A 49225-nucleotide genomic window follows, 5' to 3' on the forward strand; every position below is an offset into this window, starting at 1 on the left:
CCCTGCAGCTCGGCCGTGCCCGCCGCAAGGTCACCGTTCTCGATACCGGCCTGCCGCGCAACCGCTTCGCCGGCCACTCGCATGGCCTGCTCGGCCACGATCACAAGCCTCCGCTGGAAATCCTGGCCGAAGCGCGGCAGCAGCTGGCGCGCTATCCCACTATCAGGCTGGTCAATGCCCGGGCCGAAAGCGTCTCCGGCGCCATCGACGATTTCTCTGTCCTCACCGGCGATGGCGAAAGCCTTGGGGCGCGCCGCCTGATCCTGAGCTATGGCGTCGTCGACCAGATGCCTGATATTTCGGGCTTTGCCGAAGGCTGGGGCACATCCATCGTGCCCTGTCCCTACTGCGACGGCTTTGAAGTCGCCGGCCAGCACTGGGGCCTCGTCTGGTCCGGCCCGCAGTCGCACAATTCTGTCAGGCTGTTCCACGATTGGACCGACACGCTGACGCTCTTCGCCGATGGTCACGACCTTCCGCCCGATATCCGGGCCGATCTGGCGCGCCGCAACATACCTGTCGTCGATGGCCGGATCACCGAGATCGCCCATCACGGGGGCCATAACGCCACCGTCAAGCTCGATACCGGCCCCAATGTCGCGATCGACATCCTGTTCGCGCATCCGCGCAACAAGCCGTCCGCAAGCCTGCATGAATCACTGGGTCTCGCCACGGTCGACACGCCCCTCGGCATCGCCCTCAAGGTCGACGAGCGCCGCGAAACCAGCATGCCCGGCATCTACGCCGCCGGCGATCTCGCCAACCCCCTCATGGCCTCGGTCACCCTGGCATCATCGCACGGCGCGACGGCGGGTATCTCCGCCCAGCAGTCGATGCTGGTTTGAGAGCACAGATTCCCTTCTCCGGTTGCCGCGGGCCATCACGGAAAACCTCCTTTTGGGGGAGCGCCTACGCCAGCAGATCAGCGGTGGTGCGATAGAGGCCCGTGGCACGAAGATCGTCGGCGCAACCGCATCTGTTAGACTCGTGGCGCGTGAGGACGGCCGTGACGTAGGCGACGTTATTGAGCGGGCGACGGGGCGCTCTGCTCGCGGAGAGCTGCTTCGAGCGACTTGAGCGGATACATCTGTATGGCGAAAAGTACAGTGGCGAATTAGGGGGCGCTGAGCTTAGATGTTAGCGGCCGTCACGACCGCTTTCTGAACGTGCCTTTGATTGGATGATCGTCTGCGTTGGGGTCGCAAGCTGCCGGGTGCCCCCATTCAGGCCGTTTGGCCTGCCCACGCCGCCCAAGTCCGACCCCTGGCGAACCGTTTCAACCGCGAGCGAGCCCTCCGGCAAGGGGCGCAGCAGTTCTGCTTCTGTCTTCGTCAGGTAGATCCAGTGCGCCCAGTCAGTGGGACGCAGGACCACCACCTGTCGGTCATGATAAGGCGCGATATCGGCGCCAGGTTCGGTGGTCAGCATGGCGAAGGCCGGGCTGGAGCCATCTGCGCCTTCGCGCCATATGCCGGCGATCGCCATGAATGGCGCATCGTTCAGCGTGAACCGATGTTTTGCTTTCGGATATTTCTTGCCCGTGAATTCGAAGAAGGCCGATGCGGGGATGAGGCATCGGTTGCTTTTGTCGAAATGGCGGCCGTCAGAGCGGTAGTTGAAGACTGGGCCACCCTTGGGATTGGATGGCGGGAAGCTGAAATTCATAGGCACCAGTTCAATGCCATTGCCGGCAGCGCGCATCACCGGCGCCATGTCATTGATCCTGATATCGTCGCTTTCCGGCAGATCGAGTTCGGTCTGTTGCGTCGGGATGCCAAGCTCGAGCGCCTGCATCATCTGGACGTATTCGACCCATTTCACATGCTGTTCGTAGGCATTGCACATGCCGGGCACTCTATCGCGAAACGCAAATGAGTCGAGATGGGCGTCCCTTCGCGCCGGGCTCTCGGCTGGCGCTGAAGCCCCGCTCTGCGAATCTTCACTCTTCGGGCTTCCATCCATGACGCGGCACGGCGCCGACAGCGCGTAGCCCCCCTCCTCTTAGTGGCGGTCTTGCGCACCGGGAGAGTGAGAGGGCGGTTTGGAGGGCCATGACGGCGAAGGGCTGGGAGAGAGGCTTCCGGCGCCCGTCATGGAGAACTCTCATGAACAATTCAGTGACTATCGATGCCGGCGGCGACGCACCCGGTGGCTACAAGGTGGATGCGAGCCGTGGCGAACGCATCGGCCGCGTGTCCTCGGAATGGTTCAACCGTCCGGCCGATGAGCGCTACCTGTCCCTGTCCGAGTTGATGGCGTCGGTGCAGGGGCGGTCCGAGCGCAGCCGGACCCGCACCGTCGAGAGCGCCGCGATCCGAGTCGAAGCCAGCCGCGACGATGCCGAGCGGCTTGCCCTGGTGTTTCCGGGTGCGGATAGACCGGTCGCGCCGACGCATTGGAGCTTTGGCCAACTCGCCGGCATCAACCTGCAATATGGCCTGACCGCGCATCGCACCGAGCAGGTCAAGACGCTCGAGGTTGAGAACGGTCGCGTCGAACTCCGCGCCGTCACTGGCCCGGACTATGGTCGCATCTATGATCACGAACTGGTTGCGGCCGTCCAGAAGATCGCCGGCAATGGCACTGGCGACACGCGCTGGAAGATCCCCGGCGTGCTCGACTGGTCCACCGGCATCTACAATCCGCGTGTCGACATCACCTCGGACACCACCACGCTCTATGCTTCGGATCGCGACGTGTTCCTCTTCCTGGTCGACGACCTCAACCCAATCGAAGCAGGCAAGCTGCCGGATGGCTCGCCCGATCTCTATTTCCGGGGCTTCTACTGCTGGAACTCCGAGGTCGGGGCGAAAACGCTCGGCATCGCCAGCTTCTATCTCCGCGCCGTGTGTCAGAACCGCAACTTCTGGGGCGTCGAGGATTTCGAGGAGATCACGATCCGCCACTCCAAATATGCTGCCTCGCGGTTTGCGCACCAGGCCGCGCCGGTACGCCGGGTCGTTCCATGTTCGTCCGCCTTGCAGACTCCGCGAGAGGTTCGGCCGGGCGCTGGACCGACGCCGCAACTGGCGAGCATGGCGATCTGCTTAACGTGGTGCGCGAGGCGCTTGGGCTCAGAGCTTTCGCAGACGTCGCTAAGGAAGCCCGGGTCTTCCTAGGCCTCTCGCATGAAGCAGCGCGGCCGGCGTCTCCCGTCCCGCAGAGTGTCCAGGCTCCAGCCGGCTCCTCGGAGGCAACCCGTCGGCTGGTGGGCATGTCGCAGCCGATCATTGGAACCGTCGTGGAAACGTATTTGCGTGGCCGCGGCATTACGACTTTGCACGGAACCGGATCACTGCGGTTTCATCCGCGCTGCTACTATCGCCCTGACGATCATGGACCGACGGAAACCTGGCCGGCGATGATCGGCTCGGTCACCAACCTCGATGGGCGGCTGACAGGCGCGCACCGGACCTGGCTTGCACCGGACGGTCTTAGCAAGGCACCCGTCGACACGCCGCGACGGGCAATGGGTGACCTCCTTGGCAACGCCGTCCGCTTCGGTGTCCCCGGCAGCGTGATGGCGGCCGGCGAAGGTATCGAGACAACCCTCTCGCTGAGATGTGCCCTGCCCGACATGGCGATGGCGGCAGCCCTCTCCGCCGCGCATCTGGCTGCCATCCTGTTCCCGCCAACGCTGAACCGGCTCTACATCATCCGTGACAACGATCCCGCCGGTGATGGTGCCCGCGACAACCTGGTCAAGCGGGCGACCGATGCCGGGATCGAGGCGATCGCCCTCTCGCCGAGGATGGACGACTTCAACGAGGATCTCCGCTACTTGGGCCTCGACGGACTTCGCAGATCGGTCGCGGACCAACTGGTTCGCCGGGATCGCTATCGTTACCTCGAACGTGCGGCCTGAACCGGGATGGAGCGTGCGCCCTGCGGTTCACGAGGCCGGCGTCACGCGCCAGAGGCCACCGCCGAAGAGGGCCGCGACCCGGCCTTCGAGAGGGCGATCGGGCCCACAGGCGGGCCGGCCGGGCAATGGCACCGGCCGACTATTTTCCGCCGGCGGCTACGCCGCCTTTCCATCGCGAGGCAAAATAGTCTGCCTCTGCCATCCTCCGCTGCGCTCCGGCCCTCTGCTTCGCTCCGGGTGCGAGGCCATCCCGCCCGTGAGCCTTCGTCGCCATGAAGGCCGCGAGGGTCGCGGTCCAACCGACGGGAGCATTCCATGAGCGAGCACGACTATACCGAACCGCACCACGCCGCATCCCCGACCGACCACGTCCTGACCGAACTCCAACTCTATGGCTGGCGTCCCTTCGCGGACGAGCCCGATCCTCGACCGCTCCCCGATGGCGGCCATATGGCCGGAGCCGTGGCAGACATCTTCGACGCTTTTATCGCCACCATGGCGGATACACGCCTCGAACCCGACCTCGACGATCTGCTGTGGTCGATTTCCAACGTCTTCCACCGCGCTGTGCTGCGGATCGAGCGTCAACTGGACGACAACGAGCAGGCACAGCGCCGCCTGCAGCGCGAGCAAGATGGCACCGAGATCAAGGCAGTCGAACTCGAGAACCTCACCGTCCAGGGCCAGACGATGATCGAACGGCGCGATACTTTCGAGCTGATGCGCGACCAGGCCGGCGAACACTACGAGCAGCACACCGGATCGGCATGGCGACCACGCACCGGGTCGATAGTCAACCACCGCCATCTCACCACCGCGATGATCGACAGCCGCGATTTCCTGCAGGCGAAGAAACGGGCCGAAAACCCAGGTGCTTCTGCCTGCCGGGCCGAAGATCGCGTTCACCGGAGGATTCGACTTCAACGATCATCGCCTGATCTGGGCGAAGCTCGATCAGGTTCACGCCAAGCATCCCGGCATGGTGCTGTTACAGGGCGGATCCCCGAAGGGCGCCGAACGCATTGCCGCGAAATGGGCCGACAATCGCAAGGTGTCGCAGGTTGCATTCAAGCCCGATTGGACGAAACACGCTAAAGCCGCGCCGTTCAGGCGCAATGACCAGATGCTCGACGTCCTGCCGATTGGCGTCATGCACTTCCCCGGCACTGGCATTCAGGACAACCTTGCCGACAAGGCAAAGAAACTCGGCATCCCGGTCTGGAAGTTCGCATCGGGTGGCGCATAAGCGCCACCTCCCAACATTTCAGGCCGGAACAGCGACCTTCGGCTGATGACCTTGCCGGCCACCATAAACACCCGGTCGACCGTGTAGTGCAGCGTGTTGGATGCTTGCGAAGCTTGCGCTTTGACGTCTGACGAAAAAGCCGCCTCCTGCCGGGGCATCGCGGCTTGAGGCGGTTACCGGAAACCGCTTTGTTGTTGAATACCTCAAACGAAGCCGAAGCAGAGCCTGATAGAAAGGCGGTAATGGGGTCCTCGGCCGCTGCGAGTGCGCAGAAGCCGGTATAGCGCGCGACATCCGAAAGTTGAACGTTTCGTATTATTGTTCTCCAGCGCAACTCGCGCCATACGACCATTTTCAGTTTAATCGTCAGCTAAAAGTGCTTGTCGCGCAGCGCCTTCACTGATTTAGGAGTTTGATATTGGCGGAGGGTTGATATTGTCTCCAGCACATGTACAGTCTGGCGTGGGCGCCGTTCAATTCTTCTATAGTGAGCATCCGGTCGCCCTCAATTCATGGGAGATGACAATGCGTCGACTGCTGAAAGCGTCTGCGTATCGAAAGCTTATGGCCTCCGCTCTCGGCGGGTGCATCGCGACAGCCCCGGTGACTGCTCAGGAATGCAACCCCACGGTTGATCCAGACCGCTCCATTGTCTTGCATGATCCTACATTGCTGAAAGAGCCTTTTGCGCTGAAGAACGTCATTGCCAAACTGCTTGGAACTCTGCCCGTTCCTGCCGAGGGAGCAGAGGCCGAGGCCGCACTGGTTGCGAGTTTGGTTGCGACGTTCGCCAAGAGTGAAGAGGTCAACCCAATCGCCAATCTGGTGATGGCCGTTGACGCGCGACCTGGCGAAAACCAGCTCGTTGCATCCCGGCTGCTCGACCCGAATGACGACTTCGGTCTGATCCCTGTTGGCGTATTCAACAGGTTCGATCTGGCGCCGGCAAACTTCGCCAATTGCGGAGAGTATCGGATCGTATACGGTTTCAAGGCTCCCATAACAAATCCGCAAATCGGAACCTTTCCTGATCGTTTCTTTCTGATCTTCGAAACGAAGATTCCCAATCCGCAGCATGTAGGTGCCGCCGGCTGCCTTGGCTTGGCTGATTTCTGGCGCGATTTGAGTGACATATCGGATGATGCCCAGCGCATCGAGGCGGTTCGGAAGTTCTACTTTGATGGCATACCCGGATATCCGGCGGCCATTCAAGCGGATCATCTGAGTGCCCTTGGCCAACTGCGCGGAAACGTGTTCCTCGAGGACAAATGGCAGCTCCGAGAATGGAAACTTTTGCCTACGGCGGCTGGGCAATTTGTGATGGCCACCGTCAAGACCAACCCGCTGGCGGAACTGTACACGGACGCGGGCAAAGAGGTCGGAGATATCGACCAGCTCAGGGCGTTGTTTCATGCCGAGTTCGTCAAGAGCGACGGAATTATCGCGGAGCTATTGGAGCCTGAGCTGAAATTCCTCCCTAAGGAGATGAAGAAAGATCCTCGCTTGAACCCGATGGACTCGACATTCGACCAGCTCCTCTATGAGAAAGTGATTGTGAACAGGGTGGGGTCTCGCATTACGGATGATCGCTTCAATGAATTCCAGAGCGACTCGCAAGACACTCTGGATATCCCGGAAGAGAAGCTGAAACTTGCGCCTACGTTCAAGGGCGAGATCGATACCGCATTGCAAGGTTTGGCGGGAGGTTTTCCGGGTGGGGCCGCTGTCACGATCGACCAACTCATAGCGAGAGCCGGCGCGATCAGCTGCGGCGGCTGCCATCAACACTCAAATGAGGATCCGATTGGATCGGTCAACGGCAAGACATTCGCTTGGCCGACGACTCAGAACAATAATGGCTTCGTTCACGTCACGGAAGCCGGCGTGCTCTCGCAGACACTAACCGATCGCATGATCCCCTTCAGGCAAGACACGCTGGTGAGGTTCATTTGTGAACCTCCGGTTGATGAGATCGTGGCGTTCAGAGAGGAGCAGGATCGTCTTGAAGGAGCTTTAGCCGATTTCAACCAGGCGCTAACGGGTTACCAGCTCGCTCGGCTAAGTGAAATTGCGGCTCTGCAAGTCAACGCCGCCCTACCGGGTGGGCAACAGATCACCAGCGCCGAACTCGAACGCATTGAGGCAGAGGTTGCCGCTCGATTCGAGGACGACGTTCGCCGAAGCATGACGGCCGTGAGCGAGGCAGAACGAAGCCTGCCCGGCGCCTTTGTCGAGAACCGCAGGCCTCACTAGTAGGGTCACCACAAGGGCCGTCTTCACTCGCCGGCGGCCCTTGCTTGAGTCTTCTCGCAGATGGTCAGCCGCTGCGGGTACCTGCCTCCTACGCCGAGATGGCGCTCAGCCATTCTTTCTTGGAGTGCTGGTTTGCAGCGCTCCTGCAGCTCGTCGCCGCTCGATCGCGCCTGTGAAAGCCGATTGCATCAGATCCTCTCGCAGCATCAGTATCGGGATCCGAATCGGTCATGCCTCGAACGACAGTGTGGCAGCCCGCCAACGTAGTTTGCCCGCGTCGCGGCGTCGCGGACGCTCGCCACGTTTCTCCGTGATCCGTCTCTGTGATCGACCGCTCCAAAACGGCCTCATCAATGGCCTGATCTGACCGAAGGTCGGGTACGCCTCGACCGCCTATGCGGCAATGGCGCCGATCGACTTTCTTCCCCTGCCGGCTGCGCCGTCATTCCTCGCGAGACAACAAAGTCGCCTGGCTGCCATCCTTCGCTGATGCTGGGGTCGCAAGCGATGCCGCGTCGATCGCCTCCGGCCCGTGGATCGCCATCGAGGCCGCAATGGTGCGGGCTCGGAGCAGAGATCAAGGAGAACTACCATGGCGACCATCGGCACCTTCAAGAAGTCCGGCAACGAATTCACCGGCGAAATCGTCACCCTGAGCCTTCAGACCAAGAACGTCCGCATCGTCCCCGAGAGCCGCCAGGTCGGCGAGAACGCCCCAAGCCACCGCGTCTTCGTCGGCCGCGCCGAGATCGGCGCCGCCTGGTCCCAAACCTCCAACGAGGGCCGTGACTACCTTGGCCTCAAGCTCGATGACCCGAGCTTCAACGCCCCGATCTACGCCAACCTCTTCGAGGACGAGGAAGGCGAAGGCTTCAGCCTCATCTGGTCCCGCCCCAGCCGCCGTAACGGCGAGTAGGCGGCCTGACCAACGCCCCGCCCGGACACACCGGGCGGGGCCAAGCCCTTTTCGGGCGACCGAATCAGTTCGGGCTTAATTCCCCAAAGCCAGCCCCGCGTGGCACTTTTCTCTCGCTATATCACCAAAGAACGACTATTTTAGCCGTAGTTCTGGCGTGCGCATTTGGGTCTGTAGGAGGTGGTCATGCATGATCACCGCCCGACAGACGCGGGCCGCGCGCGCGTTGCTTGGTTGGACGCAGGAGACGCTCGCTGAGAAGGCCCTGGTATCGCTGACCGCGTTGAAGCGCCTTGAGTCCGAGAACGACTTCAAGGTGTACGAGACGACACGCGATCAGGTGCGCCGGACCCTTGAGAGCAGCGGTATCGTCTTTCTGTCCTCCGACCAAGGGGAAGGAGTGATGCTTGTTCGTGCGAAGATCGATTCCGCCGGTTCGCCCTAGCCTCTCACGCACCGGCGCGGCGATGCGCCGCGCGCATCACCTGATGCCTTCGTGCACTCGCGCATTCACCTGCCAGCCTATACTGCTGACGATGATGCAGACGCTGCGATGACTGGCTGCGGGAGATCGGCGTGACACAAGAAGCGTTTCTGGACCAGCCACCAGAGAGCCAAGAGCTCACCAGGTACGATCGTGAGCACATGACGCTGTATATCCGCCTGCTTGACGCGGCGGCGGACGGTGCCGACTGGCACGAGGCGGTCTCGATCCTCTTTGGTTTAGATGCTGACCTCGAACCCGAACGAGCCCGCCGCGTCTACGACACCCATCTTGCCCGCGCACGCTGGATGACAGAGCACGGCTACCGCAAGCTTGTTCGCGAGGGCCGTCACTAACTCGACCGCGATGCCGCGCCCGCATCGCGCGTTGTCCACGCGAGGGCTTCCCGAGGTCTTTCCATCCGGCAATCGTGTCGCTTCCAGAATGTACGAGACATGCACGCTTGGAGGACACTGATGCGGCCTGACACATCACAGTGGCGATCCTCGTCGACGTACCACTATCTCGACGACCTCGTCGCCGCCGACCTCGCATGGGAATGGCTGCGCCGCAATGCCGACTATCAGCGCGACTGCGCTGAAGTCGAACACCCCGACGCGGACCGTGAGCGCCTGACGAACATGGTGCGAATGCGCTGGGGGCTGCGATTTCCCTGTCGACCCAACTTTCAGTGCCATCGAGACGGCAGTGTTCTGGGCGCCGGGAGCCGATCCGGGCACAGTAATGCTCACAGCGATCCCGCCATTGCCATTGCCGGGCTTGGAAGGCTTTGCGCCACCTGAACTCGATCCCCGCAACGCGCAGTTAGGCCCGGAGGGGCTGAGCATTGTGCACGGCGAGGGTGCCGCCGCCATCCGCCTTCTGGTGCTCGGCGATGCGCGGCCCGATCAGCCGCTGGCGGCCCTTGTTCCGCTTGACGCCGACGGCCTCGATCGCATCGACGCCGTCACCCGGCTCTGGCGCGCACTGCATGGCCGTCGCATTCTCCCCGATACCCGCCTGACGGCACAGCAACGCCGAAGGCTGCGCCACATGCTGCAGGCCGTCGACGGCAGCATGAACGGCGCGAGCTACCGCGAGATCGCAAACGTCATCTACGGCGCGCCGCGCGTCGCAGCAGATTCCTGGAAGACCTCGGCGCTTCGAGACAGCACCATAGACCTCGTCAAGGACGGCCGCGCCATGATCGCCGGCGGCTATCGCAAGCTTCTGCGCCATCGCCGCAAGTCTGACACGCTTCGCGCCACGACTGGGGTGCGAATTTAGCTCACCCTTCTTCGCCATCCCCCCTCGCGGCTCCTCTCCGCCACCGTGGCCTTCGTCCGCCGCTGATCGCCAGCGGCCTCAATGAACCCACGGAGGCCCGATCATGTCCGCCAACCTCACCGGCTTGCCGCCGCGCTTTCTTCGTACTCCCGAAGCCGCCCGATTCCTGGGTCTGTCCGGCCGCACCCTGGAGAAACACCGGACCTACGGGACCGGCCCATCCTATCGAAAGCTCGGCGGGCGCGTCGTCTACGCGATCGACGATTTGCACGCCTGGGCGGACCGGGGCGCCGTCACCTCGACCTCTGATCCCCGCGGCACTGTTCTCCCCGCAAAGCGCCATGAGTCCGTGACGCCCGTCGTTGCCGGCCGTCACGCCCGCTGACCGTCGCGCCGGTTTCATCAATGCCGGTGCGCCGTCGCCCCCTGTCGGAACGCGGACAACTCGAACTGTTCCGTGCGCGCGGCAGCGATCTCGCACCCCGAGACACGCAGGATCTCATGGCCTATCCATTCTTCAGCCTCTCCAAATCCGATCGGATACAGCCTATCGACTTCTCCGCCGCGGGCGTCGTCATTCGCGTCGAGGCCGTGGCCGAGCACGGCATTGCGACCATCTGGGATGCGGATATCCTGATCTGGGCCGCAAGCCAGATCGTCGAGGCGCGTGACGCCGGGTTGCGGACGTCGCGCCTCATGGCGGCGACGCCCTACGAAATTCTCACCTTCATCGGACGCGGCGTCGGCGCTCGTGACTACCAGCGCCTCAAGGCGGCGCTCGATCGACTGCAATCGACAACGGTAGCGACGACGATCCGCCAGCCCGCACAGGGCCGCCGGCACCGCTTCTCATGGATCAACGAATGGGTCGAGCGCACGGATCGGCGCGGGCGTCCCGCCGGCATCGAGTTGATCGTCCCCGACTGGTTCTATCAGGCGGTCCTCGACGAGGCCCTCGTACTCACCATCGACCGGGATTACTTTTCGCTGACGGGCGGGCTCGACCGCTGGCTCTATCGGCTCGTGCGCAAGCATGGTGGCCGCCAGCGCGCCGGCTGGCGCTTCGACTTCCGCCATCTCTACCTGAAGTCCGGTAGCCTCTCACCCTTCAAGCGGTTTGCCTTCGAGCTGCGCGACATCGTCAGACGCCAGCCGCTGCCCGGGTACACCCTGTTCATCGAGGTCGAAATCAGCGGCCGGGTGCTGCTCGCCTTTGAGCCGTCTCCTCAAGGGAGACCTGTGGACGGCCTCGTGCTATCGGGAACCCGCGCTATCGTGCCATCGGGAACCCGAGGCTCGTGCTATCGGGAACCCAAACCGGGGTTAACCGACTGCACGGCAAGCGAAAATCGCGCCCCTAACTTAGAATCTAACACAGAATCTAACTCTTATGGCGCGCGCGGCATCGTCAAAAGCTCTGCCGACGACGGTAATCGCGACGAAACACAGACGCTTCAGCCCCCGATCTTCCCGCATACGTCTTTCAGTAAATCCGGTGTTCCGACACCTGAACTTCCCCTCGAACCTAAGCCGCGAGGGGCAAAATGATCGTAGCGCTCCTCAATCAGAAAGGCGGCGTCGGCAAGACGACGCTGGCGCTGCATCTCGCCGGGCAATGGGCCAGGACGGGAAAGCGCATCACGCTGATCGATGCCGACCCGCAGGGCTCGGCTCTCGATTGGTCGCAGCAGCGCGCCCGGGAAGGTCTGCCACGGCTGTTCGGGGTTGTCGGCTTGGCGCGCGATACACTGCATCGCGAGGTGCCCGAACTGGCCCGAGGTGCCGATCATATCGTCATCGATGGGCCGCCCCGTGTCGCCGCGCTGATGCGCTCGGCGCTGCTCGCGGCCGATCTCGCGCTTGTCCCGGTTCAGCCGTCGCCGCTCGACGGCTGGGCGTCAGCCGAGATGCTAGCGTTGATCCTTGAGGCACGGATCTGCCGCCCCGAACTTGCTGCGCGCTTCGTGCTGAATCGCTGCGGCACGCGCACCGTCATCGCTCGCGAAACAGCCAAGACGTTGGCCGATTACCATCCGCCCGTGCTCGCCGCGACCATTGGCCAGCGCGTCGCCTTTGCCAATTCCGCGCAATCGGGTCGCCTCGTCTTTGAGACAGACGAAGATAGCCCGGCTTCTCGCGAGATTGCGGCCCTCGCCGCCGAGGTCGGGAGGATCGCGCCATGATTCGGCGATCCCCGAAGCGCGGTTTCGCCGCACGTCCCGGCACCGCCGAGGGCTGGATCAAGGAATCCGAGATATCGCCGGGTCGAAGTGGTGACGGCCCCGCTTTCACCGCCCGGCTGACGATCGACGTCACACCCGAGCTGCGCGGTCGCATCAAGATCGTCGCCTTCCAGCGCGGCCAGACCGTCGCCGACATGCTGCGCGACCTGCTCGCCCGCGAATTCCCCAAGAGCCAAGGAGACACCCCGTGACCCGAAACCAGACGCCTCGTATGCGCGGCGGCCGACAGTCCGACGTTGCCACACCATCCACAACCCTCGTTGAGCTGACCTGGATCGAGAAGAGGATCGAGCACTGGATCAGGTTCGGTCGCAAGGTTCACGAGCAGGTTCTCGACCAGCGCCACGGCGTCGTCGGGTTTGCGCCCAACACCACCTTCGCCTTCGTCCGCTGGGCGGCGAACGACTTCGGCACGATCATCTCGCGCATTGACATCTTGCGCGCGGTTCGTGACGGCGAACCGTTCCAGACGCTGCCCTTCGTCAGACCAGGCGGCGACATCCTGCTGAAAGTCGACCGCTGGCCGAAAGTCGAGCGCGTGCTGCAGGCCATCGACGCCATTGAGGCGCTCGGCATCGACCCCGTCGAGGTCGCGCCCGATCATTGGCGACACGTCCACAACCGTCTCAACGCCGGCCACGAGCCCCGCCCCTACACCCGCCAGCGTCATCACGCCTGGCTTCAGCGCCGCAGGGCCGAACCATGAGGCGGTTCGGCTACGTCATGACCACGTACTTCGCTGTGCTGGCGATCGGCGGATTGTCCTTCATTCATCTCGCGCCGAAGCTGATCTGGAACGGGTCAGCCAGCGCGCCGATCGGTCTCTACAGCATACAGCCAGCCGGACGGATCGAGGTGACCGATCTGGTCGCCATCGACGCACCGGAGCCGCTGGCGAGCTTCCTCGCCGACGGCGGTTATCTGCCACGCGGTGTGCCACTGATGAAGCGGGTCGTGGGCCTTCCCGGACAGGAAGTCTGTCGCGACGGCGTGAGTATCATCGTCGATGGCATCGCAATGGGAACGGCGCTCGAACGCGACCGGCTCGGCCGACCGCTGCCGGTCTGGCAGGGCTGCCGCCGCATCGCCAGCAACGAACTCTTCCTCATGAACTGGGACGTTCGCGACAGCCTCGATGGCCGCTACTTCGGGCCGATTGAGGCCAGTTCGATCATCGGCCGCGCGGCGCCGCTCTGGACCGATGAGGACGGGACAGGGCGGTACGAGTGGCGCGCTCCAACCCACTGAACACGCCTGAACCTTCAACGCCCACCGCAGAAAGGAGTACAAAATGCCGCAGATCGGGGAGTTCACCCGCACGAAGTCCGGATACTCAGGCCGCCTCCGCACGCTCAGCCTTGACGTGCAGGTCGCCGTGGTTCCGGCCGAGCCGTCGGACGCCGAGAACGCGCCGGATTATCGCGTTCATCTCGGGGACGGCGACGGTCCGGAGGTTGGTGCGGGCTGGAGCGTACCGGAGAGAAGGCCGGCGAATACGTCTCGCTGCTGTTCGACGATCCCGTCTTCACGCAGCCGATCCGGGCCCACCTGTTCCGATCCGATGCCGACGATGCGTCGTGGTCGCTGCACTGGAACCGTCCACCCAAGCGCGGCGAGCGGGAGTGACGCCATGCCGCTCACTCGCCGTCGCTCCACCGCCGGCCTTCCCAAGGTCGCTCGCCGTAGCGCATTCCTTCTCCTTTCCGGGGTTCTTTCGGTCGCCGCCTTGCCGCCCGCTACAGTCGCGCAAAATGCGCCGATCGAACGGACGGCGGCAGCCGACCCCTACGCTGCTATCATCGCCGAGGCGTCGCGGCGTTTCGACATTCCAAAGAACTGGATACGCGCCGTCATGCGTGCCGAAAGCCATGGCGACGTCCGGGCGATCTCGCCCGCGGGCGCCATGGGGCTGATGCAGATCATGCCCGACACGTGGACGGACCTTCGCCTTCGCCATCACCTCGGCGACGATCCCTACAGCACGCGCGACAACATCCTGGCGGGCACGGCATATCTGCGCGAAATGCACGACCGCTATGGATCACCGGGCTTCCTCGCCGCCTACAATGCTGGCCGCGGCCGCTACGAGGAATACCTCGCTGGCCGCCGTGCGCTACCAGCCGAAACCCGCACCTACGTCGCTGCCCTTGCGCCTCTTGTCGGAGGCGGAAAAATAGATCGCCCTTTCGTCGAAGCCGCGGCCGTCGAGGGCAATAACTGGGCGCGCGCACCGCTGTTCGCCGCCCAGTCCGAGCACACGCCGGCTGTCGATCCTGCACCGCGCGATCGTCAGCCCGATGACGCCCCGGCGGCAACTCCCGTGCACGATCTCTCCGCCATCTCGCCCGATTCCGACGGCCTGTTCATCGCCCGTCCCAGCACTGGAGGCCCACGATGACGAGTTTCGCGGGATCGCGCGAACCGGCGTGGAATGGCGGAGGGAGGAGAGAATTGCAGGAGAGGCGAGGAAACTCGAGCTTAGGACGGCAAGATAAAAGGGGCTCGCCGGTCGTCATCCAAGCCATTGATATGGCTTGGCTTCTGGCGTGCCTGTCGGTCGGGGCGCGTGCCGCGCTTGAGGATTTTATCAATGATTTCAATTTGGTTTCCGGCACTGTACGGCTGACGCCCCTGTTGGCAGGGTTGCCATGAGCGAGAGCGACAGCAACCTTCGCGTCCGGCCAGGACGCATCCGCAGCACCCGCGCGCCGAAGCCCAAGAGCTTCATCAACCAGGTGCTGCGCGCCGCCAAGCGCGCCGGCCACACCGATGGCGCGTCCAGCTCAGCGCCGAGGAGCGGCCCCGCGCCCGTTCTGGGCCGCTCAAGTTTCGGGCGCGGCCGGATCAACTTCAGCCGGAACCGGCTCTTCTCTTCGGGCCGACGTGTCGTCGTCGCCGCGCGGATTGCCCGGCATTCCGGCAAGGCGTTTCGCTCCGCCCCTTTGTCTGCGCACCTGTCCTATCTGAAGCGCGACGGCGTCACCCGCGACGGCGAGAAGGCAGTGATGTTCGACGCCGCCGGCGACCGCGCCGACGACCTAGCATTCGCCGAACGTTCGAAGGACGACCGACACCACTTCCGCTTCATCGTCTCACCCGAGGACGCCGCCGAGATGACGGACCTGCGCGCCTTCACGCGCGACCTGGCGAAGCAGATGGAAGCCGACCTCGGCTCCCGGCTCGACTGGGTCGCCGTCGATCATTGGAACACCGACAACCCCCACGTCCATCTCTTGGTGCGAGGCGTCGACGACACCGGCGCGGATCTTGTGATCTCGCGCGATTATATCAGCCGTGGCCTGCGGTCGCGCGCCGAGGAGTTGGTGTCGATCGAACTCGGACCCCGACCCGAGCACGAAATCCGCAACGCGCTGGAGAAGGAGATCACCGCCGAGCGCTGGACGCGGCTCGATGTGGAGATCCGCATCGTCGCCGACGAGACCGGGTACATCGACCTGCGCCCGCAAGCGACCGGTGCCGCCGATCCCGAAATCCGCCGCCTGATGATCGGCCGGGTCCAGCATCTGGAAAAGATGGGCCTCGCCACCCCGACCGGTCCCGGCGAATGGATGGTCGGTCTTGAGGCCGAGCGCTCGCTCCGGGATCTCGGCATGCGCGGCGATATCATCAAAACGATGCACCGCGCCTTCACCGAGCGCGGCCAGGATCGCGGCGTCGCCGACTATGTGATCGACACAGGCGCGACACGCGCATCGATCATCGGCCGGCTTGTGGACAAGGGCCTTCAAAACGAGATGACCGGCGAAGCCTATGCCGTGATCGACGGCACCGACGGCCGCGCGCACCATGTCCGTTTCCGCAGCATCGAGGCCTTCGAGCACGCGCCGCCGATCGGCGGCATCGTCGAGGTCCGCCGCTTCGGCGCGCCGGAGAGCGAGCGGCCGACACTCGTGCTCGCCAATCGCTCGGACGTCGACCTGAACCGCCAGATCACGGCGCTGGGCGCGACCTGGCTCGATCATCGGCTAGTCGAGCGCGAGCCAATGCCGCTTTCGATGGGCGGGTTCGGCCGTGAAGTCCGCGACGCCATTTCGGCTCGTGCCGACCATCTCGCCGAGGAAGGGCTCGCCCGCCGACAAGGCCAGCGCATCATTCTGCAGCGCGACCTCCTCAATACGCTGAGCCGCCGAGAGTTGGATGCGGCCGCCGCGCGGCTCTCGGTCGAAACCGGCCTGCCCCACATGAAGGCCGCCGTCGGCGAGCATGTCGCCGGCATCTATCGCCAGCGCCTCACGCTCACCTCGGGCCGCTTCGCGATGATCGACAACGGCGTCGGCTTCCAACTCGTGCCGTGGTCACCTCCGCTCGAAAGGAAACTCGGCCAGAGCATCGCCGGCGTCGTCAAAGACGGCGGTGGCATCGAATGGAGCTTCGGCCGGAAACGGGGGCTTGGATTGTAGTGTGCAACTCCGTGAACGCATGGAAGCCCGCCATTCACTGTCGCCAGCGGAAGGGCCGCCTTCAAGGGTGCTGGATGGCAGGCGTGGCCGATCACGATCTGTCTATCGCCGACACGCAGCACATGTGCGCAAGCATCGACGCAACGGCTGAGCCAGTGCGCACGGCGACCGATTACGCTGCCGGCCCTTTTCCACGCTACGACGTCATATTACCGCACAAGCGATTGGGTGCCCTTTCCCCATCGTTCTGAATGAGTATCTTGCCGGAAATTCTCGCAAATTGCCACGCGCGTGACACAGCACATGCTCAAGCCGCGCATCCACCCAAAGACATTGATGGTTGAGATACGATGATCACAGCGCACCTTCTCGACATGGACGGGGTTCTGGTCCGCGGCGGCCAACCGATTGACGGCTCCATCGACTATGTCGCGACGCTGGTTGCCACTGGCAAGCCGTTTCAAATCTTCACTAACAACTCTCGCTTTACGCCGGATGATCATGCCGAGCGTCTGCGGGCGGTTGGCTTCCCCGTAGCCCGTGATCACATCTACACCTCGGCACTGGCTACCGCGCGGTTCATCGAGTTGCAAAAGCCCGGATCATCCGCCTATGTCATCGGCGACCACGGGCTGGTCGAGGCCCTGCGGAGCGCAGGCTGCCGGATCACGGAGTATGGACCGGATTTCGTGGTCCTCGGGGACACCACCTCCTACCACTACGAACAGATCGCCACTGGCGCCGAACTCGTGGCAAAAGGAGCTTGGTTTCTTGCCACCAATCCGGATGCCACCGGCCCGACCGAGCGCGGATTCCATCCGGCCTGCGGCGCGGTTGCAGCACTGATCGAGAAAGCTACCGGCCGCCAGCCCTACTTCGTTGGGAAGCCTAACCCATTCATGATGCGAAGCGCGCTCGACCGGCTAGGAGTTAGTGCGGCCGATACGATCCTGGTCGGTGATAGAATGGATACGGACGTGGTCGCCGGGTTGGAATCGGGCCTGCAGACGGCGCTTGTACTTACTGGTGTGAGTACGCGAGCTGACATGGGGCGGTTTCCATTCAGACCGCATCATGTGATCGAGCGCCTCGCCGATCTAGGCGAGGTCATCATGAGGAAATGACATTCCCAAGGGACGCCTCGGGAGGGCTGCCGCCACCAACGTCGCGACGACTATTACCCCGAAACATCCGACAATAGGAGACAGGCGCGCCGATTTTCGGGCCGAGACGAGACGTCTGATCGACTATCAAAAAGGGCGCTTCATAAGTGCGAGCGTTCCACTGTCTTTGCCGGCGATGCCGTCGCCCACCTGCTCTTTCTCCTGTATATGTTCTCTAGTGTCGCCGGGACTGCGATCCGCGAAGATGACGCCTTGCAATCCTCTCTACAGACCACCGACCTTGATGGCATTTGCTGTCGAGGAACCTGCTGTTGTCCGCCACGAAAATCCTTTGGGGCCAGATCACTGTAGTCTTCCTGATCGTGCTCGCCACGACCTGGGGGGCGACGCAGTGGACGGCATGGAGGCTCGGATTCCAGCCACAGCTCGGCTCGTCATGGTTCGATCTGGGGGGCGTCCCGTTCTATTATCCGCCGAGCTTCTTCTGGTGGTGGTATTCCTACGACGCCTATGCGCCGTCCATCTTCGTCGAGGGCGCCTATGTCGCAGCCTCCGGCGGCTTCATCTCCATCGCCGTGGCGATCGGCATGTCGGTCTGGCGAGCGCGCGAGGCAAAGAATGTCGAGACCTACGGCTCAGCACGCTGGGCCAGGCCCAATGAGGTAAAGTCCGCTGGACTGCTCGGTCCAGACGGCGTCGTTCTCGGCAAGCTCGATCACGATTATCTTCGGCACGACGGGCCGGAGCATGTGCTGTGCTTCGCGCCTACGCGGAGCGGCAAAGGCGTCGGCCTCGTCGTGCCATCGCTTCTCACCTGGCCAGGCTCGGCCATCGTCCACGATATCAAAGGGGAAAACTGGCAGCTCACAGCAGGTTTTCGCGCTAAGCACGGGCGAGTGCTCCTGTTCGACCCCACCAATGCCAAGTCCTCCGCCTATAACCCGCTTCTCGAAGTGCGCCGCGGCGAGTGGGAAGTGCGCGACGTCCAGAATGTCGCCGACGTGCTCGTCGATCCCGAGGGCTCGCTCGAGAAGCGGAACCATTGGGAGAAGACCAGCCACTCCCTGCTTGTCGGCGCGATCCTGCATGTTCTCTACGCCGAGGCCGACAAGACGCTGGCCGGCGTCGCCGGATTCCTGTCGGACCCGAAACGGCCGATCGAGACCACGCTCGCGGCGATGATGACGACGCGGCATCTCGGACTGGCCGGCCCACATCCTGTCGTCGCGTCGACGGCGCGCGAGCTCTTGAACAAATCCGACAATGAGCGGTCCGGCGTGCTCTCCACGGCTATGTCCTTTCTCGGTCTCTATCGCGATCCGGTCGTCGCCAAGGTGACGCGCCGCTGCGACTGGCGGATCGCCGACATCGTCGCCGATCCGATGCCGGCAACCCTCTACCTCGTCGTACCGCCGTCGGACATCTCACGCACGAAGCCGCTGATCCGCCTGGTGCTCAATCAGATTGGCCGACGCCTGACTGAAGATCTTCATGCGAAGGACCGACATCACCGCGTTCTGATGATGCTCGATGAGTTTCCGGCGCTCGGCCGGCTGGATTTCTTCGAGAGCGCGTTGGCCTTCATGGCTGGCTACGGCCTGAAAGCCTTTCTCATCGCGCAGTCGCTCAACCAGATCGAGAAGGCCTACGGCGCCAACAATTCGATCCTCGACAACTGCCATGTCCGCGTGAGCTTCGCGACGAACGACGAACGGACGGCGAAGCGCGTTTCGGACGCACTGGGCACCGCCACCGAAATGAAGGCAATGAAGAACTATGCCGGGCATCGTTTGTCGCCCTGGCTCGGGCATCTCATGGTCTCGCGCTCGGAAACAGCGAGACCCTTGCTCACACCGGGCGAAGTCATGCAACTCCCGCCGAGCGACGAGATCGTCATGGTGGCGGGCACACCGCCGATCCGGGCGAAGAAGGCGCGCTACTACGAGGACGGGCGGTTCAAGGCGCGCGTGCTTCCGCCGCCCGATCCGGCAAAATGCGGCCGATCGGTTCGCATGGACAACTGGTCGGCAAATGTTCCACAGAAGCCTCCGCCCGCACTCCCAGCGGACGCCGAGAAAGCCGAGCAGGATGCGGCTAATGGTGGCGTGCGCCGAGAACCCGAGCTGCCGGATCACGTCGCCATCGCGAAGGAGACCGACGGGCTGAGGCCACGGGAAGAGTTCGCCATCATCGAAGATGACGATCCGGAAGACACCGCGCGACAGGGCCGCATCCTGCGCCAGCAGATGCGTGGGATCGCACGCCAGGTTGCGCTCGATCCTAGTGACGGCATCGAGATGTGAGGCCGGATCGTGCGCGACCGGATGAACGTCTATTTTCCGCCCGCAATGCTGAAGCAGATAGCCGAGCTTGCCGATCGCAAGAAACTCTCCCGCTCGGCGATCGTAGAAGCAGCGGTCGCCTCATTCCTGTCGCCGGACGGCGCCGACCGGCGAGAGGCAGCTTTCACACGCCGCCTCGACCGGCTCTCGCGACAGGTTCAGCGCATGGAGCGAGATCTTGGTGTTACCGCGGAAACGCTGGCGCTTTTCGTCCGCTTCTGGCTCACCGTCACGCCACCCCTGCCGAACGACGCGCAGGCGGCAGCCCAGATCAAGGGCCGCGAGCGGTTCGAAGGGTTTATTGAAGCGTTGGGCCGGCGCCTGCAGAAGGGGCAGAGCTTTCTTCGGGAAATTCCCGACTACATCGGCAGCGTCACGTCGACCGAAGATCCCGACGAGTCGGCCAATAAGGGCTGAATAGTCGTCGCGAAGCGGATGCCAAGTATTCGGACGTCCCGCCGTTTCCCTGTCTCTATACGCTGCGCTACGACGCCGCATTGTTGTTGTTGCCAGACACTAATTCCTGCCCCTTCTGATCATCCCCGAGCCAGGGCCGCTTTTGCGGTTCGTTGGCAAAGGGGACGATATGGCGGCTTTTCACCAGCAATCCGAGGCAATACTTCGAGGCGCGCGCATGCTGCGCACAGCCCTTGGCCCGGCAATAGCCGGTTTTCTGGAAGACCCAGAAATAGTCGAGGTGATGCTCAACCCCGACGGCCGGCTCTGGATCGACCGTCTCTCTCACGGGCTCGCCGACACGGGCGAGCGGCTGTCGTTCGCCGATGCCGAGCGTATCGTGCGCCTCGTTGCCCACCACGTCGGCGCCGAGGTCCACTCCGGTTGTCCGCGCGTCTCGGCCGAGCTGCCTGAAACCGGGGAGCGCTTCGAGGGTCTTTTGCCGCCGGTCGTCGCGGCCCCAGCCTTCGCGATCCGCAAGCCCGCTGTCGCGGTCTTCACGCTGGGCGACTATGTCGCCGCGGGCATCATGACGGCCAACCAGGCCGAGGTGCTGCGCGCGGCCGTCGCGGCCCGCAAGAACATCCTCGTCGCTGGCGGCACCTCGACCGGCAAGACCACGCTCACCAACGCGCTGTTGGCCGAGGTCGCCAAGACCTCTGATCGCGTCGTGCTGATCGAGGATACGCGCGAGCTACAATGCGCCGCGCCCAACCTCGTCGCACTGCGCACCAAGGACGGCGTCGCCTCGCTTTCCGATCTGGTGCGCTCGTCGCTTCGCCTGCGGCCCGACCGCATTCCCATCGGTGAGGTCCGCGGCGCCGAGGCGCTGGATCTCTTGAAGGCGTGGGGCACCGGACATCCCGGCGGCATCGGCACGATTCACGCGGGAACGGCCCTCGGCGCGCTCCGCCGGATGGATCAACTCATCCAGGAAGCCGTCGTCACCGTACCGCGTGCGCTCATCGCCGAGACCATAGATCTGGTGGCCGTGCTTTCGGGTCGCGGGGCGCATCGCCGCATTGCCGAACTCGCCCGTGTCGAGGGTCTGGGCCCGACCGGCGACTACGCCACCACCCCTGCAACGATCGAGCCCCAAGGAGACCGTCCATGATCCGCCATGCCCTTAGCATCCGCCGTCACATCGCGACCGCGGCGTTTGCCACCTACGCCACTTTTGTACTGGCGCCTCGCGCCCACGCTGCCGGTTCCTCCATGCCTTGGGAGGCGCCGCTCCAATCGATCCTCGAATCCATCGAAGGCCCGGTCGCCAAGATCGTCGCGGTGATCATCATCATCGTCACCGGACTGACGCTGGCCTTCGGCGACACCTCAGGCGGCTTCCGCAGGCTGATCCAGATCGTTTTCGGGCTGAGCATCGCCTTCGCGGCCAGTTCCTTCTTCCTGTCGTTCTTCTCCTTCGGCGGCGGGGCGCTCGTCTGATGGCCAGCTTCCTCGGCACTGGCAGCGACGTTCCGGGCTTCACCGCTCCCGTTCACCGCTCGCTGACCGACCACATCCTGCTCGGCGGTGCGCCCCGCGCTATCGCCATCCTGAACGGGACGCTTGCCGCGGCGCTCGGCCTCGGTCTGCGGCTCTGGCTGGTCGGCCTGTTGCTCTGGGCCGTCGGCCATTTCGCGGCCGTCTGGGCGGCCAAGCGCGACCCGATGTTCGTCGACGTGGTGCGCCGGCATCTGCGTATCCCCGGCCACTTGAACGTCTGAGGCAAGGATCAGGAAACCGGCCATGATGAACCTTGCCGAATATCGCCGCGCGTCTTCCCACCTGGCCGACTTCCTGCCTTGGGCGGCGCTCGTCGGCGAAGGCGTTGTCCTCAACAAGGACGGCTCCTTCCAGAGGACCGCGCGCTTTCGCGGGCCGGATCTTGAATCGTCGGTGCCGGCCGAACTCGTCGCGGTCGCCGGACGCCTCAACAATGCCTTTCGCCGGCTCGGCTCCGGTTGGGCGATCTTTGTCGAAGCCGCGCGGTTGCCGGCACAGCGCTATCCCGAGAGCCGGTTTCCCGACGCGGCATCCGCCCTGATCGACGCCGAACGCAAAGCCGACTTCGAGGAAGAAGGCGCACATTACGAGTCCAGCTATTACCTGACCTTCCTCTATCTACCGCCGGGCGAGGATGCCGCGCGCGCTGAGAGTTGGCTCTACGAGGGCAAGGTGCAAGGCGGCGTCGACGCCCGCGCGATCCTGCGCGGCTTCGTCGATCGCACCGACCGGGTGCTTCAGCTCGTCGAAGGCTTCATGCCCCAAAGCGCTTGGCTCGATGACGCCGACACGCTGAACTACCTGCATTCGACGGTCTCGACGAAGCGCCACCGCGTGCGCGTGCCCGAGATCCCGATGTATCTCGACGCGCTGCTGGCGGACCAGCCGCTGACCGGCGGCCTCGAGCCGCGACTCGGCAAGGCGCACCTGCGCATCCTCACCGTCGTCGGTTTCCCGAGCTCAACGACACCCGGCATCCTCGACGAGTTGAACCGGCTCGCCTTTCCGTATCGCTGGTCGACGCGGGCAATCATGCTCGACAAGACGGATGCCACGAAGCTGCTCACTAGGATTCGCCGGCAGTGGTTCGCCAAGCGCAAGTCGATCGCCGCGATCCTCAAGGAGGTGATGACCAACGAGGCGTCGACGCTTGTCGATAGCGATGCGGCGAACAAGGCGGCGGATGCCGATCTCGCGCTTCAGGAGTTGGGTTCCGATCTGATCGGGCAAGCCTATGTCACGGCGACCGTCACCGTCTGGGACGCGGATCCACGCGTCGCCGATGAGAAGCTCCGTTTCGTCGAGAAAGTCATTCAGGGTCGCGACTTCACCGCGATGGCCGAGACGATCAACGCGGTCGACGCCTGGCTCGGCAGTTTGCCTGGCCAAGTCTACGCCAACGTCCGGCAACCGCCGATCTCCACCCTCAATCTCGCCCACATGATCCCGCTCTCGGCGGTGTGGGCGGGGCCGGAACGGGACGAGCATTTTGCAGCGCCCCCCCTGCTCTTCGGCAGGACCGAAGGCTCGACCCCGTTCCGGTTTTCCCTTCATGTCGGGGATGTCGGCCATACCCTCGTCGTCGGCCCAACCGGCGCCGGCAAGTCGGTGCTGCTGGCGCTGATGGCCTTGCAGTTCCGTCGCTACGAACGTGCTCAGGTCTTCGCCTTCGACTTCGGCGGCTCGATCCGCGCGGCCGCGCTCGCCATGGGCGGCGACTGGCATGACCTCGGCGGCGACCTGACCGACGGCGACGCGGCGTCCGTCTCGCTCCAGCCGCTCGCGCGTATCCATCACATACCCGAGCGCGCCTGGGCCGCCGATTGGATCGTTGCGATCCTGCTGCGCGAGAGCGTCGCCATCACGCCAGAGGTGAAGGAACATCTCTGGTCGGCGCTGACCTCGCTCGCGTCGGCCCCGGTCGCCGAACGCACGCTGACCGGCCTCTCTGTGCTGTTGCAATCATCGGCCCTGAAGCAGGCCCTTCGATCCTATTGCGTCGGCGGACCTTACGGCCGTCTCCTCGACGCCGAGACGGAGCGACTCGGCGCGGCTTCGGTACAGGCCTTCGAGACCGAAGGGCTGATCGGCACGGGCGCGGCGGCGGCAGTGCTCTCCTATCTGTTCCACCGCATCGAGGACCGCCTCGACGGTCGGCCGACGCTGCTGATCGTCGATGAAGGCTGGCTCGCCCTCGACGACGAGGGATTTGCTGGCCAGCTCCGCGAATGGCTGAAGACGCTGCGCAAGAAGAACGCCAGCGTCGTCTTCGCCACGCAGTCACTCTCCGACATCGACCGTAGCGCGATTGCGCCCGCCATCATCGAGAGCTGCCAGACGCGCCTGCTGTTGCCGAACGAGCGGGCGATCGAGCCGCAGATCACGGCGATCTATCGGCGATTCGGGTTGAACGACCGCCAGATCGAGATCCTCGCGAGGGCCACCCCGAAGCGCGACTACTACTGCCAGAGCCGCCTAGGCAACCGGCTTTTCGAGCTGGGGCTCGGCGAGGTTTCGCTCGCCTTCACCGCCACCTCGTCCAAAACCGACCAGGCCGCGATCGAACGCGTCCTCGCCGAGCACGGCCGTGAGAGCTTCGCGCCGGCCTGGCTCCGGGCCCGCGGCGTTGCGTGGGCCGCCGACCTCATCCCCAATCTGACGAACCTCAGTCCCGAACCCCAGCAGGAGGCCCAACCATGACTATCCGTTCCCGTTCGCTTGCCGCCCGCATCGTCGCGGCCCTCGCGACAGCACCTATCTCGCTGTCGCCGATGATCACGACATCGGCGCATGCCTTCATCGTTTTCGATCCGACGAACTATGGGCAGAACGTCCTTCAGGCCGCCCGCGCCCTGGAGCAGATCACCAACCAGATCACCTCGCTCCAGAACGAGGCGCAGATGCTGATCAACCAGGCCCGCAACCTTGCGAGCCTGCCTTACTCATCGCTCCAGCAGCTTCAACAGTCGGTCCAGCGTACTCAGCAACTTCTGACACAGGCGCAGAACATCGCTTTTGACGTCCAGCAGATCGATCAGGCGTTCCAGACGACCTACGGCAACGCCTCGCTCTCGGCATCCGACCAGCAGTTGATCGCTGGCGCCCGCGAGCGTTGGCAGAACACCGTCGGCGCCCTCCAGGACGCCATGCGCGTCCAAGCCGGCGTTGTCGGCAACATCGAAACCAATCGAACCCAGATGTATGCCCTTATCGGGCAGAGCCAGGGTGCCACCGGAGCGCTGCAGGCGGCGCAGGCTGGCAACCAGCTTCTCGGCCTTCAGGCGCAACAGCTCGCCGACCTGACCGCCGTGGTCGCTGCGAACGGCCGGGCGCAGGCGCTTCAATCGGCCGAGCAGGCCGCGTCCGCCGAACAGGGCCGCGAGCAGCGCCGCCGCTTCCTGACGCCTGGCGCCGGATATCAGCCGGGCAACGCCCGCATGTTCCAGAACGGCAACTGAGGGCAGTACCATGGACGGAAAGATGCTCGCGCGGCTCGGCGCGGTCGGATTCGTCGGGATCGTCATCGCGGCGACGGCGATCGAACTGAGCGGGCAAGAGGATGGCTCTGCAACCCCCTCGATCGGCGCATCGGAGGCCGTCGGTGCCGATCCGTTGCGCGGCGATCTGATCCGGTGTCAGGAGCTTGGCGAAGCGGGCATCCGCGATCCGAAATGCCTGCGCGCCTGGGCCGAGAACCGCCACCGCTTCCTCGCGCCCGCGCCGCCGGCGATCGATCGGCCGGAGGCTCGATAGCATCATGGGCGGCAGCGGCGTCATCGATCATTTTCTCGAAGTCTTCACCCGCTACATCGATTCCGGCTTCGGCCTGCTCGGTGGCGAGGTCGCCTTCATTGCCACCACGCTGATCGTGATCGATGTGACGCTGGCGGCGCTGTTCTGGTCCTGGGGCGCCGACGACGACATCATCGCGCGCCTGGTCAAGAAGACGCTCTTCATCGGCGTGTTCGCCTACATCATCGGCAACTGGAACAATCTTGCCCGTATCGTCTTCGAGAGCTTCGCCGGCCTCGGCCTCAAGGCCTCAGGAACTGGCTTTTCGACCGCGGATCTTCTGCGCCCCGGCAAGGTCGCCCAGACAGGTTTGGACGCCGGCCGCCCGATGCTCGACTCCATTTCCGGCTTGATGGGCTACTGGTCGTTTTTCGAGAACTTCATCCAGATCGCCTGCATGTTCCTCGCTTGGGCGCTAGTGCTCTTCGCCTTCTTCATTCTCGCGGTCCAGCTCGTCGTCACCTTGATTGAATTCAAGCTCACCACTCTGGCAGGCTTCGTGCTGATCCCCTTCGGCCTCTTCGGGAAATCCGCCTTCATGGCCGAGCGGGTGCTCGGCAACGTCGTCTCCTCCGGCATCAAGGTGCTGGTGCTCGCCGTCATCATCGGCATCGGCTCGACGCTCTTTTCCGAATTCACCGCCGGCTTCGGCGGCGCAACGCCCACCATCGACGACGCCATGGCGATCGTGCTTGCCGCGCTCGCACTGCTCGGCCTTGGCATCTTTGGTCCCGGCATCGCCAATGGCCTCGTCTCCGGCGGACCACAGCTCGGCGCCGGCGCCGCTGTCGGCACAGGTCTCGCCGCCAGCGGAATCGTGATGGCTGGCGGGGCCTTTGGCGCGGCCGCCGGCGGCGTCAACGCTGTGTCAGGTGGTGCCGCGGCCGCTGCGCGTGGCGGCGCGACGCTCGCCGGCGGAGCCACGACTTCCTACAGCCTTGCGTCTGCGGGCCAGACGGGGGCAGCCGGCGCTGCCTCGGGCCTCGGCGGCGTCGCCCGTGCCGGTGCCAGTGCCGCCACATCGCCGCTCCGGCGCGCGGGGTCCCGCACCGCCGACAGCGTGAGGCAGAGCTTTTCCAGCGGTGCAAAGGCCGCTTTTGAAGCCACTGGTGGCACATCGACAGAAGGCACGATCGGCAGCGTCGTCGAGGCCGCGAACGACCCTTCCTATTCGGCCGGTTCCTCGACGCCGCCCGCCTGGGCAAAGCGCATGAAGCGCTCCCAGACGGTCAGCCATGGAATCTCGGCCGTCAGCCACGCAGTCCGATCGGGCGACGCCCATGGCGGCGGCTCATCCATCAATCTCTCCGAAGGGGACCGCTGATGTTCAAACGACCATCCACCCACTACGGCAAGACACCCGAACCCGAGACGCCGTACCAAAAGGCCGCCCAGATCTGGGACGAGCGCATCGGCTCGGCGCGCGTCCAGGCGAAGAACTGGCGCTTGATGGCGTTTGCATCGCTGCTGCTTGCCGGTGGCTTCGCTGCGGCGCTGGTCTGGCAATCGGCGCGCGGGACGGTCGTGCCGTGGGTCGTGCAGGTCGACCGGCTCGGACAGGCACAAGCCGTCGAGCCGGCCATCGCCGACTATCGCCCGACCGATCCGCAGATCGCCTGGCACCTGGCCCGCTTTATCGAACAGGTCCGATCGATCCCCGCCGACGCGATCATCGTTCGGCAGAACTGGCTCAGGGCCTACGACTTCACGACCGATCGCGGCGCGCTGGCGCTCAACGACTACGCCCGCGCCAACGAACCCTTCTCCAAGGTCGGGAAGCAACAGATCGCCGTCGAGGTGTCCAGCGTCATACGCGCGTCACCGGATAGCTTCCGCGTCGCTTGGGTGGAGCGCCGCTACCAGGACGGCTCGCTCGCATCCACCGAGCGGTGGACTGCGATCCTCACGGTCGTGATCCAGCCGCCGCGCGACACCGAGCGGCTGCGCAAGAACCCTCTCGGCGTCTTCGTCAACGCCATCAACTGGTCGAAGGAGCTTGGCCAATGATCACTCATGTTCGGCCGGCTCCGGCGAAAGTCGGATTTCCTCATTTCCGTAAATCCGTCTTTCCGCTTGTGCTGCTCTCCGCAACGGCGCTTGGCGGTTGCGCCACCAAAAAGCCGCCGCAGATCTCCTACGACGATCCACAGCCCGCTGTGCTCGCGGCGGATCCGCCGGCGCCGGTCCAGGTGGTCGAACTTCCACGCCCCCTGCCCTTGCCGGGCCAGTTGAAGCCGGTCAAGGAAGCACGTCGAACACCGGAACCGGCCGAGCCCATCGCCCGGGTCAACCAGGCCAACGCCGCCGCGCGCATGCAGCCTGTGCGGGACGGGTTTATCAACGCGATGCAGGTCTATCCCTACACGCAGGGCGCGCTCTATCAGGTCTATACCGCCGTCGGACAGATCACCGACGTCACCCTGCAGCCCGGCGAGCAGCTCGTCGGCTCCGGTCCAGTCGCCGCCGGCGACACTGTGCGCTGGGTGATTGGCGATACCGAAAGCGGCTCAGGCGGAACGCGGCGGATCCACATCCTCGTGAAGCCGACCCGTGCGGACCTGACGACGAATCTCGTCATCAACACCGATCGCCGCACCTATCACATGGAGCTGCGCTCGACGACGGGGACCTACATGGCATCGGTTTCCTGGCAATATCCGCAGGACCAGCTCATCGCCTTGCGCCGACAGAACACGCGAGCCGAGGCCGCTCAGCCCGTCGCCACCGGAGTCGATCTCGCGTCGATCAACTTCCGCTATTCGATCGAAGGTGACCGCGCACCGTGGCGGCCACTGCGTGCCTTTGACGACGGCCGTCAGGTCTTTATCGAATTCCCGCGCGGCATCGGCCAAGGCGAAATGCCGCCACTTTTTATCGTCGGCCCAGAGGGCAAGACCTCCGAGCTCGTCAACTACCGCGTCCGCGGCAATCACATGATCGTCGACCGTCTGTTCGCCGCGGCCGAGCTCCGCTTCGGTAGCGGCCGTCAGCAGCAGCGCGTTCGCATCACACGCACCGACGGGGTGAGGAACGGGCCGTTTTCATGGACGCGAAACTTCAACGCCAGGAGCGACAGCGGAGGGCAAGCGCGGTGAGCGAGGACCGGGAGGAAGACAAACAGCCGCCGATCGAAACAGGAACGGCCAGCCTCTCCGCCATGCGGCTGCGTGGGGATGCGCCTCGAGTCACCCGCCTGTCCAGACGCGTGCTGGCCGGGCTAGGCTTGCTCGCCAGTCTCGGCGTTGGTGGCGCCTTCGTCTATGCGCTTCAGTCGGGCCATAGCGGCGCCGGTAACGAGGAACTGTATTCGACCGACAACCGCACCACTGTCGACGGTCTCGCCGGATTGCCAAGGGATTACTCCGGCATGCCGCGGCCCAGTGTTCCACAATTGGGTCCGCCGCTTCCAGGAGACCTTGGGCGTCCGATACTCAGCGCGCAGAACGGTGGTCAGCCCGTCGCAGGTGTCAGCGCCCAGGAACAACGCCGGCTCCAGGAAATCGATGCCGCGCGGACGAGCCAGCTTTTCGCCGGCACCGAGTCGCGGTCCGCACCGGCTACACCGGTGCCGGCCTCCGGAGAAACGCAAGCAACAGACCATCCGTCGCTCGCAGGCCTCGGCCTCGCGCCGGAGCCGGTGACGCCCTCGGCACAGGAACGGCGGGCCGCCTTCCTCAACGCCGCCGTCGATCGGCGCACGGTGAGCCCCGATCGTGTTGCAGCCCCGGCCTCGCCTTATGTCCTGCAGGCAGGTTCGATCATCTCGGCGGCCCTCATCACCGGTATCCGATCCGATCTACCCGGCCCGATCACCGCCCAGGTGACCGAGAATGTCTATGACAGTCCGACTGGACGGATCCTCGTTGTCCCGCAGGGCGCACGGCTGTTCGGTCAGTATGACAACGGCGTCGGCTTTGGGCAGCGTCGCGTGCTGCTGGTCTGGAACCGCATCATCATGCCGAACGGCAGGTCCATCGTGCTGGAGCGGCAGCCCGGCGCCGATGCCGAGGGCTATGCCGGCCTCGAGGACGGGGTAGATAATCACTGGGGCGAACTGTTCAAGGCGGCCGCGCTATCGACACTGCTCAGCATCGGCGCCGAGACCGGATCATCGAGTGGTGACAATGATATCGTTCGCGCGCTGCGTCAGGGGGCTTCCAACAGCGTCAGCCAGATCGGCCAGCAGGTCGTTGGTCGCCAACTCGATATCGCCCCGACCCTCACCATCCGGCCGGGCTTTCCCGTGCGCGTGATCGTCACCCACGATCTCGTCCTTGAGCCCTACGGAGGCTGACATGACGAACCTGAAACTTGGCGCCGTCCCTGACGACAAGCCGGTCAAGATCTCGATCGAACTGCCGGCCGCCGTGCATCGCGACCTCATCGTCTACGCCGAGGCTCTCGGCCGAGAGACGGGCCAGCCGGTTGGCGAGCCAGCCAGGCTGATCGTACCGATGATTGAGCGCTTCATGGCGACGGATAGGGCGTTCGCGAAGGCGCGGCGGGCCCGGCAACCCTAGAAGACGGCAAGGGATGGCGCTCTTCCAGAAACTTGAGGAAGTGCGGCAGCGCCGGGTTGTCGTTGTCGCTCTGCCAATAGGCTGCATAGCTGATCCGGCTCGAGCCGTTGCCGTCCTGCACAGCGCGATAAACGACGCCGGCGTAGCTGGCGCCGATGCCAGCCTCGCATATCAGGCTGACCCCGTGGCCCGCTCCCACCAGGCCCGTTATGCTTTCGCGGCTGACGTCCTGACTGACAATTTTGGGCTGGACGCCGGGCGAAGCGAGTTTCGCCAGCAAGGTGTCCCGGAGTTCCGGTCCGGGGTCGCGCTGGCTCAGCAAGAAAGTTTCGCCTCTAAGTTCGGTCCAATAGACGATCTCGTTCGCGGCCAGTGGATGGCTCTCCGGCAGTACGACCATGATGCGTTCACTCCACAAAGCCATTGCTCCCCCTTCGCGAGCGGCCGGCTCGCCGGTAACGACCGCGACGTCGAGCTGGCCATTCTTCAAGCTCGCGAAGAGATTCGCCCGCGCTGCCTCAACCATGCGGATTTCCACCTGCCGAAATCGTCGCGCGTGTTCCATCAGTATCGCGCGCAAGTTCCCCGCCGACAGCGAGGTGTAGAAGCCGACGGCCAGCCGGCCGGCCTCGCCCCGACCAGCTATCTTGGCTGACGCCACCATGTGCTCCAGCCCATCGACCAGATACCGGGAGGTGCGCAGGATATCGGTTCCGGCGGCTGTCAGCCGCACGCCGCTGCTCGAGCGCTCGAACACGGCGACACCCAGGCGATCCTCCATTTGGCGGATGCGACGACTTAGCGATGACTGCTTCACGCCAAGCGCCTCAGCCGCGCGACGGAAGCTACCGTATTGCGAGGCAGCAACTGCATAGCGAAGATGAAGCAGTTCGATGCCATTTTCTACTGGTGCCAGCGGTGTGATCATGCCGCCGCGAGTGGGATGGACCGTGTCGCCAAGACAGGCCCTTGGATCTGTCCGATCTTACGCACGCTCAGCAGCGCGGATTCAGAGATCGCCAACTGACCGGCTAACGCTTTTGTGTCGTCGATCTGCAGGGGCGGAGCGAAGCGCTCCAACGGCCATCCAGCGCGCCTCAAAATGCGCTCAAATCGAACGTCCGTTACGGTGACTACGGCCTCCTGATCCTTTGATAGTCCCCATTCAAGAATCCCCGCTAGCAGACTGAACGTCGCATCGCGAAGGCCAGTCGCAGCTACAGCGTCGGACGCTTCTGTGTCCACACAGAAGCGCGAACTTTCAAACATTCTTTCGCTTCTCGGAGCAGGATTTGATCCAAGCAGGCCTGGGAAGGTGTTCGCCAACATCGTTGGCCCCATGGTCGGCAGTAGCCTCGCGCAACCGACGACCGAGCCTTTGTCGCCAACGGCAAGGATATATGTCGGGTTGAGAGCGTCGTAAGCGTCGATCTCCATATCGCCTGAAACAGAAACATCCCAGTGCAAGCGATCGCGAAATACGCGATAGCGCAACCGGTGCATAGCGGGGATCAGATCAGGAAATTCAGTGTAGCCCGAATGAGTGACGGCAAATACGCGCATGGCAGCAAGTTCCTTTGTTTGCGAGAAACAAAGAGCACTTCGTGTTGAGCAGCGTAGCTGTAGGATTTTGCAGGGCGAATGACGCCAACGAAGCCGGTGGAGCCGATTGCACAACCGTTCCATTAGGGATGGCGTGCCATGGCGATTGACAATCACATCAGGACGCAGCCGCGCCGACGGTGACCTTGTGGAAAGGAAGAAGCGCGCTTCGTCAGTACGAGATTAGGCCGCGATAGGTAGCTTCGGCTACCGCTTGCGAAACCGTCAATGCGCCCAGCTTGGAACGGGCGTTCTCTATATGGAAGACCACCGTTCGTGTCGAAATGCCAAGAATTATGGCGGTTTCTGGCATTTTCTTGCCGCGTGCCGCCCAGTAAAGGCACTGACGCTCTCGTTGGGTGAGTGGCGCGTCGGCAAGGCGGGTCAGGCCCAGCTGGAGTTTCGCATAGACGTGAGCGTGATAGTAGAGCCCGGCAAGTTGCAGGGTATCCATAATTTCCGTCGGAGGGACCTCCAGACTTGTGTCTCTGTTGCCCGCGACCGTGAACGTGGCGAAGCGGCCGAAGCCTCCGCGTATCGGGACAGTTGCACCTCTGTGAATTCCGAATTTGGCGGCCTCAGCGAAAAAGCGCTGCTGAGATGCCGATGGCAATCGTAGAGTCCGACGATCCCACTGAAACAATCGTTGCGATGATCGAGCCAGCCGGATAACGGGGTCGATATCCTCGTACCGTCTCTGAATATACTGCTGTGCCCATGAACTTGGATAGGATGAGAGCACCTTCATCGACAGTTCCGAAAACCCAAGATAAGCAAACCATCGGTAACCCAGCCGCGCAGCAAAGCGATCAGCCGCAGCTTTGAATCCCACCTCGTCGTAAGCTGTTTCAAGCGCGTCTACGAAATCTCCGAAGCTAAGATCGAGAAGTGTCATCCAACTACCTGAGAATCTTGGGCCATCTCTGGCTATGGAGCCAGTCAGCCGCCGCGACTGACTGGCTCCAAGCGTGGCCTTGGGAGGACGCGCGAAGTCTTTGAATCGCTGCGAATCCCTTGGTAGGTGGATGCGCAGAGCTTGATATCTCCCGTGCCCCAAAAGCCGCTCAGCCGCGAAGAACTGATCGGCCAGCGCATCGGCCATGCCGAACGACTATTGGACAACCCATCCAAGCAATCGCCTTTTAGGCGTCTTCACGTGGGTGGACGGGGGAAGCTCGTGCCCGCAATCCTACCTTAGCGGGCAAGATTGCTTAGTCGTTCGATCCGTTAGAACGAGCGCTGGAAGCGGAGGATGCCGCCGATTGCGTCGGCATCGTCGGCATCGAGATTGTCGTAATAATCGACTTCGGCGGTGATCGTGTAGCCAGGAACGATGGTGTAGGCGACGTTGGCCGCAACGGCGAAGTCTTTGTCGTCGGTATAGGAGATTTGGGCGTTCAAAGAGGCCTTCTTGTTGACGGCATAGCTGCCGCCGCCCCAGACGGCAAAGTTGCCAGTCCACGGCTTGTAGAAGTTCTTTGCGACGTTGTCGTCGCTGCCGTAGCCCGCCATCACGAACAGGGTCAGGTCAGTAATCGGCTTGACGTCGAGGCGAGCTTTGCCGGCCCATTCTTCCGACGTGCTGTTATAGGCGCCGACGGCGGTGATCGCACCCCAGTCACCCTTGTATTTCACGCCGCCGACGACAAACGGAACGTAGCTGTCGATCGACTGGTCAGCGCCGGAGCCTGTTTCGACCGAGGCGACTGCCGTAAAACCGTTGCCCGCATCGAAGTAGTACTGGATGACATTGGTGTCATAACCACCAAAGGGGATGATCGCGTCCTGGACGAGACTGCCGGCATAGCCGATAAACGTATCGAAGGCCGTTTCGTCCTTGCCAACGCGCAGCCCACCGAGCTGGATCCATGCGAAGTTCAGGGTGACAGGCTTGTTGTAGACGCCCTCGGGATCGGTGGGGTCGGCAGTGACGATACCACTCTTGGCCGTATTGCCGAAGTTGAAACGGGTCTCGGTGTAGGTCTTCAACGTGCCGAGCTCGGTTTCCTGGCCGGTCCAGGTCTTCAGGCTCAAACGGGCGTTGTTTTTCCAGGTGCCGTTGATGCCACCGTCCTGGTGGTCGGTCGCCTGGGCCCCGTCGAAGCTGCCAATGTCGCCCACACCAGCGTCATAACGGATATATCCGCCGATGCGCAGGCATGTCTCGGTGCCAGGGATGAAGAAGTAGCCGGCACCATAGACGTCGCAGATCTTTACGTATTCGGCCGATTCGGGCTCCGCGCCGGCGACCGCGTCAGCGGCGCGCGCGCCGCTGATCGCGGCCAAAGCCGCGGCGGAGCCGAGAAGAAGGCTCAAGATGTTCATTTTGATCTCCACTCAAAAGAAAAAAGGGAGCCAGGGTTTCTTTGCTGAAAGACAGCATCCCCTCCCCATTCCCCACTATTGAGAAACATGCGCATCGCGCCGCTTCCCCGCAGTGTGACGCTACACGTCACATTGAATTACTCAAGGCATGTAGCGAGAAATACAGAAGTATCTGCAACCGCAGTTGCAGTTATGCCACGAGATACGGAATATATACTGTACAAATAGTACAAACTATACAATTAGAACAATATGGACATTTGCATACTGAAGCGAGATACAGCGCTCAATACTGAGTGACGCGCACGCCATATACCGCCTGCACAGGGTGGCACTTGGCCAACCGATGCGGGTGCATTGATTTGCAGTTGGTTTTGTCAGTTCGGCTTTATGTCGAGGAAAAAACTCGTGCGGCCAGAACGACCTCTTCAACCAGATCTTGTCTGAGCATTTCTATGGGAACGCGACCATCGAGAAGAGGCGAAGGGCGGATCAGCCAAAGCCAAGCCAGTCTGGAATTGGCGATCAAGGAGAGCACTTGTCGTATCCCCGGTGCAGGCCTGCCGTCGATAAACTGAACCAAGGGGAACACATGTTTGCGCGCGCCTTTCCGCAATGCGATCACGTCGTTGTGCCGTTGCCACCAATGCAATGTTGATCGCGGTATGCCGAAGTGCTCTTCCAGATATGTTGGCCCGGCAACCTGACCCGCCCAGTCTTCAATGCGCGTGGAATCGCGTTGCGGATCTCGCGCTTTCGCGACAGCGCAACCAGGTCCGCCCTCGGTTCTCGCCGTGATGGTAGCCGCCTCATGGACGCTGGCATCGAAACGTCGCGCCGCTTCGACTACGAGCCTGTAAACAAATTCGGAGGCCAGGCCGGCCAAATCATCCTGCATAGCTTGCTGGCGAGTTGGCGAAGGCAAGTCGGTAGCAGCGATGTTGCCCGTCCCGATGCGCGATGAGATTGAAGTGTGTCCATTTATAACCTCATCGTACTCAGCCAGAACGCGCTGAACTTCTTTTGTAACCAAGCTTGAAAGCTCGTCTTGATGAGGTCCATTTCCAAAATCAAAGGATTTAGTCACGTGTGGTTCCCCTGCGGCATAAGCCTCTAAATCGCAAAAAACTCACGCATCAAAACATCCGAGCTATCGGAGACGATCGCTGCAAGCAGAGCGCCCGTCCGCCCGGTCACTTGACAAGATGATCCGTCGAAACAGGCGACACGGGCGCCAGCTTGGGCGCCAATGCGCGTGCCGGCGAGGTGATCCGAGGGGGGTCAGCCTGCCAAACGTGGTGAAATGCGCATGGCCACCGGAAAACGCGCGATACATATGCGACACACCGATCGGGACCGGAGATGTAGTCGGCAGAGGAACGCACAGGCAAATCCATGAACTCGCGCTCTTTCAGTTATCGAATGCGTTGAGGATCATCTGGCCGGTTTCAGCAGCGAACTGGTGCAGCCGCTCGCGCGGCAGCAGCGCTCGGCCATCGGCGTCAAAGAAATGAATGCAGTCCGCGGTTGCGGAAAGATGAACCCAATCTCCTTTTTTGATCTGAGTGGTGCCATCCACTTTCGCTATGAGCGGCTCCTCGCCGACATAGACGAGCTGGAACTCTCCAAGCTGCTCGACAAGCGACACGACGCCCTGCAACAAGCCCTCGCCTTCCGGGACGATCTCAAGGTCCTCCGGTCGTATGCCCAGGCTGATATTGACCCCTCGAGGTAACCCCAGAGGCTCGGACTCAAGTATGTCCCTATGGCCATCAGGAAGACTGACTTTTCCTTTCCCATCGACTGTACAAGGCAGGATGTTCATCGAGGGCGATCCAATGAACCGGGCGACGAACAGATTTTCGGGACAGTGGTAAAGTTGCATCGGCGTGCCAATTTGCTCGATCCGTCCCTGGTTGAGGATGACGATGCGATCACCTAGCGTCATGGCTTCAACCTGATCGTGGGTTACATAGATCATGGTCGCATTCGGCATGCGATCATGCAGATTGGCAATTTCGAGGCGCGTTGCGACACGCAGCGCCGCGTCGAGGTTGGATAAGGGCTCGTCGAACAGAAATACCTTGGGATCACGCACGATGGCACGTCCAATCGCGACCCTTTGGCGTTGACCGCCCGAGAGATGCTTGGGCAGGCGGTCGAGATACTCGGCAATTTGCAGGATCTTTGCCACCTCCAGCACTCTGTGGTGGATGTCTTGTTTGTTTATGCGGGCGAGCTTCAGTCCGAACGCCATGTTGTCGTAGACAGTCATATGCGGATAGAGCGCATACGACTGGAACACCATGGCGATGCCGCGGTCCAACGGCGAGAGGCTGTTGACTACCTGGCCGTCGAACGCCAGGGTCCCTGAGGTAATGTCCTCGAGACCAGCGATCATTCGAAGAAGGGTCGATTTTCCGCATCCGGAAGGGCCAACGAAAACGACAAGTTCGCCAGCCTCTATTTTCAGGTCGATCCCATGCAACACTTGGAGTTCGCCATAGGACTTCTTTACATTGCTAAACTTGAGTGCTGTCATTTCGTTTCCCTAGACTCCAATCAGTTGTGCTAGGCCATCGACGCCTCAATCGACGATCGCTCCGGCGGCCTGCAGCGCTGATCTGACTGCTTCGACATCGAGTTGGTGCGCTGAAGTTTGGTTGAGTGCCACAAGGGCTGCGGCGGTGCCTGCCGCTTGGCCGGTTGCCATTGCCGGGCTGAGCACTCTCAGCGCTCCAAGGGCTTCGTGTGTGGCGCTGATGCAGCGCCCGCTGGCGAAGAGGTTATCCACGTCGCGCGCAACCAAGGACCGGTACGGAATGGTGTAGTAATCATCGTCCTTCAGATGTTCCCATCGAGCCATTCCGCTCTCTGGCATATGGATTTCTACCGAACTCGCATTGCAGGCGATCGAGTCATGGAATTTTTTCCCGGAGATCAGATCGGACGCCGTGATCTCGTAGAGACCGAGAATGCGCCGCGTCTCTCGCACGCCGACATGCCCGGCGATTTGAGCTACGAAGCTATTCTCGTAGCCAGGCACTCTCGGCCGGAGGAAGTCGTATACGAACTCCTCGATCTGCCTCCTGCCCTCGAGTTCCGCCTCGGTGAGGAGTCTGTTGTCTGTGCCCTTCATGACATTGACTCGTGTGGCGATGAATGAGCGCCATCCAAGGCGGCCGAAAATGTGGTTCACAGATGGATCGCGCCGCGTGTTCCGCACCGAACCTGAGGCCTGGAACTGGTTCCACGCCGCGCTCACCGCGCTGTTCGACTCCGCACGAGACTCGTCCACACCGGCGATGGAGAAGACGAGCGACATGGTCTGTGTCCGCCCATCGCGCTGTCGGCCCATTGGTGTAGCGAGGCCGGCAAGGCGCGCCACTTGAGCATCTCCGGTACTGTCGACGAAAGCCCTCGCCCGATACCTGAGGGCACGACCATCCTTGTTGTAAAAGGCGAGATCGCTAATGCGGGACTGATCCCGCGTTACTGCCACCAAGGGGGAGTACGTGAGCAAGCTCACGCCAGCAGTGTGTAAAAGCCGGCCCAGAACGAACTGAAGTTGTTCCGCGTCCACTGGAATCCAATTCTTGCGTCTGAAATCGACCGAAACGCCCCCGCGCTCTTGCAGCATCTCAAGGATTTCGGTGATGATCCCGCCGACGATCATCCTTTCTGAGTTGCGCGCGCACAGCCCGCTGATTGGCAAGCCAGTCGTACCATTCCCACCGACGAAAGGCAGGGACTCAGCCAGCAACGTCCGGCCTCCTATTCTGGTGGCGGCGACAGCGGCACACACACCGCTAAGCCCTCCGCCGACAACGATCACGTCGTAATCTCCAGCTTCTTCGGCCTGAATCGCAACCATCGGTTCGCGCTGGTTTTCCACGACCGTCGAAAAAGGCCGCTCGGTCATCTCAAATTTTTCACCCAACATAAGCATTGCTTCCCTATGGCGCTGGACCAACCACCGGCGGCCGCACTCACGCCGACGCCGGGAGCCTCGATCCCAAACGCTGCCAAATCACTTGTTGGATCCGGCGGTAAGCCCGGCGATGACCTGGCGCTGGAGCGCAAGGAACACCGCGATGGGAACCAGCATGACGATCGTGGCACCAGCTAATGCCCCGGTGACATTGAACTTGAACTGCGACTTAAGCCCGGCCAATGCCAGTTGAACGTTCTGGTTGTCCTGGGAGGCGGTTAGGAGGTTTGCGAAGAAGAAATCATTCCAGATCATCACGAAAGCGACCACGGCCGCGGTAGCCAAAGCGGGCCGACACAAGGGGACGACAATCTGAAATACAATCCGGAAATAGCCCGCGCCGTCGATCAAGGCAGCCTCCTCAAGATCTTGCGGAAGGCTGAGAAGGAATGACCGCAATATGACGAACGACAGAGGAAAGAGTTGAGCGCTGAAAAAAATCACCATGCCCAATTTGGAGTCAAAGAGACCAATGGCGCGCATGATGAAGAAATCTGGCACCGCTAGACCGACGACTGGCAGGGCGAGAGCCAAGCTGATTGCGGCAACAAGCAGGTTGCTGCCTGGGAACCGATAGCGCGCAAGCGGATAGGCCGCCAAAGTCGCGGTCGTGAGGGCGCCAATCGTGCCTCCGACTGCGTAGACGAGAGTGTTGATGAGATAGTCGTGGAGGCGCACTTGCGTGAAAGCGTCGACATAACCCTGGATGGTGAAGGGGGACGGAATGATTCCGGATCCGGAGAATATTTGCGGCGTGGTCTTGAGCGAGGAGAGCATCACCCAGGCCGTGGGACCGAGGGCGGCCAGTGAGGCGACCACTAGTATTGCGTAAATCACAACGGCGGAGGCGAGCGGGCGGAGGCCTGCGGTTTTCATTGGATTCTCTCCCCGATGCGGAACAGGCGGCTCACTCCAACGATTAGGACCAGCCCAATAAGCAGGATGGTCGAGCCCACGGCGTTAGCGAACCCCCACTGGCCGTTGAGGTAGGCGCGATAGCCGTAGAGCGCGAGCGTGACGGTGCAATTGCTCGGACCGCCCGAGGTGAGGATATAGACGACGTCGAATAGGCCGATGTCCGCAAGCAGCCGGATGAGGACGCAAGTACCGATCGCGTTGCGCAAAAGGGGAAGAGTGATGTAGCGGTGCTTCTCCCAGGCCTTGGCTCCATCACACGCCGCAGCCTCGTAGAGTTCCTTTGGGATACTGCCGATCTCGGCCATGACGACGATCATGGTAAAGCCGAGGACGAATGCGAAAGTGCCTCCGATTGCCCAAGGGGCCGTGGAGGTGTCAAACAACCAGTCGTGCCCGCCGGGGAGGCCGATCGCAACGAGAATATTGTTCAACGGACCGAACCGTGGGTTGTAGAAAATGGAAAATACGAGGGCAAATGCCGCGCCCGAGATGACCCACGGAAGGAAGATGATCGCGCGAAAGGCCTGCCAACCCCGGATTTTTTGGGCGAGGATTATTCCAACGAGGCAACCAAGCGGAACCTGTATGAAGACACCAACCGCCGAGTAAAAGAGCGTGTTGCCGACAGCCTTCCAAAATACATCGTCGGCCAGCATCCTCCTGAAGTTCTCAATACCGGTGAACCGGAATTCTGCGCCGCTCCAGTCCGAAAAGGCCGAGACAACCAATACGGCGAACGGCGCAAGGAAGAAGATCAGAAACCCGACGAAAGCCGGGGCCAGGGACACGACCATTGGCAGCAGCGTGCCTGGTCGAACCTTTGCAGAACCGTGCGTCGGGGTCGCCCGATTGTGCATCAGGCGCCAGCTGCGGCGAGCAGGGGCGATGGGCTCCATATTAACCCTGCTTCCCCGCAGCGTCCTTGGCAAGCCGCCGCAGGAATGTTTCGGTTTCCATCTCCCCATTGACGTAAGCGGGCCAGAGGTTCTTCCAGGCTTCTAGGAACCCGCCCGGCGCGTGTACTCGCCAATGCGGGTAGGTGAGCGGCAGGAAATCAGCCTCTTCGGCAAGCTTCGCGCCGAGAGGCTCTAAATTACTACCCCGCATAGCGGCCGCGTCGATTTTTACCGCTGGGCGCGCTCCGGTCTGACGGGCCTGCTCCAGCTGTTCATCGGGCGAGGAGAGGAATTTCAGGAATGCTACAAGCGCTTCTGCCTGCTTGTCATGCGCCGTGTGGCCACTCGACCAACCGGCTCCCGTGACGACAATGAGCCCCCGCATTTGGGGTTGCCAGCCTGGAGAGGACGCGTAGCCGGTTTTATCGTAAAGGCCTTCCACGGCAGCGCCGGTTTTTATCTGCGCATTCACCATCCACGGTCCGTTTGCTATCATCGCGGCCTCACCGTTCAGGTATGCTGCTGCCGCATTCTGGAACTCGCCGGAGAAGGCGTCGGCATTGACATAGCCGTTGGTGTGCCAACGCTTCAATGTCTCCGTGGCCGCTATGACCGCCTCGTTGGAAGCGTAGTCGTCCGGGCTTTTAATGCCTTCGGTAAGGAATTGCTTACCTTTTGGGAAGGTGCCAATGAGATTGGTCCACATCAAGAGTGTCGACCAACCTCCATCCATTGCAATGGCAATCCTGCCCGAGGATTTGAGCTTCTTGGCAGCATCCTCGAACTCCTTCCAAGTGCGCGGAAATTCCTCGTAGCCGACCGAGGAAAGAAGCTCCTTGTTGTAGTAGATGCCGATCGCATCACGCTGTTGGGGAATCGCCCAGACCTGTCCGTCGTTGCCCGACAGCGCCGAGAAGGCCTCGTCCTGAAAAGATGCTTGCCAGGTCGCATCCGACTGCAGATCTGAGGCGAGATCACGCAGCTTTCCGGTCTGCTGGAGTTCTTTCAACTCTGAGGCATTGATCAGGAACACGTCGGGAAGATCGCCCGCCAACGCCAGCCTCTGATAGTACTGGAGCCGCTCAGGACCGCCGGAGTTTGCGTACTGGTTCTGACGGATCTCAACCTGATAGCGGCCCTTGTACGCCTCGTTGAACCGGAGCAAGGCCTCGTAATTGTACTGCAAGAATGGGTCACTCGCGCTCTCCTGGCACGCGCCACAGGTAATGGTCACAGGGGCCCCGGTTTCGGCCCTGACGCTGCCTGCCGTCGCAAGAAGCACCATGAGGGTCGTTGACGCAGTGCCCCTCATTGTCTTGGCGAAATTGAGCATTCGGATCGTGCGACGGCTTGTTGATCCAGAAAACGAGTTCATCTACTTCCTCCCTGTTGCAAGGTCTGTCCGGCGTTAGACAACGGCCCGTGGCTTTGTTGGCGATGTGATTTGCCTGAGGCGAGTCTCCATGTCCTCGACAATCATGCGGCCGATAAGCTGACGTCCGCCTAGCACCGCGGCAGCGCGATGCGGCGACGATTGATATTTTGTACCTCGGCCGGACCGGATGATCATGCTCTCGTAAGCGACCACTCGGCGGCGCGCCATCGCCAGACCCAAGGACGTCTCCATCGTCTTGCTTTTCCAGCGGAGTTCTCTCATGCGCGCCTGCGACCCCGAAAATTGCGGTAGGCCTGCCGGCTCCAATTGGCGCCGCGATCTCCATCGGCTGCACGTGGCGGTCAACTGCCGTGGGAGAAGCCGCGACAACGGCGGTCGGTGCAAAGCCCCCCTGAAAGAAAGCGACCATCAATTCCGTTCTGCCTCCCTGCCGCACCGCCTCCTGATCAGATGTAAGTTTCTGAGAAAGACATTGCGCAAACGTTATCTTGTCTCTTGCATATCTTTTGAGGATGGTCAACGATATATTCCAATTCCGGTCTAAGGCCTTGAGAGGTGGCTATGGAGGGAAAACATTGGTGGTGAGATCGAACGCGAGTTCCAGCGGCCGAATCACCATGGCGGATTTGGCGCGATTGGCTGGGGTCTCGATTCCGACTGTGTCGCGTGCGCTCCGCAATATTGATAGCGTTCTGCCGGAAACACGCGCCCGGATTCAGGCTCTGGCGGCCGAGCACGGCTTTGTGGCCAATGCCGCCGCTCAGGCGCTCCGAGGCAGAGCCTCTCGAAAGATCGCGATTGTGTTTGACTTCCAGTCCGCCGGGCTGGGCCGGACGTCGCCTGACGCATTCATTTTCGAGCTCTTGGGAGATGTCGCCCATGCCCTCACGATTCGGGACTTTGAGATTGCCCTCTGCCCGCGTGAGCCCTCCACTGAACGCTACGAACAGAAGTTCTCGGAAATCGGTGCTAGTGGGGCGATCTTCCTCGGCCAAGGCGGGCAGCACGACCTCTTGCAGAACCTTGCGACACGCTACCCGATCGTCGTTTGGGGCGCGCTGTTGCCGGACAGCACCTACTGCATCGTCGGAAGCGATAATTTCACCGGGGGCCGGCTGGTCGGCGAAGAGTTCAAGGCAGGGGCGCGAAAGTCAGTTCTCCTTGTCGGCAACCCAGAGACCGAGCAAGTGCGAATGCGCTTTGGGGGTTTCGCAGTTGGCTTCGCCGGTAGCGGGCAAAATACAGTGGACACTTTGCCTGTTGGATTTTCCTACGAGGAGGCGCACAGGGCCGTTTTGGAGAGCCTGAAGGCAAGACCTAAACCGCCCGACGGGATCTTTGCAGCGACCGACACGCTCGCCATGGCGGCTATCCGGGCTATTCGGGAGACCGGGTTGGTCGTTCCAGACGACGTTGTAGTCATCGGCTACAACAACATTCCGCAGGCCCAAACTTTCGAGCCGGCGCTGACCACGATCCAAGAGGACGACCATCGGGCTGGCAGTCTGCTCGTCGAAAAGGTGATGCAGATAAGGGACGGAGTACGCGCCTCCTCCGTTTCACTGAGCGTCAGCTTAATACGCCGCCTCAGTTCGGGTGGCCCCGCGCCGGATGCTCCCGCATAGCCCCTGCTGGAAGCACAGAGAAAGCCTCCCGCACGAATGCCCGTGACCAGGAACGGACCGCCTCGGCACGACGTATCTTGTTGACGCTTGAAAGCCTCGGCTTCGTGAAGGCAGAAAGAGGCCTCTATGCCCCTGCACCCAAAGTCCTCGCACTGGGACGCGGTCTGCTCGGAACAACAAGCGTCTGGACGGCCGTGGCGCCCGAGGTCGTAGGGGTGGCTGGCTGACCGGTTAAACGAACCTTGCTCCATCTCCGTTACTGGAGGGGCTAGATATACGTTTTGTTTGTCGAGAGGCGACACGCAGGATTTACACGTCTTGACTCGGCGTCGGTGATCGTCTGCCGGCACATTGCTCCGCCAGCGGAAAGATGCTGCTTGCGTCGCTACCCGAAGCAGTGTTCGACCCGCGCCCATCATCAATCGCCGCATGGCAGCTGCGGCTTCGGTGTCGACCGCCCGGGTGAACGTGATTTCAAAGAGATTTGCCACCTTCTCGGGCAGGCCCTCCGCTGCATAGAGGCGGTTAATGTAGCCGACGGCGCCCGGATGCCGGGCGCAAGGGCTTTATGCGCTCGTCGTTCGGGTTCGGCCTGCTGAACTGGACAATACGGCCATCAGCACCAGCCCATTCCTTGAGGTAGAAAACGGGAAGGAAGTGATGCTTGTTCGGCTCGTTCTGCTTGAACTCTTTTGACACGGATTCAGCTACAAAATTTGCAAATCTGACGGCACGTATACCGCGCTACGCAGATAACTTGATACGGCCGCTCTTTACCGCCGCCTGCCCATGAATGCCAATCGCAGCGCGGTATTCGGCCTTACGCTCGATCGACCGACAAGCCAGTCGCAGGGCATAGATTGCATTTTGAATGTCGGAAGGGTTTGCATCCTCCAGCAAATTTCGGCTGGCCTCGCGATAGGCAGCTATCAACGCCGATCTTGCCAAAGCTGTCGCGCGGACATGTCCACGTTGGCCACTGGTGCTGAACGTAGGCAGCTTCCAGGATGGCAAGGGATCGGCGGACGGCCAAATCGCGCAAGGCTCGGGACGCGCCAGGCCGCTCGATTCAACATAATGTTTGCTATGCAACTTACCTTTGAAAATCTGAAGATACTCCGCCTCGAAGTTGATGCACCTCAAGTTTCCCTGCAATGCGCTTCCGCGTCTGTTGCTGCTTTCTATAAGCGTCTGAGTTTCTCTTCCTTTCAGCAATTGGCGGTGTTATCCTAATAATTGTGGCGGCCGGGATGGTGATGATCTCTATCGCGTGGGGATGATTTTTTCATTTTTACAGGGATAGACGACAATCGGAGGACAGTTCTATGTTTGAACGGCTTCGTCGTGTTGGCCTTTCGGCCTCAGTTTCCCTTGCATCTTTAGGATTGATAACTTCGATCGCAATTGCCCAAATCCAAGACGACGATCCTATTGCCTTTGTTGGCCACGGCGCCATCTTTTCCCAAGCGGGCAACGAGATATCCCCCACCCTGCAGTCGATGAGCACGGCGTTGGCTTGGTACAAGGCGCGGCTCGCCGCACGATTGACCGACGCCCAGCGCCAGGACTTCAACAAACTGGATCAGGACCTCAGGACGGGCCTGACGTTGGACGAACAGGCGCGCCTGGTGGTGGACGCCAGCCTTGTGGATTGGCTCCTCGATACCGTCCCACCGGAAGCCGACGATCGAATCCGCCAGAAGAACAATGCGCTGAAGCGTATTTTGCGAACCAAGCTCTGGAACCAGGTCACCGAAGCGCCGAGCCAACCCTATGCGGTCGACCGGGCTCTGGCAGATCGTCTTGCCTCCAATCCTCTGCTCACAGCCAAGAATAAGATCATTCCCTTTGATCTTACCGCCAAAGGAGGCGAGGCCTATCGCGCTGAATGTCTGGCGGACGGCGTACCGATCCCACCGGATTTCGGGCCGGGATCTGGATGGACGAGCCAGGGCAAGATTGACAAGGCGGACCTGTTCATCGAGCGCAGCATCGATGCGGAGGTTCTGAGCTGGACGAGCGCCTCCCCTTCCGGCATATGCGTCGCACTGCCCCGTTACGATGCCAACAACATGGTCCAGCTCGACGGCGTCATCTGCCTAGGGCGCGACACTTCAAAAACCTGCTTTTGGGACAATGAGAAGAACGGACAAACGTTCGAATTTCCATTGGGCACGTCACGACCCTTTTCTGACTTTGGAGGGGGAACCGAGCTGCAGGCGAGCGTTGGCGGCGTCTGCTCAGATTGCCATGCCGGAGAGAACCCTTACATCATCCACGGCAAGATCCTCAGCAGTCTGTCGGATACATTCGGCGCCGAGTGGTATCATCCCCTTGTCAGAACGGGCGACACGGTCGAGTGGCCCCAAAACCCCGGCCCGATGGACTCTCCCAAGGCCTGTACCGCCTGCCACGGATCAGCGGCCCAAGGCGAGTTTGCCGGTCGGCTGCCCCGGCTATCGAGTTCATTGACCGGGTATTGCGGGGCGGTCATGCGATCCTCGATTGGCGCCCTGGCGCCTCCAATGCCGGGCAGGGTGAATACTGCGCCAACCATGCCCCAGGGCAAGGCTGCCGGTACCCTCGCCTGCACACCCGGACTGACATCGGCCGATCCAAGATATCGCCCTTGTAGCGCCGCGACGACGGTGGACTGCACGCCTAACTTCGCCGCCGACGATCCCCGCATTAAGGAGCCGGATTTTCCAAACGCTTACAAAGTGAGCTGCACTGCGGACATCGGCGATCTGCTCAATCTTTGCAAGCTCGCGAGCGTCAAATAGCCTTGGTCAACCCTCGGCGGGTTCTTGTCAATACAATAGTGAGATTGCCCGCATTGCGAATCATTGTTGACGCTGCTCATGAACAAGGCGCATATTGTTATGCGCTGTAAGAATTTCTGACTTCGTGAATGTTGTAAGGCAACAGTGAGTCCAAGATGTGTTTAAGGATGGTTGGTTGAGCTAGGACATACCTATGCTTTTACCAACGCAGCAGTTCGTACGTCCACTCATATAGTATTTTCAAAGACTTGAGGCCGGAAATGAAGTACGAGACGCGCTTTGGCATGACACTGTTAGCGTTTTTGTCCACCAATCTCATTCAAGCTCCATTCGTTGGGCACGCTCTGGCTCAGGACTCTGGAGCGGGTCCTCAGGTGAAGCCGGATATTGAGATCAACAATACACCAAGCCCGACCGACGACTATCTTACGTGGGCCCCAACTCCGGCGCGCATACGGATCTCAGCTCCCAGTCCCCAGCCTGTAACGGTAATGCTGACAAACGATCCCGAGCAAGCTGTCCCCCCGGGTCGCGATCAGCCGCTCGACGGCAATCTGGCCTTCGCTGAGCGCCTTGTTCGTGGTGAAACCGCCACGTTACAGACGCTGACGTTGACGCTACCAGCCGACGGCAGCTGGGTCCCATTCTTCGTCGCAGGAGACTTCCCCAGGGCCAGCAGCGCGGACAAGGACGCGGTCATCGAGATCCATCTTGGCAATGCTTCGAGTCCAACCATCGGTTCCCTAAGCACAATGGTTCGAGTTAGGAAGAATGTGGACCGGCTGACCCCAGGCGAGCGCGACGCTTTTCTGAAGGCGATGCATGACCTGCAGGTGAAGGCGAAGACATTCGAGAGCTTTCCGGAAATGCACGACCTTGCTTCACGGGGCAAGTTTCCGTATCAAAATATCACCCTGCCAGATGGGACTTTGAATCCAAAGTTCTGGCCCGACCAGGCTCACCAGGGATCAGCATTTCTACCGTGGCATCGAGCATTTCTTTTGCTGTTTGAACGGCGTCTTCAGGCGATCAATCCGGCGGTTACAATCCCATATTGGCGCCTAAACGCCCCCACGAAGGCTTTCGACCCAATGTTTTTGGGTACCAACCGTCGGTCCGTTGACACGTTCCAGACAGAGGTCATTTTCTCGCCTGCGAATTGGCTTTACGGTTGGAGCATTTCGTACAAGGATCTGAAGACAGTTATCCGCTCTCCAAAGGACACGTCGCTGCTGCGCCGAGGCAACGGCGCGACGTTGGTCGGGGACACCGAGCTATTCGGGGCGACACCGCCTTATAAGGATGCTGACAAGTTCGGGCCTTTCACGAGTGAGTTAGAATTCGACCCGCACAACAGGGGACATGCGCTGCTGGGGGCGTGGCATGCCAACTGCTTGATCTCTCCATCGGATCCGTCCTTCTGGCCGTTCCATGCCGAGCACGACAGGCTGTGGGCGAAATGGCAATGGTTCTATGGAAGGTTTGACACTGAAGGCACAACCCAAGACAGCTACGACTTTACCGGGAAGTTCGTGCCAAACGACACAAACACTACCAACCTGGGACACAACCTCAAGGATATGATGTGGCCCTGGGACGGCACCAAAGGCCGGATCATGGACGACGTGAAAAGCCGCGCGAACCGCCCTGATGAGAACCCTTTTACGGCGTTTCCGGCAGCGCCTACGGCGGGCCTTTGGCCTGCTTCAGATGCGAAGCCTACCCCGGCCGACATGATTGACTATTTGGGGCTCTCGGGCTCGCGACTTCCGCATGGCGTCGCATACGATGACGTGCCCTATGGCGTACAGCCGTCTTCGGCCCAATCCCCGGCGATGGCTGCGTCGGCATCGATCGCTGCACTTCTGGAAGAGACGGCGAAAGACAACAAAGCGCCGGCGGATCGCCGTTTAACGGCTATGGCATCACTCGGCGCTAGCGGTAACATGGAGCCGGAAACAGTGTTTCTGGCGGTCGCGTCCGACACGGCTTCTCCACCCGAGGTGCGGCAAGAGGCTGCAACGAACCTGATCGAAACGGACCCAGCCGGCGGAACGGAAGCCGTACTTGGCCTCGTCGAACAGGGAGGCAGCGGAACCCCCGGGATGAAAGCAGCTATCATCGAGACCGGTTCACTCGTCCACCACAACGTTAAGGTGCCCGCGCATGTCGCCCATATGGTGCATCGATTGCTGGCTGAAACTGCATCGAACACAGCTGACGCGCTGGCCGTACCAGCTGCGATTGCCCTCGCCGAAATGCTAGATCCCAACGCACAGAATCACCTCACCGCTCTCCTAAAATCCGCGAACATCAAGGGCGCTACCAGGGCCCAGGTGATCGCGGCGATGTCACTCGCCCCGGCTAGTACTGCGCCCACACTGCGTGACGTCCTCGAAAAGGCCCTTCAGGAAAACGATACGGAAACAGCGCTAGCCACGCTTCGAGCCTTGGCGGGCGATCCTGACAGCCGCGCCCGTCGACTCAAGTTGACGGAACAGGACGACAATAACATTGACCCGCTTATCAATCGCGCGGCGATGCGAAGTCTCATCCACGAAACGAGCGACGTCCTTCCCAACCTGCTTGTTTACTTGGAGGGGGTTCCCCCCACGGATCTTAGAAAACTGGAGGCAGCCGGAGCGTTTCGCGTCGTGATCGAGTCGTTCAAACCCTTCTCCCGCTCGCAAGTTGACGATTGGAAGACGAGGATTCAAGCTGTGATAGACGGTGCACCTTCTGATGCGAAGGAATTAAGGACCGCGCTGTCTATGGATATGGAAGTGCTAGATGAAGCAGCCAATTGAGGTTAACGATGGCGACGTTTGTAGCGGTCAAGAATACCCTGGATGCTTTGGTGGCGATGGCGGACATTCCGCGTATGAAGCGTCGACATGGCGGTGATAATTTCAGTTGGAACACGGCCGAGGAACTAAGGAACGCCGGGGCGCAGATAGCCGGCACGGCTTACAGGCTGATCGCACCCGAATGTGTCGGCAATGGAAAAGCCGACGAAACTTTCCTTGTACGCATTCTTTCTGGACCGCTCGATCAGGAAGACCTTCCCCAAATGCCCTTCAGAGGACCGTTTGCCACGATCAATCAGATCAAAGTCATCCGAGATTGGATCAACGAAGGAGCCCTGGATGACAGTAAGCGCCAAGCTGACCCCATCTGGCGCGGCTTGAGGTGATGAGCGAGACATACTGACACTGAAGCAAGGAGCCGAGGAGCTTG

45 protein-coding genes and 5 pseudogenes are annotated in these 49225 nt (G+C 61.8%); 38 read left to right on the forward strand and 12 right to left on the reverse strand.

Annotated features, from left to right (window positions below; all coding sequences use genetic code 11):
- Nucleotides 1-2: 2 nt before the first annotated feature.
- Nucleotides 3-845, forward strand: a complete 843-nt coding sequence (locus NKI01_RS26810; RefSeq protein ID WP_352965235.1) for an NAD(P)/FAD-dependent oxidoreductase — start codon at nt 3-5, stop codon at nt 843-845.
- Between the two features lie 409 nt (nt 846-1254).
- On the opposite strand, the pseudogene NKI01_RS26815 reads toward NKI01_RS26810, so the two are convergent.
- A pseudogene (locus NKI01_RS26815) lies at nt 1255-1845 on the reverse strand (SOS response-associated peptidase); the annotation flags it as partial.
- A gap of 260 nt (nt 1846-2105) precedes the next feature.
- On the opposite strand from NKI01_RS26815, the pseudogene NKI01_RS26820 reads away from it, so the two are divergent.
- The 33 genes and pseudogenes from NKI01_RS26820 to NKI01_RS26980 form a co-directional block, all read left to right on the forward strand.
- Nucleotides 2106-2948 (forward strand): annotated as a pseudogene (locus NKI01_RS26820) (DUF932 domain-containing protein); the annotation flags it as partial.
- A gap of 2 nt (nt 2949-2950) precedes the next feature.
- Nucleotides 2951-3865 (forward strand): annotated as a pseudogene (locus NKI01_RS26825) (DUF7146 domain-containing protein); the annotation flags it as partial.
- A gap of 315 nt (nt 3866-4180) precedes the next feature.
- Nucleotides 4181-5111: pseudogene (locus NKI01_RS26830) on the forward strand (DUF2493 domain-containing protein).
- A 525-nt stretch (nt 5112-5636) separates the two neighbouring features.
- Nucleotides 5637-7364, forward strand: coding sequence for a hypothetical protein (locus NKI01_RS26835; protein WP_352965236.1), 1728 nt, complete (start codon nt 5637-5639; stop codon nt 7362-7364).
- A 592-nt stretch (nt 7365-7956) separates the two neighbouring features.
- Nucleotides 7957-8280, forward strand: a complete 324-nt coding sequence (locus NKI01_RS26840; RefSeq protein WP_352965237.1) for a DUF736 domain-containing protein — start codon at nt 7957-7959, stop codon at nt 8278-8280.
- A 190-nt stretch (nt 8281-8470) separates the two neighbouring features.
- Entirely contained in the window at nt 8471-8725 is a 255-nt protein-coding gene (locus NKI01_RS26845) for a helix-turn-helix domain-containing protein (protein WP_352965238.1), read from the forward strand.
- Between the two features lie 131 nt (nt 8726-8856).
- Nucleotides 8857-9120 carry a DNA -binding domain-containing protein gene (locus NKI01_RS26850; protein ID WP_111546223.1) on the forward strand — a complete coding sequence of 88 codons (264 nt, stop codon included), beginning with the start codon at nt 8857-8859 and terminating at the stop codon, nt 9118-9120.
- 120 nt (nt 9121-9240) lie between these two features.
- A complete protein-coding gene (locus NKI01_RS26855; protein WP_352965239.1) occupies nt 9241-9567 on the forward strand; it encodes a transcriptional regulator domain-containing protein in 327 nt (108 codons plus the stop codon).
- Nucleotides 9545-10051 carry a DUF2285 domain-containing protein gene (locus NKI01_RS26860; protein WP_352965240.1) on the forward strand — a complete coding sequence of 169 codons (507 nt, stop codon included), beginning with the start codon at nt 9545-9547 and terminating at the stop codon, nt 10049-10051. The genes NKI01_RS26855 and NKI01_RS26860 overlap by 23 nt, the downstream gene beginning before the upstream one ends.
- Nucleotides 10052-10154: 103 nt before the next feature.
- Complete coding sequence (locus tag NKI01_RS26865; RefSeq protein WP_352965241.1) at nt 10155-10436, forward strand: helix-turn-helix transcriptional regulator; 282 nt, start codon at nt 10155-10157, stop codon at nt 10434-10436.
- 20 nt (nt 10437-10456) lie between these two features.
- The gene (locus NKI01_RS26870) at nt 10457-11599 is read left to right on the forward strand and encodes a replication initiator protein A (RefSeq protein WP_352965242.1); all 1143 of its coding nucleotides are present in this window, start codon (nt 10457-10459) and stop codon (nt 11597-11599) included.
- Entirely contained in the window at nt 11596-12234 is a 639-nt protein-coding gene (gene parA / locus NKI01_RS26875) for a ParA family partition ATPase (protein ID WP_352965243.1), read from the forward strand. The genes NKI01_RS26870 and parA overlap by 4 nt, the downstream gene beginning before the upstream one ends.
- Entirely contained in the window at nt 12231-12485 is a 255-nt protein-coding gene (locus NKI01_RS26880; RefSeq protein WP_352965244.1) for a hypothetical protein, read from the forward strand. The genes parA and NKI01_RS26880 overlap by 4 nt, the downstream gene beginning before the upstream one ends.
- A gap of 20 nt (nt 12486-12505) precedes the next feature.
- A complete protein-coding gene (locus NKI01_RS26885) occupies nt 12506-13000 on the forward strand; it encodes a DUF2840 domain-containing protein (RefSeq protein WP_352965289.1) in 495 nt (164 codons plus the stop codon).
- Nucleotides 12997-13542: a S26 family signal peptidase gene (locus tag NKI01_RS26890; RefSeq protein WP_352965245.1), complete on the forward strand. Its 546-nt coding sequence runs from the start codon at nt 12997-12999 to the stop codon at nt 13540-13542. Before NKI01_RS26885 ends, NKI01_RS26890 begins: the two co-directional genes overlap by 4 nt.
- 43 nt (nt 13543-13585) lie before the next feature.
- Nucleotides 13586-13920 (forward strand): annotated as a pseudogene (locus NKI01_RS26895) (DUF736 domain-containing protein).
- Between the two features lie 4 nt (nt 13921-13924).
- Nucleotides 13925-14692: a lytic transglycosylase domain-containing protein gene (locus NKI01_RS26900; protein WP_352965246.1), complete on the forward strand. Its 768-nt coding sequence runs from the start codon at nt 13925-13927 to the stop codon at nt 14690-14692.
- Nucleotides 14689-14946 (forward strand): hypothetical protein, encoded by a 258-nt coding sequence (locus NKI01_RS26905; RefSeq protein WP_352965248.1) that lies wholly within the window; start codon nt 14689-14691, stop codon nt 14944-14946. The genes NKI01_RS26900 and NKI01_RS26905 overlap by 4 nt, the downstream gene beginning before the upstream one ends.
- On the forward strand, nt 14943-16715 hold the full coding sequence (locus NKI01_RS26910; RefSeq protein WP_352965249.1) for a relaxase/mobilization nuclease domain-containing protein: 1773 nt from the start codon (nt 14943-14945) through the stop codon (nt 16713-16715). The genes NKI01_RS26905 and NKI01_RS26910 overlap by 4 nt, the downstream gene beginning before the upstream one ends.
- A gap of 350 nt (nt 16716-17065) precedes the next feature.
- A complete protein-coding gene (locus NKI01_RS26915) occupies nt 17066-17839 on the forward strand; it encodes an HAD-IIA family hydrolase (protein ID WP_352965250.1) in 774 nt (257 codons plus the stop codon).
- 311 nt (nt 17840-18150) lie between these two features.
- On the forward strand, nt 18151-20142 hold the full coding sequence (locus NKI01_RS26920; RefSeq protein WP_352965251.1) for a conjugal transfer protein TraG: 1992 nt from the start codon (nt 18151-18153) through the stop codon (nt 20140-20142).
- 9 nt (nt 20143-20151) lie between these two features.
- Nucleotides 20152-20598, forward strand: coding sequence for a ribbon-helix-helix domain-containing protein (locus NKI01_RS26925; protein ID WP_352965252.1), 447 nt, complete (start codon nt 20152-20154; stop codon nt 20596-20598).
- A gap of 169 nt (nt 20599-20767) precedes the next feature.
- Nucleotides 20768-21751 carry a P-type conjugative transfer ATPase TrbB gene (gene trbB / locus NKI01_RS26930; protein WP_352965253.1) on the forward strand — a complete coding sequence of 328 codons (984 nt, stop codon included), beginning with the start codon at nt 20768-20770 and terminating at the stop codon, nt 21749-21751.
- Entirely contained in the window at nt 21748-22080 is a 333-nt protein-coding gene (locus NKI01_RS26935; RefSeq protein WP_352965254.1) for a TrbC/VirB2 family type IV secretion system protein, read from the forward strand. Before trbB ends, NKI01_RS26935 begins: the two co-directional genes overlap by 4 nt.
- Nucleotides 22080-22361: a VirB3 family type IV secretion system protein gene (locus tag NKI01_RS26940; protein ID WP_352965255.1), complete on the forward strand. Its 282-nt coding sequence runs from the start codon at nt 22080-22082 to the stop codon at nt 22359-22361. The genes NKI01_RS26935 and NKI01_RS26940 overlap by 1 nt, the downstream gene beginning before the upstream one ends.
- 22 nt (nt 22362-22383) lie before the next feature.
- Nucleotides 22384-24840, forward strand: coding sequence for a conjugal transfer protein TrbE (gene trbE / locus NKI01_RS26945; RefSeq protein ID WP_352965257.1), 2457 nt, complete (start codon nt 22384-22386; stop codon nt 24838-24840).
- Nucleotides 24837-25598: a P-type conjugative transfer protein TrbJ gene (gene trbJ / locus NKI01_RS26950; RefSeq protein WP_352965258.1), complete on the forward strand. Its 762-nt coding sequence runs from the start codon at nt 24837-24839 to the stop codon at nt 25596-25598. The genes trbE and trbJ overlap by 4 nt, the downstream gene beginning before the upstream one ends.
- Nucleotides 25599-25608: 10 nt before the next feature.
- Nucleotides 25609-25893: a putative entry exclusion protein TrbK-alt gene (trbK-alt, locus tag NKI01_RS26955; RefSeq protein WP_352965259.1), complete on the forward strand. Its 285-nt coding sequence runs from the start codon at nt 25609-25611 to the stop codon at nt 25891-25893.
- 4 nt (nt 25894-25897) lie between these two features.
- A complete protein-coding gene (gene trbL / locus NKI01_RS26960) occupies nt 25898-27256 on the forward strand; it encodes a P-type conjugative transfer protein TrbL (RefSeq protein WP_352965260.1) in 1359 nt (452 codons plus the stop codon).
- Nucleotides 27256-27939, forward strand: a complete 684-nt coding sequence (gene trbF, locus NKI01_RS26965; RefSeq protein ID WP_352965261.1) for a conjugal transfer protein TrbF — start codon at nt 27256-27258, stop codon at nt 27937-27939. Before trbL ends, trbF begins: the two co-directional genes overlap by 1 nt.
- The gene (gene trbG / locus NKI01_RS26970) at nt 27936-29027 is read left to right on the forward strand and encodes a P-type conjugative transfer protein TrbG (RefSeq protein ID WP_352965262.1); all 1092 of its coding nucleotides are present in this window, start codon (nt 27936-27938) and stop codon (nt 29025-29027) included. Before trbF ends, trbG begins: the two co-directional genes overlap by 4 nt.
- Complete coding sequence (locus tag NKI01_RS26975; protein WP_352965263.1) at nt 29024-30226, forward strand: TraB/TrbI/VirB10 family type IV secretion system protein; 1203 nt, start codon at nt 29024-29026, stop codon at nt 30224-30226. Before trbG ends, NKI01_RS26975 begins: the two co-directional genes overlap by 4 nt.
- A 1-nt stretch (nt 30227) precedes the next feature.
- The gene (locus tag NKI01_RS26980; RefSeq protein WP_352965264.1) at nt 30228-30452 is read left to right on the forward strand and encodes a DUF2274 domain-containing protein; all 225 of its coding nucleotides are present in this window, start codon (nt 30228-30230) and stop codon (nt 30450-30452) included.
- Here the strand turns inward: NKI01_RS26980 and NKI01_RS26985 are convergent.
- The 10 genes from NKI01_RS26985 to NKI01_RS27030 all read right to left on the reverse strand — a co-directional run bounded on the left by NKI01_RS26985 (nt 30400) and on the right by NKI01_RS27030 (nt 41559).
- On the reverse strand, nt 30400-31380 hold the full coding sequence (locus NKI01_RS26985) for a LysR family transcriptional regulator (protein WP_352965265.1): 981 nt from the start codon (nt 31378-31380) through the stop codon (nt 30400-30402). The two genes, NKI01_RS26980 and NKI01_RS26985, sit on opposite strands and share 53 nt — an antisense overlap.
- A complete protein-coding gene (locus NKI01_RS26990; protein ID WP_352965266.1) occupies nt 31377-32015 on the reverse strand; it encodes an acyl-homoserine-lactone synthase in 639 nt (212 codons plus the stop codon). Before NKI01_RS26990 ends, NKI01_RS26985 begins: the two co-directional genes overlap by 4 nt.
- 211 nt (nt 32016-32226) lie before the next feature.
- A complete protein-coding gene (locus NKI01_RS26995) occupies nt 32227-32949 on the reverse strand; it encodes a LuxR family transcriptional regulator (RefSeq protein ID WP_352965267.1) in 723 nt (240 codons plus the stop codon).
- Nucleotides 32950-33281: 332 nt separating this feature from the next.
- A complete protein-coding gene (locus NKI01_RS27000; RefSeq protein ID WP_352965269.1) occupies nt 33282-34379 on the reverse strand; it encodes a porin in 1098 nt (365 codons plus the stop codon).
- Nucleotides 34380-34767: 388 nt separating this feature from the next.
- Nucleotides 34768-35466: an antitoxin Xre/MbcA/ParS-like domain-containing protein gene (locus NKI01_RS27005; protein WP_352965270.1), complete on the reverse strand. Its 699-nt coding sequence runs from the start codon at nt 35464-35466 to the stop codon at nt 34768-34770.
- A 324-nt stretch (nt 35467-35790) separates the two neighbouring features.
- Nucleotides 35791-36921, reverse strand: a complete 1131-nt coding sequence (locus NKI01_RS27010) for an ABC transporter ATP-binding protein (protein ID WP_352965271.1) — start codon at nt 36919-36921, stop codon at nt 35791-35793.
- Nucleotides 36922-36966: 45 nt separating this feature from the next.
- The gene (locus NKI01_RS27015; protein WP_352965273.1) at nt 36967-38322 is read right to left on the reverse strand and encodes an FAD-dependent oxidoreductase; all 1356 of its coding nucleotides are present in this window, start codon (nt 38320-38322) and stop codon (nt 36967-36969) included.
- Between the two features lie 87 nt (nt 38323-38409).
- Complete coding sequence (locus tag NKI01_RS27020; protein WP_352965275.1) at nt 38410-39246, reverse strand: carbohydrate ABC transporter permease; 837 nt, start codon at nt 39244-39246, stop codon at nt 38410-38412.
- Complete coding sequence (locus NKI01_RS27025; protein ID WP_352965277.1) at nt 39243-40184, reverse strand: carbohydrate ABC transporter permease; 942 nt, start codon at nt 40182-40184, stop codon at nt 39243-39245. The genes NKI01_RS27020 and NKI01_RS27025 overlap by 4 nt, the downstream gene beginning before the upstream one ends.
- A gap of 1 nt (nt 40185) precedes the next feature.
- On the reverse strand, nt 40186-41559 hold the full coding sequence (locus tag NKI01_RS27030; protein ID WP_352965279.1) for an ABC transporter substrate-binding protein: 1374 nt from the start codon (nt 41557-41559) through the stop codon (nt 40186-40188).
- Between the two features lie 599 nt (nt 41560-42158).
- On the opposite strand from NKI01_RS27030, the gene NKI01_RS27035 reads away from it, so the two are divergent.
- Nucleotides 42159-43205, forward strand: a complete 1047-nt coding sequence (locus NKI01_RS27035; protein ID WP_352965291.1) for a LacI family DNA-binding transcriptional regulator — start codon at nt 42159-42161, stop codon at nt 43203-43205.
- A 744-nt stretch (nt 43206-43949) separates the two neighbouring features.
- Here the strand turns inward: NKI01_RS27035 and NKI01_RS27045 are convergent.
- The gene (locus NKI01_RS27045) at nt 43950-44420 is read right to left on the reverse strand and encodes a hypothetical protein (protein ID WP_352965281.1); all 471 of its coding nucleotides are present in this window, start codon (nt 44418-44420) and stop codon (nt 43950-43952) included.
- A 110-nt stretch (nt 44421-44530) separates the two neighbouring features.
- Between NKI01_RS27045 and NKI01_RS27050 the strand changes: the two genes are divergently transcribed.
- The 3 genes from NKI01_RS27050 (at nt 44531) to NKI01_RS27060 (ending at nt 49181) form a co-directional block, all read left to right on the forward strand.
- A complete protein-coding gene (locus NKI01_RS27050) occupies nt 44531-45988 on the forward strand; it encodes a hypothetical protein (protein ID WP_352965283.1) in 1458 nt (485 codons plus the stop codon).
- A 260-nt stretch (nt 45989-46248) separates the two neighbouring features.
- Nucleotides 46249-48795, forward strand: a complete 2547-nt coding sequence (locus NKI01_RS27055) for a tyrosinase family protein (RefSeq protein WP_352965285.1) — start codon at nt 46249-46251, stop codon at nt 48793-48795.
- Nucleotides 48796-48803: 8 nt separating this feature from the next.
- Nucleotides 48804-49181, forward strand: a complete 378-nt coding sequence (locus NKI01_RS27060; RefSeq protein WP_352965287.1) for a hypothetical protein — start codon at nt 48804-48806, stop codon at nt 49179-49181.
- Nucleotides 49182-49225: the final 44 nt, after the last annotated feature.

The sequence above is a fragment of the Mesorhizobium sp. M0815 genome, assembly GCF_040319995.1.
Taxonomy (GTDB): domain Bacteria; phylum Pseudomonadota; class Alphaproteobacteria; order Rhizobiales; family Rhizobiaceae; genus Mesorhizobium.

Coding starts and splice junctions, on each gene's coding strand:
- NKI01_RS27050 (WP_352965283.1), top strand. CDS start 44,531: ATGTTTGAACGGCTTCGTCGTGTTGGCCTTTCGGCCTCAGTTTCCCTT.
- NKI01_RS26840 (WP_352965237.1), top strand. CDS start 7,957: ATGGCGACCATCGGCACCTTCAAGAAGTCCGGCAACGAATTCACCGGC.
- NKI01_RS26885 (WP_352965289.1), top strand. CDS start 12,506: ATGCGCGGCGGCCGACAGTCCGACGTTGCCACACCATCCACAACCCTC.
- NKI01_RS27060 (WP_352965287.1), top strand. CDS start 48,804: ATGGCGACGTTTGTAGCGGTCAAGAATACCCTGGATGCTTTGGTGGCG.
- NKI01_RS26915 (WP_352965250.1), top strand. CDS start 17,066: ATGATCACAGCGCACCTTCTCGACATGGACGGGGTTCTGGTCCGCGGC.
- NKI01_RS26835 (WP_352965236.1), top strand. CDS start 5,637: ATGCGTCGACTGCTGAAAGCGTCTGCGTATCGAAAGCTTATGGCCTCC.
- trbE (WP_352965257.1), top strand. CDS start 22,384: ATGATGAACCTTGCCGAATATCGCCGCGCGTCTTCCCACCTGGCCGAC.
- trbL (WP_352965260.1), top strand. CDS start 25,898: ATGGGCGGCAGCGGCGTCATCGATCATTTTCTCGAAGTCTTCACCCGC.
- NKI01_RS26985 (WP_352965265.1), bottom strand. CDS start 31,380: ATGATCACACCGCTGGCACCAGTAGAAAATGGCATCGAACTGCTTCAT.
- NKI01_RS26935 (WP_352965254.1), top strand. CDS start 21,748: ATGATCCGCCATGCCCTTAGCATCCGCCGTCACATCGCGACCGCGGCG.
- NKI01_RS26990 (WP_352965266.1), bottom strand. CDS start 32,015: ATGCGCGTATTTGCCGTCACTCATTCGGGCTACACTGAATTTCCTGAT.
- NKI01_RS26890 (WP_352965245.1), top strand. CDS start 12,997: ATGAGGCGGTTCGGCTACGTCATGACCACGTACTTCGCTGTGCTGGCG.
- NKI01_RS27020 (WP_352965275.1), bottom strand. CDS start 39,246: ATGAAAACCGCAGGCCTCCGCCCGCTCGCCTCCGCCGTTGTGATTTAC.
- NKI01_RS26880 (WP_352965244.1), top strand. CDS start 12,231: ATGATTCGGCGATCCCCGAAGCGCGGTTTCGCCGCACGTCCCGGCACC.
- NKI01_RS26910 (WP_352965249.1), top strand. CDS start 14,943: ATGAGCGAGAGCGACAGCAACCTTCGCGTCCGGCCAGGACGCATCCGC.
- NKI01_RS26870 (WP_352965242.1), top strand. CDS start 10,457: ATGCCGGTGCGCCGTCGCCCCCTGTCGGAACGCGGACAACTCGAACTG.
- trbG (WP_352965262.1), top strand. CDS start 27,936: ATGATCACTCATGTTCGGCCGGCTCCGGCGAAAGTCGGATTTCCTCAT.
- NKI01_RS26980 (WP_352965264.1), top strand. CDS start 30,228: ATGACGAACCTGAAACTTGGCGCCGTCCCTGACGACAAGCCGGTCAAG.
- NKI01_RS26940 (WP_352965255.1), top strand. CDS start 22,080: ATGGCCAGCTTCCTCGGCACTGGCAGCGACGTTCCGGGCTTCACCGCT.
- NKI01_RS27055 (WP_352965285.1), top strand. CDS start 46,249: ATGAAGTACGAGACGCGCTTTGGCATGACACTGTTAGCGTTTTTGTCC.
- NKI01_RS27010 (WP_352965271.1), bottom strand. CDS start 36,921: ATGACAGCACTCAAGTTTAGCAATGTAAAGAAGTCCTATGGCGAACTC.
- NKI01_RS26865 (WP_352965241.1), top strand. CDS start 10,155: ATGTCCGCCAACCTCACCGGCTTGCCGCCGCGCTTTCTTCGTACTCCC.
- NKI01_RS26855 (WP_352965239.1), top strand. CDS start 9,241: ATGCGGCCTGACACATCACAGTGGCGATCCTCGTCGACGTACCACTAT.
- NKI01_RS27025 (WP_352965277.1), bottom strand. CDS start 40,184: ATGGAGCCCATCGCCCCTGCTCGCCGCAGCTGGCGCCTGATGCACAAT.
- NKI01_RS27030 (WP_352965279.1), bottom strand. CDS start 41,559: ATGAACTCGTTTTCTGGATCAACAAGCCGTCGCACGATCCGAATGCTC.
- trbJ (WP_352965258.1), top strand. CDS start 24,837: ATGACTATCCGTTCCCGTTCGCTTGCCGCCCGCATCGTCGCGGCCCTC.
- NKI01_RS26845 (WP_352965238.1), top strand. CDS start 8,471: ATGATCACCGCCCGACAGACGCGGGCCGCGCGCGCGTTGCTTGGTTGG.
- NKI01_RS26900 (WP_352965246.1), top strand. CDS start 13,925: ATGCCGCTCACTCGCCGTCGCTCCACCGCCGGCCTTCCCAAGGTCGCT.
- NKI01_RS26995 (WP_352965267.1), bottom strand. CDS start 32,949: ATGACACTTCTCGATCTTAGCTTCGGAGATTTCGTAGACGCGCTTGAA.
- NKI01_RS26905 (WP_352965248.1), top strand. CDS start 14,689: ATGACGAGTTTCGCGGGATCGCGCGAACCGGCGTGGAATGGCGGAGGG.
- NKI01_RS27015 (WP_352965273.1), bottom strand. CDS start 38,322: ATGTTGGGTGAAAAATTTGAGATGACCGAGCGGCCTTTTTCGACGGTC.
- trbK-alt (WP_352965259.1), top strand. CDS start 25,609: ATGGACGGAAAGATGCTCGCGCGGCTCGGCGCGGTCGGATTCGTCGGG.
- NKI01_RS27000 (WP_352965269.1), bottom strand. CDS start 34,379: ATGAACATCTTGAGCCTTCTTCTCGGCTCCGCCGCGGCTTTGGCCGCG.
- trbB (WP_352965253.1), top strand. CDS start 20,768: ATGGCGGCTTTTCACCAGCAATCCGAGGCAATACTTCGAGGCGCGCGC.
- trbF (WP_352965261.1), top strand. CDS start 27,256: ATGTTCAAACGACCATCCACCCACTACGGCAAGACACCCGAACCCGAG.
- parA (WP_352965243.1), top strand. CDS start 11,596: ATGATCGTAGCGCTCCTCAATCAGAAAGGCGGCGTCGGCAAGACGACG.